Raw genomic sequence first — 57,671 nt, 5'->3', positions numbered from 1 at the left:
GCCGCTCATTTTCCCGCCCCCTCGAAACCGCGCTTCTTCAGCAGCGCATGAACATCGGGGTCACGACCACGGAATGCCCGGTATGCCTCCGCCCGGTCGGTTTCGTTGCCGGTCGACAACAGTATCTTGGCGAAGCGATTCGCCGTCGCCTTGTCCCACGGGCTGCCCGCCTCCTCGAACGCGGCGAACGTGTCCGCGTCCATCGTCTCCGACCAAAGATAGCTGTAATAGCCCGCCGAATAGCTGTCGGACGAGAACAGGTGATTGAACTGCGGCAGGCGGTGCCGCATCACCAACTCCTTCGGCATGCCGATGCCGGCCAGCGTCTCGCGTTCGAACCGGTCGGGATCGACCAGCCCGTCGGGCAGCGAGTGCAGCTTCATGTCAACGATCGCCGACGACAGATATTCGGTCGTGGCAAAGCCCTGGTTGAAGGTCTTCGACGCTTCGATCTTGTCCAGAAGCGCCTGCGGCATTGCCGCCTTCGTCTGGTAATGCCGGGCATATTTGTCGAGTACGTCGCGGGTCAGCAGCCAATGCTCGTTCACCTGGCTGGGATACTCCACGAAATCGCGCGGCGTGCCGGCGAGGCCCGGATAATAGACGTCCTGCAACATCGCATGGATGGCATGGCCGAATTCATGGAACAGCGTCTGCGCGTCGTCCAGGCTAATGAGTACCGGCTCACCCGCGGCCGGTTTGGCGAAGTTGTTGTTGTTCGACGACAGCACTGTCTGCGCCGGCGGCATCCGCCGCTGCCCGCGATAGGTGTTTGCCCACGCGCCTGACCGCTTGCCCGTGCGTGCAAAATCGTCGCGGTAGAAGAGGCCGACTTCCCTGCCCGCGCGCGTCACATGCCACACCCGCATGTTCGGCTCGAACAGGGGAACGGTGCCGGTGATTTCCTTGAATTCAAGCCCGTACAGTCGGTTCGCGGCATAGAGCGAACTCTGGATGATGTTGTTCAGTTCGAAATACGGCTTCAGCTCTGACTGATCGAGGTCGTAGCGGTCCTTGCGGACCTTCTCCTGATAAAACCGATAATCCCAGGGTTCGATCGTCAGGTTGGTACCCGCCTTGCTGGCGATCGCCTGCATATCGCGTACTTCCTCAGCAACGCGGGCCTTCGCGAATGGCCAGACCCGCATCATCAGGTCGGTCGCGGCTGCCGGCGTCTTGGCCATCGTATCCTGCATCCGCCAGTCGGCATGGGTTTTGAACCCCAACAGGTGCGCACGGTCCGCCCGCAGCTTCACGATCCGCGCGATCGTGGCATTCGTGTCGTTGGCATCGCCATTGTCACCACGATTAACGAAGGCCCGCCACACCTGTTCACGCAACGCCCGGTCGGTGGCGAAGGTCATCACCGGATCGACCGCCGAGCGGGTGTTGACGATTGCCCAACCCGGTTGCCCACGTTCCACCGCCGCGGCCTTTGCCACCGCCTTCACACTGGCCGGCACGCCAGCCAGCTTCACCTCGTCCGTCACCGTGATCGCCTTGCCCTCGTCGGCCAGTAGCTTTTCGGAGAATTCGGCGAAGGCGGTCGCCAGTTGCTGGTTGTATTGTGACAATTGCGCTTTCTGCGCCGCGTTCAGCTTCGCGCCTTGCCGAACAAAGGAGTCATAGGTCCGCGTCACCAACCGCTGCTGCTGCGCATTCAGCGCGGCCCGCTTGGCATAGATCGCCTCGATCCTTGCGAAGAGCTTCGGATTGAACGTTATTTCGTCCTGCGCGGCGGCAAAGCGCGGTGACCATTCGCGGTCGAGCGCCTGATAGGCCGGCGAATTCATATTGCCGGTCATGACGCCGAACAGCGTCATCAACCTGCCCATTCGCTGTCCCGCCAACTGCATGGGTACGAAGGTATTGGCGAAGCTCGGCGCGGCAGAATTGTCCGCAATCCGTTGATAGTCGGCGCGGCGCTCGGCCAAGGCCACCTGGAAAGCTGCCGGAAAAAGAGCTGGCGTCACCTTGTCCCACGGCGGCACGCCACCATAGGGGCCCGTCCAGTCGGCGAGCAGCGGATTGGTCGCCGCCGTCGCGGCGGGTGTCGACGAGGTTTGGGCCAGAGCGGTGGTCGCCATCAACGCGGCACCACCAGCCAGCAGGAAAATCGATCGCACATGTCACTCCCGGTACGGTGAATACCTGAAGCATAGACAGATCGGTGCCGATCGAAACCCCGGCACTCGTTGGCGACAGGAACCGGTCAGCGGCTCCCGACAGACACCGCCGGCAATTCGGTGCTGGGCTGAATATACAGGTATGACGGATCGAATTCGGCCAACGCCACCAATTTCGGCCAGTTGACAATGGTCGCTATGCCACTGCGGAACACCAGCAACTCGCGTTCGCGCAGGGACCGCAGAACCCGGTTCACATGCACGACGGTCAATCCGCACGCCTCCGCCAGATCGGCCTGCTTGAACGGTAGCGCGAAGCGATCGCCCTCTACCAGCCCCACCATGTCCAGCCGCGTCTTCATCTCGCACATGAAATGTGCGACGCGACCATCGGCGTCGAGCCGGCCGAGACGGAATATCCATTCGCGGTGGATGGCTGCATCGAGCAGGGTGGAGAACCACAGCATCCGGGTCAGATGAGGTCGCGGGGCGATCAATTGTTCCAGCGCCTCGTGCGTCCAAGTGGCAATCCGCACCGGACCGACCGTTGCCACATCATGATCCAGCCGCTCAAGTGGCAGGGCGTGGAGATCGACAAAATCGCCGGGCACCTGGATCGCGACCAACTGTCGATAACCGGCCCGATCATCCATGTAGCGACACATGAAGCCGTTCAGCAGCATGCTGCTTTCGCTGACTCGCTGCCCTGCGCGGACTACGATTTGTCGCGCAGGCAGGTCGCGGATACGATCGACGGTTGTTTCCAACAGGCCGATCTCCTCCGTGGTCAGCCGATCATGGCCGCGCCCACGGAGAAATTTCTCGGTAACCTGCTGCAACTTGTGCATTGTAATACGATCCCCTGGTATTGCCTTCTGCCACGGACCCTCGGGAAATCGTCCCGATGTCCGTTCAGCTCATGACCTAATACCTTCGGGCTTTAAGACGAAGCAATTCGAAACGCCGTATTGCGCCACCGCACTTGGCGATCGCGGCGTTCGCGGCGTTGATCGGGCGCCGTCAGAAGCGGAAAGATATCCATCCGGCGAGGAAATCGGAACTCGCATAACCTGCGCGAGTCAGCGACGGTCCTGCCGACAGATGCTCGTACCGACCGGTGATGCTCAGGCGTGGCGTGATCGGATAGACGACCTGCAATCGTGCCGTGTCCGCGATCTTGCGACTGGTAACGTTTTGGGTGCCGGCAAAGGCGGTGCCGTTTGCCCGGTACACCGCATCGCGTGCCGAATCGCGCCACGAGAACTGATATTCCGCCGAGATGCGAATTTTGCCCAGTGCGGTAAACGTGTAGTTCGGCGCCACGGCGATCAGGTTGGTAGGCGTCGCAAACAATTGATAGCTGTAATAGACGTTGTTGCCGAACGGCGCGAGCGAGGTCCGCAATTTCCCGCCGTCATACGAACCACCGCCCGATGCGTAATCGACATGAACGCCGATACGCGGCGAAGTCCGATCTTTTCCTAGACGATAGGTCTGCGCCATCAGCAGCAGCCATGCCTCGATCGGCCGACCATTATAATCGCCGCCCTGATAATTCACCGTCCAGTCAAGGTTGACCGGGCCGGCATCGCCCCAGACGTGCAGGCCATAGAAGTTGCGGACCTCCCGCGCCGTCGTCCGCCCCCAGACTGCGGCATCGTTGCGCAAACGCCAGACGAAGGGGTCGACATAAATCTTCGACCCGCCGAACCAGTCCTTCGGCAGGACGATCCCGGTCGATACGCCTGAGAAGCGACGACCCTTGTCGCTGATATCGTCCCCGGTGCCCTGCACGCCCAGGCGCGTCGTGTGATAATCAAAGATGTCGGCGCGTACCTTGGTCGATCGCGCCCAGGCGCGGACGCCGTTATAGACGAAGAAGATCGTGTTGTTGTCGCGCGGCACGACCATCAGGTTGGGGCCATCGGCGAAGGTCTGGCGGCCATACCTAACGCCGAGATCGACATCGGCGACGGTGCCGGTCACATCAACGAACGACTGCTGGACGACCAGATCGTTTTTCAGGGTCGCCGCCGGGGTTCCGAGGTTTACGCCGCCAAGACCGCCATGCGCCAGTTCGCCGAAGAAGCGGACGTGTTTGCCCAGGTGCAGGTCGGCGCCGCCGACGATGCGATTGATATCCTGACGTTGCGCCTCGCTCTCACGCAGGTTGGGATTGGTCGTCTGGTTGACCCGTAACCGCAGCTCGCCGGACAGAGTCAGGTAGATATCGCCATCGGTATCGAACGGGATGAATTTGAGGCGGTCGAGGAAATCGTCGCGCTTCTTCGGGTCGCGGTATTTGCTCCAGTCCTCCGCCCAACGTGACTGGTTGTAACCGCCGGTCGTCACCCCGTCGCCAAGCGCCTCGGTCGGATAGCCATCGGCGATCGGCGCGGCGGCGCTTGGCGGGGCTTGGTCTTTGGCGGTCATCCGTTGTGCCGCGCTGGCGTCGGTCGCGGTTGGCGTAGCAACCATGGCCGGAGACACGCCGTTGGCGAAAGCCGGGGCATTGGCCATGATGGCGACAAGCGCCATGGCACCGCCGCCAAGGGCGCGGCCTGAGATATTCTGCATCATCTTATCCACGCTGGAAGAGAGAGATTGGGCGGATCGCACCATCCACTATAGCGGCGGATGGCGCGATCGGCGGGAGCAGCGCGATATTTACTCGGCCGGAACCGCCTCGGCGCCCAATTGATCGATCCGCAATTCCTCGCCGCGCATCGCCGCATCGAAGCGATCGCGGTCCAGCGCACCCTCCCAGCGGGAGACGACCACGGTCGCCACCGCATTGCCGATGAAGTTGGTCAGGCTGCGGCATTCGCTCATGAAGCGATCGACGCCCAGAATGAGCGCCATGCCGGCCACCGGCACCGACGGGACGATCGACAAAGTGGCGGCCAGCGTGATGAATCCCGCGCCGGTAACTCCCGCCGCACCCTTTGAACTCAGCATTGCGACGCTCAGCAGCAGGATCTGCTGGCCCAGCGTGAGGTCGACATTGGTTGCCTGAGCGATGAACAGCGCCGCCAGCGTCATGTAGATGTTGGTGCCGTCGAGGTTGAACGAATATCCGGTCGGAACGACGAGCCCGACGACCGACTTGGGACAGCCAGCCCGCTCCATCTTCTCGATCAGCGCGGGCAACGCGCTTTCCGACGAGGATGTGCCGAGCACCAGCAGCAATTCCGCCTTCAGATAGCTGATAAGCCGGAGAATGGAGAAGCCGGCGAGCTTCGCCACCGTGCCCAGAATGACCAGAACGAACAGCAGCGAGGTCAGATAGAACGTACCGACTAGCGCCGCGAGGTTGGCGAGCGTGCCGACCCCGTATTTGCCGATGGTAAAGGCCATGGCGCCGAACGCGCCGATCGGCGCGACCTTCATGACGATCGCGACGAGCTTGAAGAAGGCCACCGAGATATCGTTCAGGAAGCTGAGGATGCGCTCGCCCCGCTCACCGACCAGCGCCAAGCTGACGCCGAACAGGATAGCGACGAACAGTACTTGCAGGATGTTGCCTTCGGAGAAGGCGGAGACGAACGTGTCCGGGATGATGCCGGTCAGGAAGCCGGTGATCGTCGTATCATGCGCCTTGGCGGTGTAATCGCTGATCTTGGCCGCATCGAGCGTCGCCGGATCAATGTTCAGGCCCGCCCCCGGCTGAATGACGTTGGCGACGATCATGCCCACGATCAGCGCGAGCGTGGAAAAGAAGAAGAAATAGACGAAGGCTTTGCCGGCGACCCGGCCAACCGACGCCAGATCACGCATGCCCGCGATGCCGGTGACGATGGTGAGGAAGATGACGGGAGCGATGACCATCTTCACCAGCTTGATGAAGGCGTCACCGACCGGCTTGAGCGATTCGCCCGTCGCAGGATAGAAATGTCCGAGCAGAACACCGGCGATGATCGCAATCAGTACCTGCGCGTACAGATGCTTGTACCAGGGTTTGGCCGCGGACGGCAGCGGGGCCGGATGCGTGACGTCGATCATAAGGCTGGACCTTTCATCCTCTGTGTCGTTTCCGCTTCTAGAGGCGGGCTACGTGATGCTTGATTTTGCGAGCGCGCCCGATCGCTGGCAAGTTTTTGCGCGAACGATGCAAAACATTGTTTTATTGCGACTATTTAACAGGTTTGGCGATTGGACGCGTTCTAGCGCGGTTGCTTCCGTAGATAGAATGTGCAGGAATTTGCACAGGGCGCTTGTGGGACTTGAACATCGATCATGAAGACGATGAAGGCACGGTGGTGGCGGTGGGCGCTGTTGATCGCCGTGCTACCGATTGTCGCTGCGTTGATCGTGGGAGGGATTGCCCAAAGGCAGGCGCTGGCGCGACTTGCAACGGCGACACAGATCGACGCGCGGTTGCGACAGGCGCTCCTGCTGAGCGAGATCGCCCGATTTCGACTGTTGCCGCTGGCGCTCGCAGGTGATCGCGACCTGCTGGCCACCGTTATGGGAGAGGAGAGCGCACGCCGGCTGCTAAACGTCAAACTCGAAACACTCGCCGACACCACAGGCGCCGCGGTGATCTATGTCCTCGACCCGCAAGGGCGAGCGATCGCGGCCAGCAATTGGCACACCTCCGGTAGTTTCATCGGACAGGATTATTCCTTCCGGCCCTATTATGTCGAAGCGGAACGTCGTGGTTCGGCCAGCCAGTTCGGTCTCGGCACGGTCAGTCGCCGGCCGGGTCTTTATCTCAGCCGCCGGGTCGCAGGCGGCGGCGTTATCGTCGTGAAACTGGAATTCAACCGGATCGAACGGCAATGGCGTCAGGCGGGCGGCGTCACGCTGATAACCGACGCCGCCGGCGTGGTTTTGGTCACCAGCCGCCCTGATTGGCGGTTCGCGACCACCGTACCGCTACCAGCTGATCGTGCAGCGCGCATCCGGATCGACCTGCAATCAGGCGCCGGGTCGCTTCTGCCCCTGCCGGTCCGCTCGATAGCATCAGACGCGCGGCAGGTCGTCGTCGCGGGCACGACTACCCCGATGTTGCAGGAACGCCTCGCCCCGGTCGATGGCTGGCAGTTGGCGTTGATCGTTGCAACGAGTGATGTCGAACGGACGGTGCGCAGCGCCCAGATCGCCACCGTATTTGCCATGCTGGCGCTGATCGGTCTGGTGTGGGGCATCCGCGAGCGTAGTCGCCGCCGCGCGGTACAGGTCGCCAGCGCCGCTGCCCGCACGGCCGAATTGCAGGAAGCCGTTTCAGTCCGCACGGCCGAACTTCGGCGCGAGATGGACGAACGTATCGCCAGCGAAGCACGTGCCGACACGCTGCGCGAAGGCCTGCGCCAAGCGAACCGGCTTGCCACGCTCGGTCAGGTGACGGCCAGCGTTGCACATGAAACCGCCCAGCCGGTCGCCGCGATCCGGACCTATGCCGCCAATAGCGAACGGTTGCTGGAACGTGGTGACAACGGCCAGGTTCAGGCCAATCTACAAGCGATTGGACGCCTGGCGGATCGCATCGGCAAGGTAACCGCCGAGCTCCGCGGGTTCGCCCGTAAAGGAGCGGGCGCGATCCAGCCGATCGCACTGCAAGAGGCGATCGATGGAGCGCAGTTGATCCTGAAGGAACGGCTGGCGGCGATCGACCTCCGCATACCCGACATCGCGCCCGACCTGCTCGTACTGGCGGGCAAGGTCCGGCTAGAGCAGGTACTGGTCAACCTGTTGCAGAATGCCGCCGAGGCGCTGGCCGACCAACCGGACGCGGCGATCAAGCTCACCATCAATGTGACGGACGATCAGGTGCACGTCGACATCATCGATAACGGGCCGGGGATCGACGATACGGTGGCCGACCGGATATTCACGCCGTTCGTCACCAGCCGCGCCTCTGGTCTGGGATTGGGACTGGTGATCGCGCTGGACATCATGACTGATATGGGCGGCACGCTCCAACTGCTGCCCAGCGACCGCGGTGCCCATTTTCGCCTGTCGCTGCGGCGGCCGGTATGAACACCGCCGACGTTCCGGTCGTGGCGCTGGTCGACGACGATGACGATCTCCGGACGGCGATCGCTCAACTGCTCGATCTTTCTGGCTATCGGGTGATGGAGTTTGCGGGCGCAAGGGTAGCGCTGGCGGCGATTGACGCGGCGTTTGGCGGTGTAGTCCTTACCGACGTTCGAATGCCACAGATGGGCGGTATCGAATTCTTCCACGAATTACGCCGGCGCGACGCCGAGTTACCGGTGATCCTGATGACCGGTCACGGCGACGTGCCGATGGCGGTCGATGCGCTGAAATCCGGTGCGTGGGATTTCCTGACGAAGCCATTCGATCCGGAGGCGATGCTGGCGGCGGTCGGTCGTGCCATCGCGCATCGATCGCTGGTGTTCGACAACCGACGCCTGAGGACGTTGGTCGAAAGCGGGAATGCCTCGCCATTGGTAGGTCGATCGCCGGCGATCGACCAGGCGCGCGGCATGATCGAACCGCTGGCAAACGCCGATGTCGATATTTTGCTGGAGGGAGAAACCGGCACTGGCAAGGAGTTGCTAGCCCGTTTGATCCATCGGGCGGGCAAACGAGCGCGGCACCCGTTCCTGTCGATATCGTGCGCCGCTTTTCCAGATGCGTTGCTCGACGATGATCTGTTCGCGGAGAACGGCCGGATCGCCGCGGCGGCTGGCGGTACGTTGTTCCTGGACGATGTCGATCAGGCCTCATCCGCATTTCATGCCCGCCTGACCCGCCTGGTCGAGGAGCGCACGCTCGGAGGCCGCGACATGACGCCGATCGACCTGCGGCTGATCGCAACGGCGGGTGAAAAGGCGATCGAGCGGATGCCCCCTGCCCTGTTCTATCGACTCAGCGCGGTTAGGCTGCGCCTGCCACCACTGCGGGAACGGTTGGAGGACGTGCCGCTATTGTTCGCGCATCTGCTCGACATATCAGCGTCACGGCTGCGGCGGCCGGTGCCTGACCTGACCTATCCGGTCCAGCAACGCCTGGCGTCACACGACTGGCCAGGCAATGTCCGGGAACTCGCAAATTTTGCGGATCGTGTGGTGATCGGCGTCGACGCGGCGATCGCCGATGAAGGCCACGTCGATACACTGCCCGCGCGCGTCGACACGTTCGAACGACAGGCGATTATCGATGCGATCGTTAACGCGAAGGGCGAGGTCGGCCAAGCGATCCAACGCCTTGGCCTGCCGCGTAAGACTTTCTATTACAAGGTACAGCGCCTGGATATCGATGTCGCCGCTCTCCGGCGTGAGCTGGCCGTCGCCCGTTCGCGACAGGCGCTATGATGGTATTCCTGGCATGCCCCCGCCCGTCCGGCTGATAAGCCGGTTGAGGTTACGCAGCGCCTTGACCAACGCCAGTCCATCCGGCCCGGCGATGTACCGGGGAGCCCAGACGGGCGCGAATTTCTCCTTATAGGCTCTGAGCCCGCGGAACCCGTAAAGCCGCTCGCCATGGCGAAAGAGAAGCGCGGCGATCTTCGCCCATGCCGGCGCCATCCGTCGTCCGGCAATGCCCGAGAGCGGCGCGAGGCCCAGAGCAAAACGGCGATAACCTTGAGCGCGTCCCCACAGCATCAGTTCCACAAATAGATAATCCATCACGCCGGACGGCGCATGATCGTCATGTCGCATCAGATCGAGCGACAATTCACTCAGATCGTCGGTGCGCCAGACATTGGCAAAAGCGACGATCTGTCCATCGACCCGAACGACGGCACAGTCGAACTGCGCCATATATGTAGGATCGAACCGCCCTAAGCTGAAACCCTTTTCCCGGTGGGCCTTGGCCGCCAGCCACGCACTGGACACGATTGCAAGTTCCGGGATCAGGGCGGGCACTTCGATCGCCGGGATGACGGCGAACGTCACGCCGTTTCGCGTCAACCGGGTGTGCGTCTGACGCAGCGATCGCTTGCCGCTACCCTCGACTGTGAAGCTTGTCAGATCGACCAGCGCCTCCTCGCCATATTTGATGATCGAAAGGCCCATCTCAATCGCGATCTCAAGCACGTCGGCGCTGATCTGGTACAACAGCAACTGCCCCTGCGCCGCGTCCGACATCGATCGCAGTTGCCATAACAGGTCTGGCCATGCCGCCTTGGCGCCGACCGGATCGGCCATCGCGATCCAGCTGTTGCCATGCACCTGATACATCACGAACGCATCGCCGTCCGCCGACACCAGAAAGCGCTTGTCGCCCGTCAGCGCCAACATCGCGTCCGTCCGCGTGGCGGTGGCGAGGATCGTGTCGATCTCGCCTGGTGCGACGGTTGCCGATGCACGGACGGGGGCCGGCAGGAATAGCCACCATAGCGCCGCCGCGGCCAGCGCTACCGCGATGCCGAGGCTGGATCGCAGGAAGCGGGACGCGTCATCGCCGACCGCGAATTGCCACCACAGTGACTGCTCGTAATCGACATGCTTGTACGAAAAGAGGCCGACCCAGATCGCCGTGCCGATCACCGCGGCGATGCTGACGAGCCATGCCGCCGACAGCGGCCGCCCCACGAGCGATGTCCGGCGATAGAAGGCCGGCTTCGTCAGTTGCAGCAGACCGGCGATGGTCAAGCAGACGATCGCTTCCTCGTAATCGATGCCCTTGAACAAGCTGAACGCCGCCCCCGCCAGCAGCAGCGTTCGGGCCATCAGAAACGCACCGTCCAACCGCCGGTACAGGCCCGGCGCGATCAGCAGCAGACCGGTGCCGACAAGGCTGGCCGCCAGATGCGACGCCTCGATAAAGGGCAAGGGCATCACCGACGCCAGATCGCGTAGCCGCCCCGGTACCGAAGGCAATGATCCGGAGAGCAACAGGACGGCACCGCCACCAAAACAGGCCGCACCGAGCAACGACGGTGCGATCCCCTCCGCCACGCGTCGAGCGCCGAAGATCATCTGCGATGACAGGCGCTGTCGCGCCTCATGCCAGCCGAGCGCGATGACGCCCAGCGCCAGCGGAAACAGGTAATAGATGACGCGATAGGCGATCAATGCCGCGAACAGGGCGGTACGATCGACGGGAATGGTCGCGATCGCCACCGCCTCGAACACGCCGATGCCACCGGGAACATGGCTGACCAGCGCCACGATGATGGCCAATGCATAGCCGAGTACGAAGGTGGGCAGCAGCGATGGATCGGCACCGGGTATCAGCACGAACAAGGCGGCGCTGGCAGCTGCAAGATCGACCGTTGCCACCGCGATCTGCGCCATCGCCTGGCCGGCGGTCGGCAGGGGTACGCTCCAACCACGCCAGCCGATCCGGCGCGGTCCTTTCGCGCACAGCGCCACGAAGCCAATCGCCAGCACGACCACTATGCCCCCGGCGAACGGCGGCACCCATACAGGCAAGATTTCGCTGCCAATCGCCAGCGGCCCCGAATGCCCGAGCATTGCGAAGCCGGTGACGGTCAGCACCCCCATCCAGAACGTCGCCCCTGCAATCGCCACGACGCGGGCGACATCGGGGCCGTCCAGCCCGGCCGCCGTGTAGATGCGATAGCGGGCCGACCCGCCGGTCAACAGCGACAGACCCAGATTGTGGCTGAGCGTGTAGCTGGTGAACGAGGCCAGCGCGGCAGTACGCCATGGCAAGGGTCGGCCGACGATACGCAGGGCGAGAACGTCGTACAGGATCAATGCGGCATAACTGATGGCGGTCAGGAGCAGCGCCACCACGACTTGTCCTCTGCCGATCGCATCGAACGCGGCGGACACGTCGGCCAGACGGATCTGCCGGGTTAGATGGTGAAGCGCACCCAACCCCATCGCAACCACAACCACAACGACTGCCGCCGTTGCATAGGCGCGGTGCCCGCGTATCCAGTCCAGGACGTTACGCATCCGGCAAATGCTCGATGCGGCGCCAGACCTGTGATTTGCAGATGAAGCCGCCGATCAGGCATCCCTTGACCTTCAATCGATCGCGATCGAGAAGCGTGATGGTCGACGAGAAATGGCGGCCCAGATCAGGCACGAAGATGGTCCCGGACCAGTTCTTCGCATTGCTCGGCTGATAGTCCTGCAGCAGGGCCACACCGATCAAGGGATCGACGCCCTCTTCGCGCGCATCCGACTTCGCTTCGGCATTGGCCCAGGCGACCCAGCCGCACAGCTTCGGTCCGCAATCACCCGCCCGCACAGCAACGCTGTTGTATGGATTCATCCACAGCCCCGCAATGGCATCGCCCGGGCGTTGAGCGGCGGCGGGCACGGCGTTGATCGCCGCAGCGACGGCAAGCCCGATAAGACAACGCATGACGGCAATCCCTCCCGATGATGTATTGCTGTTAGGCGGGGCGAGGTGACCGGCTGTTGGGGGGGCTGTGAACTTTACGTCATGTGACGGTGTAGGTGATGATGAAGCAGGCGCCGGTCAGCAGCACCATCGCCACGATGAAACTATGATCGGCGATCCGTTCCAGCCAATGCAGCCTGCCCTCGCTGCCACCGCGCAGCGCGAAGTAGGAACTCAGCGTCGCAAAGAGGAACAGCAGCGCGTCGAACGACAACAAGTCGTCCGCGATCGATCCGTGCCGTTTCACCGACACCACGACGTGAAGCAATCCGATACCGGTCAGGCACACGCCGACCATACCGGCCGCGATCGGGCAGATCAGGCGACAGATGCGCTGGTCCAGCAACGCGGCCCGCGTCCGGAACGGTTGGGTATCAGAAGGTATAGGCGACACCCAATGCTCCGTTCCACTGGCCCGCGCTGCCCGCATCTGCCACGATCGGCGAGCGGGCATAGCGGCCGAGCAACCGTTGATGACCCGCCGTCGCGAAGACGGTCAGGCCGTGCGTCAGATCGCCGGTCAACGAATGCGCGACCAGCATGTTCGTGTTCCAGTCCTGCCAGCCGGCCCGGTCGGCTCCGTCATAGGCAGCAAGGCCGCTAGCCGCGGCACCGACGGTGGATATGTCGAAATAATAGCTGCCGAATCCGCGCCCGATATAATCGGCCCCCGCGGACAGGCTGACATAATCCTTATGCGACAGCGGCGTCGAATAACTGACGCTGGGGCTGATCATGTAACTCCGATGCGCGTTGCCGACGTCGCGCTGGTACGACGCGGTGATGGACAGCGTGTCGTACGGGCTAGTGACGACACCGGTGCGCTGCATGCCGCCCCAGACGCCCACTTCCCAGGCGGTATTCAATTCACCAAGCGCCGACACGCGGGCGTCGCCAATCCGGGTCGTCCGGTTCAGCCGCGCGGCGATGAGCGGGCCGAGTTGTGGTTTCCACCCCGTGCCGCCATGACCCTTGATGGCATCGACGTAGAGCGATGACCCCGCCGTGTCGAAGGCGAAGCCCGAAACCTGGCCCTGCACCGCGATGCCGGGCACGAGGATATACTGGTCTGACCCGGTATAGCTCGGCACCAGCGCCGGGCCGACGCCGATCGTGATGCGATCCGCGCCCAGATCGACGGTGGCTGGCGCCGGGGGCGAAGCGTCCTGCGCGAGTGCCGGGCTGGTGATGGTCAGCACGATGGCCGTGGCTGCCAGCCGGATGAGCATATTGGTCATCACGCGCTGATAGGCGCCGGCACCCGGCAACAAGCTGGCGAAATCATGACGATCACGCCAGCTTCGCCATCGCCGTGCATGACACGACCGTCATGATGCGCCCACGCCGCGCCAAGCCGGGTGATGGCAGATAGGGCGCGTACCGAGGATCCCCGCTATGGCCACCACCCCCTTTCGCCATCTGGCGTCACGCATCACCGGCGATCGCGCCCGCGCGCTGGACCCCGAAGAGGAGCGCGTGCTCCACAAGATGAACGAACGCCTGCCCATTTCGCGCGATGCGGCGGATGTTGCCGACGAGCGATCCACGATCGGCGATCGATTGGCCGACCGGGTGGCGGCGGTCGGCGGTTCATGGGGTTTCATCATCGCCTTCACCTGCGTTCTCATCGGCTGGATGTTGTTGAACAGCGATGTGCTGACGCATTGGGGACACGCGTTCGATCCGTATCCCTACATCTTCCTCAACCTGTTGCTGTCGACGCTGGCGGCGATCCAGGCGCCGGTCATCATGATGAGCCAGAACCGGCAGGCATCGAAGGATCGGCTGGCCGCAAGCCTCGACTATGAAGTCAATCTGCGGACCGAACTGGAGATCCTGCGGCTGCACGAGAAGCTTGACGGCGCTATTGCGGAACGGCTCGACCAACTGCTGGCGGCTAGGGTGGATACCGCACGATGAACGGCTTGCGCGCCGCTGGCCTTGGCGCGGGCGGGGCTGTGCTGATCGGCTCGTTCGCGGCAACGCTGGTGTCGAGTTACTCGGCCGAGCGCAAACCTGCATCGGCAGGCGGCGCGACCTTCGTCGTCGTCGACCGGCGCCTTGTGGTGACCAGCCTTCGCACCGGCGGCGCCGAGGGAGCAGCGGGTCTACAGGTCGGCGATATGATCGAGGCGGCGAACGGTATCCCCCGTCCCACGCTCCGCGCGTTAACCCAGGCCGAAAACTACGGTGTCGTGTCGCTACGGGTGCGACGACATGGTGACGTGATCCCGGTGACGCTGCTACAGCCACGACCGGGAGGGCCGACGTGACGAAAATCTTATTAGTCGAGGACGACGATACCACCGCCGATTATGTAGCCAACGGCCTGAAGGAGGAGGGCTTCGTCGTCGATCGCGCGGCAACCGGGCGCGATGGTCTGTTTCACGCCACTGACGGCAGTTACGATTGCATCGTGCTGGATCGGATGCTGCCGGGTATGGACGGCATGGCGGCGCTGGCGGCGATGCGGGCGGCAGGGGTAGCGACACCGGTGCTGATCCTGTCAGCGATGAGTTCGCCCGACGACCGTGTCGCGGGCCTGACATCCGGCTCCGACGATTATCTGACCAAGCCGTTCGTCTTCGCCGAATTGCTGGCGCGGGTGCGGTTGTTGGTGCGGCGTGGCCAGAGCGGTGGCCCGGCGGTAGAGACCAAGATCGGTTGCGACGATTTAGAGATGGACCTGCTGGGGCACCGGGTGAAGCGCGGCGACAAAGTGCTGGAGTTGCAGCCGCGCGAGTATCGGCTGCTCGAATTCCTGCTTCGTCATGTCGATCAGGTCGTCACCCGCACCATGTTGCTGGAGGGCGTGTGGGATTATCATTTTGATCCAGGAACGAACGTGACCGACGTCCATATCAGCCGCCTGCGCAAGAAGGTCGATGAAGGACATGCCCGCCCGCTGCTCCACACGGTACGCGGGTCGGGATATAAGCTGAGCGTGGCGCCATAGGATTGCGCCTGCCCCGATCGACCACGCTGCGATTTGCCGGGCTGGTCTTCGCGTTGCAACTGGCGGGCGCGGGCGCGACGCTTTTTACGGTGCGGGAGATCACGCGCGGGCAGATCACGGCGGAGGCGGAGCGAAACGCCACGCGGATGCGCAATACGCTACTGGCGGCGTACCGCGATGGCGGCGTGACCCGGTTGGGGTCGATGATCGCCCTGCGGCTTCGGCAGCATCGGGTGGCGCAATCGGTCGTCCTGTTGGTCGATGGTCGGGGCCGGTTTCTGGCCGGGAATGTCGGCGACTGGCCGCCCATCCTGAAACCCGGCGGGGCCGCCACGACGATCGAGATTTTCCGGATCGGCCGCGACGATCCGGAACGGATGCGGGTCGTCGCCACCGCTCTGCCCCATGGCGGCAAGCTGCTGACCGGTCATGTCGTGGAAAGCGAACTACGCTTCGCCCGCGCGATGGAAGAGGCGATGGCGGTCGCGATGGCCGTCGCGCTGGCGCTGGCCGGGTTCGCCGGCTGGATCGCCGCGCGGATGATCGAGGCACGGCTGGGCCGTACGGTTGAGGTCGCGACGGCCGTGGCGGATGGCGATCTCCATCGTCGCGTCGCACCCGGTGGTGGCGATGATGCCTTCGAGGCGCTGGGCGCGGCGGTGAATGCGATGCTCGATCGGATCGCGGCGCTGGTCGGCGAGTTGAAGATGGCAACCGATGGCCTGGCCCATGATCTCCGTTCGCCCCTAACCCGTTTACGCGTAACACTGGAGCGGGCGCTGGCGGCGGCGGAAAACGAACCGGGTCGCGTCGCCGTGTTGCGGGCGATGGACGAGGGCGACCGCCTGCTGACGATGCTCGACACGGCGTTGCGGATCACCCGCGCCGAGGCCGGGCTGGGCCGCGAGGCGTTCACCGACACCGATATGGCCACACTCGCCCGCAACGTCGCCGACATGTTCGAGCCATTGGCCGAGGATCGCGGGATGATCGTGACCGCCACGACGCCGCCCGCGCTGATCGTCTCCGCGCATCGGGAATTGCTCAGTCAGGCGCTGTCCAATCTGGTCGATAACGCCCTGAAATACGGTGCCGGCGAGGTGTCGATCTCGGTCGAGGATGGCGTGGAGGCCGTGGCGATCATCGTGGCCGACGATGGCCCCGGCATCCCCGCCGACCGTCGCGAGGATGCGTTGCGGCGGTTCGGGCGGCTGGATGCGGCGCGGGCGGAGAGTGGCGCGGGGCTGGGCCTGTCGCTTGTCGCGGCGGTGGCGCATCTCCACGGTGGTACGCTCACCCTGGGTGATCACGCGCCGGGGCTGGCGGCGCGCCTGACGATCGCGCGCTGATCGCCTGCCCCGGCGTGATGGCTCAGCCGTTCGTCGCCTGAACGCTGCCGGTCCGTTCCAGCTTGCCCCAGCCGACGATCCAGCCGCCGATTGCCGACGAGATCGCGCGCAGCACGACCCAGTACATGATCTGGCGATAGACCAGCCGCTGCGCGACCAGCAGATGCGCCGGATAGCGCGCGTTGTGGCCGTCGAGGTGATAGGCGACCCAGCCGCACGCCACGTCGATCGCCGTGAAGGCCAGCCAGTATATCCCCATCCGGCCGACATCGCCGCTCGTCTGCGCCCAGCCATGCTGCATGATCCTGAGCACGGTGCCGACGATCGACAACAGCAACGCCAGATCGATCAGCGGCGAGATCGCGGCAAAGGCGATCTGGAACAGCCATGCCTGGGGCAGGCCGATCCGGGCGAGGCCGGCGGGCTTGCCGGTGCGCAGGATGCGGCGATGCTTCCACAGGCACTGCAGCGTCCCGAACGCCCAGCGATATCGCTGCTTGGCGAGCGCACGGAAGGTCTCGGGCGCCTCGGTCCAGGCAACGGCGCGCGGATCATAGGTCACCCGCCATCCAGCCCGCTGGATCGCGATGGTCAGGTCCTGATCCTCGGCCAGCGTATCTTCGGGATAGCCGCCGACCGCATCCAGCGCCGAACGCCGCCATGCCCCGACTGCGCCCGGCACCACCGTCATCGCGTCGAATCCGGCGAGCGCGCGGCGTTCGAGGTTTTGCGCGGTAATATATTCGACCGCCTGCCACCGGGTGACGAGGTTCACGCGGTTGCCGACCCGCGCATCGCCCGCCACCGCCCCGATCACCGGATCGGCGAACCAGCGCGCCAGCCGGCCGATCGTCTCCGGTTCGAACTGGGTGTCGGCGTCGAGCGCGATGACGACCTCGCCACGGGCCTGCAACAGCGCGCGGTTGAGCGCCGCCGCCTTGCCGCCATTGACCAGTGTCAGCAACGTCACGCGCGGATCGTCGGCAAAGGCGCGGGCGACGACGGCGCTGGTGCCGTCCTTCGACCCGTCATCGACGACGATGACCTGCAGGCCGGGATAATCACTTGCTAGGACGCGGGCCACGGACGATCCGATCACCCGTTCTTCGTTATAGGCGGGGATGATGACCGACACCGCCGGCTGAAACACCGGAGGCGCCGGCCGTGGCTTGCGGGCCTGTACCCAGGCAAGCGCCGCCATCAGCACCGCACGGGCAATGCCGAGCGCGATGGCTAGATAGAACAGCCACGCCAGCATCACCGAGATCAGCGCCAGGATGATGAAGATCGTGACGTCGGTCCGCACCGCCAGCAGGTCGCGGCCTTTGACGAGCGGCATCGCCACCGATTGCGGCACCCCGACCAGTTGGCTGGCGGTAACGAAGCTGTATCCCTTCGCCCGGAGCGTCGCGATGATGCGCGGCAGGGCCGCAACCGTCTGTTCGCGATCGCCACCGCCATCGTGCAGCAGGATGACGTTGCCGGAATTGGTTGGCGTCGCGGCCTCGACCTGAGCGACGACCTGATCGACGATCGCGTCGGTGCCGGGCCGCTGCCAATCGTTGGGATCGACGTGCAGGCCGACGACGGTATAGCCCTGCTCCTGCGCCAGCATCGCTGGCCCGATCTCGTCCGCTGTCGTCGGTTCGGCATCGCCGAAATAGGGCGCGCGGAACAGCGTCGTGGAACGGCCGGTATAGGCCTCGATCAGGCGCTGCGTCGCGTTCAGTTCCAGCCGGGTCGCGCGCTCGCCGGTCGTGGCGAGGTTGGGGTGCGTGTAGGTGTGGTTCCCGATCTCGCTGCCATCGTCGACGATGCGGCGGAGCAGGCCGGGGTGCTCCAGCGCATTCTCACCGATGACGAAGAACGTCGCCGGGACATGTGCCTGTTCCAGCACATCGAGAATACGTGGTGTCCAGGTCGGGTCCGGGCCGTCATCGAACGTCAGGGCCAGCGACTTCGCGCTCGCCCCTGCCCGCTGCACGACATAGGGGGTCGGCAGAACCTGATATTGTTCACGCCGGATCATGCCTTGCGGATCGAAACCGACAACACGCCGCCCCTCCGTCGGGGACGAGGTGATTCGCAGGATCTCGCCATTCCCTTCGACGTCGACGTTCAACGCGGATTGCAGGCGGTTTAGCACCGGCACCTTTGCCGGCGTGCGGAACGCCGCGAAGTCGGCCCAGATGCCGGGATCTTCGCTGCCGAGCCGCCACATCGCCACATCGTCGATGCCCAGTTTGCGAAGGGCAGCCAGCTGGTTCCAGCTGGTCGCGGCGTCGAGCATCCAGACCTGATGACGCTCGCCATCCTCGTCATAGGCGAAACCGGCATTGCCGCTGGCCGCATCGAAGCTGACCGGCGCGCGGCTGTCATGCGCCGCCAGCCATGCCTCCTCGATCGACAGCGCGTCGGCGCCCTTGCCGTGCCAGTCATAGGCATAGCTGCCCAGCGCCACGACCAGCCGGTCGCGACCGACCTGCCGCACCGCATCCTCGACCACGTTCAGGAACCAGGACTGCGAAGCGATCGGGCCGGGCGTGCCGCTTTCCCAATGTTCGTCATAGGCCATCAGGATGATCCGGTCGGCGACCTTGGCGAATTGAGCGAGCTGCCAGTCGGCGTCGCCGGCCGGCACGGTGATGGCCAGTTGCGACCCCTTGGGCAGCGCCGCACGGAGTTGGGCGAGGAACCCGGCATAGGCGCGCTGCGAGCCCGCCGGCAGGTTCTCAAAGTCCATCACCAGACCTGCGTCGTGGCGCTGGGCAACCATCGCCGCCAACTGAGCGATCACCGCCTGCCGGCGGGCGCGGTCGGCGAAGAGGCGGGCGACCATGCCGCCGTCCCACTGATCGCCGACGAGGTTCTGGACCATCGGCAGCAAGCGGGGCGGGCGGGTGGTGGCCGCGACGAGCTGTTCGAGCTGGGGATCGGTTTCCACCGTCACTTTCGCATCGGCGCCGACATTGACCATCGCCGGCACCAACCAATCGAACCCGCGGATATGGCGGCGAAGCGAGGCGAGGCCGGCGTCGTCGCCGGGCACGTAAAAGCCGATCGTCAGCGGCGTTCCCGGCGCCCCGGTCGTGCGTTCGGGTAGCCAGTGGCGATGGTGATGCACCTTGTTGCCGCGTGGTTCGAACAACTCGCCGTGGCGGCGGGCGAAGGGCAGCGGCAGGCCATGGGCACGCGGCGTGACCACCAGCGTCGTCGCGAAGGCGACTGCGGCCAGAACGATGCCGGCGATCACGATGGCGACCACGCGCCGTGACCACACGCTGCGGCGACCGCTGGGATCGAAGAAGATCGGCTTGCTCACGAACAGGCTCCCGGACACCCACCAGCCGGCGGGTCAATTGCCGATCGCGCCCTAACGGCGCGCTAACGATCGGGCGGTGAGCGGGAAATGAAACATTTGTCATGATCCGGAAGGCGGCTGGTTGGCCCCGGTCCGCGAAGGACGATCCTGCCCAAGGAGTATCGGTCCATGTCCTCCCCAACCACCGCCACGCCCCCGTCAAAGACCCGGCGTTGGCGCCGCGTACTAATTGCGGTGGCGGTCATCTTGCTGGGCGTGGTCGGGCTGCTGATCGCGACCGGCGTCTTCGACCGTGATCCCATGCATATCTATGAGGCGCAGGGGCCGCGCGCGCCGGTCGGGGCGTTGTTCTTTTCCGGCGATCTGGGCCTGCGGTTCGGCATGGGGGCAGCGACCACACAGGCGCTGGCGGCGCATGGGATCGAGACGGTCGGCTTCAATTCGCCGACCCTGTTCGGCACGCGGCAGACGCCTGCGCAGGCGGATGCGATCATCGAGCAGGCGGTGCGTCAGGGACTGGCTCGGCTGGGGACCGAGCGGATCGTCCTGATCGGCCAATCATACGGCGCCGACGTGTTGCAGACCGGGCTGGCCGCCCTGCCCGCCGACCTGCGCCGCCATGTCGCGGCGGTCATCCTGGTCGTACCGGGCGAGACGGTGTATCTGCGGGCTGACCCATCCGGCCTCGCCTATCGCGGACCGCCGGACAGCCGGGCGGATACGACCGCGAATCTGATCGACTGGACGCCGCTGACCTGCATCTATGGCCGCCAGGAAACCGACAGCCTGTGCCCGCAGATCCGCCTGCCGAACGCGCGGATCATCGCGATGCCGGGGGGCCATTTCCTGGCCCATGACGCCGATGGCCTGACCGCGCAGGTGCTGCGCGCGGTCGCACTGGCGAGCCAGCGCTGACGCGGAAAGTTAGGCTAAAGTTACACCAAGAACGTGTCGTTTCCGGGCTTTTTGCGCGGTCGAAACGATGGACGACGATGAGAAAGAGCGATCGCCGCCGTCATAGACGAGCATGGCGGTGTAGGACACCACCATGCTCCATTTTTCCTACATTTTCATCGTCAGGCTGAACTGATAGACGCGGCCGGTTTCCATGTAGCCGCCGTTACGATCGTTGGAGATGTACTTCTTGGACTTGCCGACCGTCGCCCAATAGGTGTGCTGGTCGAGCAGGTTGCGGACCGACGCGCCGATTTCGAGGTTATCCGTCACTTCATACGCCAACCCGAAATTCAGCTCGCCGACCGACTGGACGTAGATGTCGGGTTGCGAATCCTGCACCGTCGCCAGGAAGCGGCCGGTATGGTTGTACCAGAGATTGGTGCGGACCGGGCCGGCGGCGTAGAACAGCTCGGCGTTGAAGATCAGATCCGGCGCCTGAGGCAGGCTGGTCTGGCGGACATCGGTGGCCGAGATCTGATAGTTGGCCTCGGTATTCTGGTAGGTGACGTTGCCGCCGATGCCGAGATTGCCGAGCACGCTCGAACCCGCCAGATCGCCAAGCGTGAAACGACCGGATAGCTCGACGCCCTTGGCATTGCCGACCAGACCATTGGTCGGACGGATCAGGATCGTGCCAGCGCTGGTGCCGGCCTGAGCCACCGACCGCGTGCCGGTCGGCACGAGGATGTTCTTCAGATCCTTGTAGTACAGGGAAAGCTGCACGTAGCGGCCGACGCCGGCATAATATTCGATGCCGGCATCATAGCTCCATGCCTCGACCGGCTTCAGGTCGGGGTTGGGCTGGACGATCGTCACGACACCGGCACTCGACGGCTCGCTGATTTGGGTGGGGCCGGCGATTTGATCAAAAGCGGGGCGGGCATAGCTGGACCGTACCGCACCGCGCACGACCAGCCGGTCGTCGGGCTTCCACGCCGCCAGGATGCTGGGATCGACATGATCGTACTGGCGACCGGCGCTGACGAAGCGGGCGCCGCCTACATCGCGCAGGAAGAAGCGGGCCGAGAAGTCGTTATCCTCGTACCGGACGCCGGGGGTGATCTCCAGCGTGCCCAGCTTCAGGTCGGCGGTGGCGTACACCGCCTTGCGCTTTTCATTGCCGTCGAGCAGCCCCTGATTGAGCGTGTTCGCCGAGACGCCGGCCAGCACACCCGGAACATACTGGCGCGCCTGCGCATCGAGCTGCTGGCGCGACAGTACCTTGATCGGCCGCGGCGGATAGTAATCGAGGAAGCCGTTCAGCACGTCGCCGAGATACTGGTTGATCGTCGGCCCCGTCACGGTGCCGGTCTGAAGCGGCGTGAGAAAGCGATAGCGTGTGTTGTCGGGTGCCAGGCTGCGTCCCGTGCGGTCAGAATCCTCGTACAGGCCACCGACGGTGACACCGGCCAGCACACCCTCGTTCTGCCAGCCGATGCTGCCCTTCAGCGTCTTCTTGGTTTCCGACAGATAGTCATAGCCTTTTTGTACGTAGAGCTGGGTCGGGCGATCGAGCGACGAGATGTACGCAATCGCCGCCGACGACAGCACCGGGCGCGGCGACTTGTTGTTCGACAGATCGACATTCACCCCCGCGCTGGCCGCGCCGGTGTTCGACGTCGCGCCGTTGAAGGCGATGCCGCGGAACGCCGCCTCGATCCGGTTCGGCTGGTCGAAGCGACCATCGGCATACGCACCCTCGATCGACGCGGTGAAGGCTCCGGCATGCGCCTTGGCCCCGACCTGCGCCGACAGCAGTTCCTGTTCGATGTCCTCGGTCCGGAAATAGCTGGCCGGATTGATGCCATAGGGCGTGTAAACGCCCGTCGCGTTGTACGACCCGTTCGGATTGGGGTTGGTCTGGCCGCGCGTCAGTTCGTTGCGAAGCGCCGTCTGGTTCATCGTGTTGGTGTTCAGGTAGGTCGCGTAGTTGATCCGCGCGAACAGATCGACGGGATCGCTGCGGAAATCGAACGATGCCGTCGCGCCGTACCGCTTGATCTTGTTGTTGTAGAAATTCCACTGCACGCCGTCCGCCGACAGCGCGTCGCCATTGGCGCGGGCGGTGCCGACGTTGAAGTTCGTCGTCTTGTAATCATTCTGGATGGCAGTCGATTCGGCGGTGTTGCCCCGTTCCTCGTAATAGCCGGCGACATAGAGGCCGAACTGGTTGTGATCGCCGAAGCGCTGCGCGGTATCCAGGCCGATCGCGCCACCGAACCCCTCCTGCTTGCGGCGGATCGCCAGCTCGGCACCCTGCGCCAGCACGCGGCCACGGATGAACGACGCGGCAAAATCGAACGCGGTCGGGGTGCGCAGGTCGAGATTGCCGGCAATCGAATCCGCGTCCTTGGCGGCGCCCGGCGTCTTGTCGGCGACGATGTTGCCGATCGCGAAGGGCGAGAACAGGTTGAGCGAGATGGCGCGCGAACTGCCCGACGTCTGCGGCAGGCGGACGCCGTCCAGCGTATAGGCGTTATAGCCGGTGTCGAAGCCGCGGATGGTGACGTACTGCGCTTCACCCGTGGCGCTCTGGTTGCGGCCCTGATCGCGGCTGACCGAGACGCCCGGCAATTGCTTGGCGAGATCGGCGATGCTGGTCTGGGAATGGATGGCCACGTCACCGACGGTGACGATGTCGAGCACGCCAACGGCGGCGCGTTCCTCGGCAATCGCGCTCTGCTGGCGGCGACCGTTGACGACGATATCGTCGGTCAGGGATTCGCTGGCGGTCTGGCCCTTCTGGTCAGGATTCTGGGCGGGGTCGGCCGCCACGATTGCTTCATCCGACGCCGGCGCGACGGTGGCAAGCCCCGCGGCCTGCGCGACGGCGGTGCCGGCGATGGTCATGCCGATCACGGCGACCGCGCTGCCCAGCAGGCGGATCTTCAACACGTTCATTACAAATACCCTGTATGATTGTCGTGGGGCGCCGCCACCGGCAGCGCCCGTAAGAGGTCGGTCGATCAGACGGCGAAGGTGATGCGCGCGGCGCGCCGACGCCGCATCGCGATACCGATCGCGCCAAAGCCGGCGATCATCATCATCCAGCTGGCGGGTTCCGGCACGGCGCTGACGCTGAAATTGACGATCCGGCCGATCTGGGTGGCGGTCAGCCCATCGGTGCGGGGTGCGGCCAGCAGCGCGGCGCCGGTGGTCTGGGCGAGCGTGACATCGCTGGCGAGCGGGCCGTTTTCGTCACGGGCCAGGAACGCGAAGTTCAGCAGGTTAACGCTTTCGCCGGCGGCGACGTTCAGCATGAAGCGGGCGTTGTAGCGATCCGCGGTGATCGCGGCCTGGGCGAGGCCGTTGTTGCCCGATACCAGCGCCAGCACCGCATCCTCGGTGCAATTGCCGTCGCCGTCGTCCTGACAGCTGACGATCAGGCCGGCGCTGTTCGTGCTGACGATCTCGTCACCGTCGGAGCCGAGATTGCCGAAGAAGTTGACGGTGGTGCTGATCGCCGACCGGCCGGTGTTGGTGAAGGTGTCGAAGAAGCGAAAGACGTTGCCGTCGAGCAACTCCACCTGCCGCGACAGCGTCAGGCCGGCGAGACCGCTGTTGAAGAAGCCGAAATTGTCGAAGGTGTCGGCGCCACCGTCCTGCGCCGATCCGAACGCGCGGTTGCTGGGCGAGGCGGTGCCGCCCGGCCCGACATAGCGGCTGCCGAAACCGGTGCCGGTGAAGATGTCGCCGCTCGCCTGAAACTGGGCGGCATGGGCGGTGGCGGGGACGATAGCGGCGGTGCCGATGGCGAGCGCCATCGTCGAAAGAATCTTCATGTCGTGTCTCCTGATTGGGGGCGCGCGAGGCGGGCCGGCGCGGGGCGCCGGCCCGGTCGTTCACGCGATCATGCGCGGCGGGCGGTGAGCCACTGTTCGGGCTTCAGCGGGCGGCCGACGAGGCGCACTTCGCCGATATGGCCGAAATAGCCATCGACGCGGCTGCCGTTCCACCACGACGCGCCGAGGATCCATGGCTTGTCGACGCCCTGCGACCGCATGCCGATCGCGCCGGTGATGTTGCGCAGGACGGGTGCGCCCTCGACATACATGATCGTTTCCCGCGTGGCGGGATCGCAGACGATGGCGACGTGATACCAGGTGTCGCGCATGATCTCACCCGACCAGTTCGACTGCGGCTGGCTGGAGTTTGTGGCCGGTACGACTTCCCACTGCACTTCGCGAAGCGACGAGATCGCGAACAGGACCGACGATGCCTCGCGGTCGCCGCCGTTGAAGCCGGGCAGGTTGCCACGGTTGCCGACGCGGCCGAGGATGTTGCCCCAGCGATGGTTCTCACGCGTCCAGTTGGCGTCGACCTTGATGAATGCCTCAACCGTGTAACCGTCCCAGAAGCTGCGGTTGTTCACGGCCGCGTCGATCGCGGTCGAGAACGAACTGTTGCGGACGGTGACCTTGTCGGTGTTCACGAAGCGAACGCTGGCCGGGCATGACGACAGGTGATGTCGGTCGTCGGACCAGACCACGTCCTCGACCTGAGCCGGGGCGGCGAGCGCGACGCGCTTCATCGGGAACTGGCCGAGCGCGTCGGGCAGCGTTTCGCCCACCGCGACCGCCATGCCGGCCTTGCCCGCCACGGGGCGCCAATGGGCATAGGTGTCGGCGACCTGCGGATAGTCGTTCTCGTCGCGCGGCGGCACCTGTTCGGGGACGGTCGGCTCGACATAACCGGCGAGCAGGTCCTGCTTCACGCGCGGCAGGATCGGGGTGCCGGCGGTGGCCAGCGTCGGCTTCCACTTCATGAAGCCGGCGAACCGCTTCTTGAAGTTCATCTCGATGCTGAACTGCTCGTTCGCTTCGGGCAGCACGGCGCGGTCGAACTGGTTGAGCGTGTTCTTCGGCTTCTGCACGACCCAGGGCGAGAACGACAGGACGTCGATGCGGTTCGCCGACAGATCGAATTCGTACAGCCGCATCAACGCGTTACCGCCCTGATACGCCATCTGGTAATCGACCACCATCTCCTCGACCGGATTGCCGAAATCGTTGATCTTGGTCAGCCGGGCGGCGCCGTGGTGATGGCCGTTCAGCGTCATGAAGATCTGGTCGTTGTCGCGGATCAGCTTGTCCCACAACATCTTGCCATATTCGGTTTCGAGCGGGCTGATGGCGTCCTTGTCTATGTTGAGAAGCTGGTGGTTCGACAGGATGACCGGCAGCGTCGGGTTGCGGCGGATCACGTCGCGTGCCCAGGCGATGGCATTGTCGGAGATGCGCCACGACAGTGACAGCACCATGAACTGGATGCCGTGCGCCTCGAACACATGATATTCGTGGAAACCGGTGCCGTCGCGTTCGCGGAAGGTCGCCTGCGCCGCGGCGCGGGTCTTCGGGAACCAGGTGATATACGGTTCGGCCGAGGGATTGCGCTGGGCATCGGTGCCCGATCCCTGATCATACGCGCCGCGATATTCGTAATCGACCAGCACGTCGTGATTACCCGCGAGGATCGAATAGGGGATGCGGGCCGCCTCAAGCTGCTTCATCGCGGCGTCGGCGACCTTCCACTGATCGGGCTTGCCGACCTGATCGACCACGTCGCCGAGGTGGATGACGAACGGAATGTTGTAGGATGCGGCGTTCTTCGCGATCCAGGCGGTCTGTGCCGCGAACGGCTCGCTGCCATATTTGCGCGAGAACTGGCTGTTCTCCGCCGCCGTGGCATAGCGCGAATAGAATTGCGTATCGGGCAGGACCGCAACGGTGAAGCTGGTCGTCGCGGTGGAAACGCGTGACGAGGCGAGCGTCGTCGCATCGCTGGTCGTGCTGGTTGCCGATGGGTTGCCGCTGTCGTCGTCGCATCCGCTCAACAGGCTGGCGCCCAGTGGCAGGACGGTGAGGCCGGCCGCGTTACGCAACACGGCGCGACGATCCGCCACCCGGCGCAGCGGGCGCCGTTCGTTCTCTGTATCCATGATGTGTATTCCCCCGTCGGCATCTTTGCCGCTGAGGCCGCCCTAGTCCGGGATCGTTACGCTACCATTGCAGTACCAATATGTATCCATGACGGGCTGATGCCATCCGGATGACAATTGGGGCAGCAGGACGGTCCGGTCAGCTGCTGTGATCGGACATGATCCGCCATGCCGATCCGCGACGCTCGAAGATCAAGGTGGTCAGTCCCGTCTGCCTCTGGGGTCCGTGCAGCGTCCAGCGACCGATCAGCAGACGGTGGCGAGCGTCAATCGGGCGTTCGACCAGCGGTTCGATCGTCAGCTTGCCGCGCGTGTTCGTGCCGCCGGTGAAGCTTGGCGCATAATGTTCGGCGATGGTTGGCTTGCCGCGGACCACGCCCTTGCTGGTCACATAGATCGCGTCGTCGGCATAGGCCGCCATGAAGCGGTCGAGACTGCCGCTGTTCCAGCCGGCGACACTGTCCGCCAGCGCAGCGGCCGGCGAGGAAGCGTCCGCGGGGGCCGCCGCCGGTGCGACGATGGCGGTGGCGAGCATCAGGATCACCGGCATCATCGTTCCTTTTCCACCATCGCCGCCAGGGCCGTCTCGTCCAGCGCGCCCGACCGCAGGAAACCCTGATACCAGCCACAGCCCTCCGCCGCGAGCAGGGCCAGTTGTTGCGGCGTCTCGACCCCCTCCGCAATCACCGCGAGGCCGAGCGCGCGGGCGATCTCAATCACGCCGCGGACCACGACACGGTCGCGCGGGTTGCCGGTGATGTCGCGGGCAAGCGCCTTGTCGATCTTCAGATAGTCGAGCGGCAGCGCCTTCAGATAGGCGAGGCTGGAATAGCCGGTGCCGAAATCGTCGATCGCGATCCGGCACCCGGCGCCGCGCAGCTCGGTCAGGATCGACGCGGCGCGATCGAGTTCCTGGATCATGCCGGTTTCGGTGATCTCGACCGTCAGGCGACCGCGCGGAAAACCGCTGGCATCGACACGGTCGAGGAACAGCCGCGCGAAACCGGCGCGAGCGACGTCGGCGGCGGTCAGGTTCAGCGAAAGCCGCAACGCATCCAGCACGCGCGGCCAGCGGGCGGCACGGGCGAGCGTCAATTGCTGAATATGATCGGACAGCGCGATACCCAGATCGGCACGATCGGCGGCGGCGAACAGCGTGTCGGCACCGAGCGGCCCCAGACGGGGATGCTCCCACCGGGCCAGCGCCTCTACCCCGACGATGCAACCGCTGGCGATTTCGACCTGCGGCTGAAAGACGATGCCGATATCGCCGCCGGTGATCGCATGATGAAGATCGGCGGCGAGTTCATCGAGTGATCCCGCATCCTCCGGCCCCGCGACACGGGTGGTGGCGCCGTCGCTGATCCGCGCCTGCGCCAGCGCGTCACCCGCGCGGCGAACCAGTGTATCGACATCCTCGCCGCCCTCGTGCTCGGCGACGCCGACGCGGTTGCCGAGCAGCATCGGCCCGCCGTCCACATCGAACGGACGAGCCAGGGCCGTCCCGATCGCGGCCAGCGCGGGATGCCAGTCGCCGCCCAGCCCGACGAGGAAACGCGCGCCACCGACGCGTATGACGAAGGCGTGCGGCCCGGCGGCGGTCATGATCCGGCCAGCGATCTGCGCGGTGGCGGCATCGACGCGATCACGACCATGCGCGGCGTTGACCAGATCGAGTCGCGACAGCGCCACCACGATCAATGCACAGGGACGCTTTGCCGTTACCTGTTGCGCCAGCCAGTCCTGCACCCGTGCGGCATCATCGCCTTCGACATCGGCAAGCTCGCGGCGTTCCATCATGCCGGCACGACGGGCGTAACGAAGAGCGACGGCGATCTCCGCCTCGTCGCGTGGCGCGGCGAGGAAGGCGAATGCGCCGGCATTGAGGAAGTCGTCGGCGATCGCGGCATCGTCGGTCAGGACGAGCAGCGTTTCCCCGTGGCGGGCACGCGACCGCACCTCGGCCAACGCCGCATGGGCGCGTCCGCGAGCATCGACCAGGTCGACCGTGCGTCCTTCATGGGGATATCTCATCGCCCCCGACCGTAGCCGGGCGTCGCCCTGCCCTCAATCCGGCATCGCCCCTTGCTGATGACCTGTGCGCGCCCTAATTCGGGACTGATGTCGATCGCCTTGGCTCCTTCTCCACCCACGCTGATCGACGCCCATGGCCGGACGATTCGCTATCTGCGCATTTCGGTGACCGACCGGTGCGATCTGCGTTGCCGATATTGCATGTCGGAGCAGATGACGTTCCTGCCCCGATCGCAGGTGTTGAGCCTGGAGGAGATCGCGGTAATCGCCGAACGCTTCGTGGCGCGGGGCGTGAACAAGATACGCCTGTCGGGCGGCGAGCCGCTGGTCCGGCGCGATGTCGGCGAACTGGTGCACCGGCTGGGCGCGATGGTCGGGCGACCGGGCGGGCTCGACGAACTGACCATGACGACCAATGGCACGCGGCTGGCCGAACATGCACCCGCGCTGATCGCGGCGGGGATGCGGCGTGTGAATGTCAGCCTAGACAGTCTGGACGCCGATCGTTTCCGCTTCATCACCCGCCACGGCGATGTTGCGCAGGTGATCGGTGGCATTAGGGCGGCGCGCGATGCCGGGTTGCGCGTGAAGATCAACATGGTTGCGCTCAAAGGGCTGAACGAGGACGAGATCGGCGACATGCTGCGCTGGTGCGCGGACGAACACCTGGATCTGTCGTTGATCGAGACGATGCCGCTGGGCGCCGTGGATGAGGACCGGGTCGATCGGTTCCTGCCGCTGACCCGCGTGTTTGAGGATCTGTCGACGCGTTTCCCCCTGGTGCGCGACACGCATCGCAGCGGCGGGCCGGCACGGTATTGGCGCGTCGAGGGAACGAACACGCGCCTGGGCCTGATCTCGCCATTGACCGCCAATTTTTGCGATGGTTGCAACCGGGTGCGCCTGACGACCGAGGGCAAGCTGTACATGTGCCTGGGTCATGATGATCAGGTCGACCTGAAGGCGGCGTTGCGTGACGGCGGGCTGGCGGCGGTGGACGCCGCGATCGATATCGGCCTGCGCGAGAAGCCGGCGCGACATGATTTCCGGATCGAGGCAGGCGCCGCACCAGCGGTGGCGCGACACATGAGCGTGACCGGCGGATGAGCGGATATGAGCGGCGGGCGCTGGTCGCTTCGCCCACCGCGCCGGCGCAGGCGGCGGCGGCAGAGCTGGCGGATGCGGCCGACTGGGTCGATGTCGACGACGCCGATGTCGTGATCGCGCTGGGCGGCGACGGTTTCATGCTCCAGACGCTGCACCGGATGCTGGAGCGGCGGACATCGCCGACGCCGGTGTTCGGCATGAACCTGGGCACGGTCGGGTTCCTGATGAACGAGTGGCGGCGGCATGGGTTGGAGGAGCGGCTGGCGCGGGCGCGGCCGTTTCAGGTGACGCCGTTGCAGATGACCGCGACCGGGATCGACGGGCGCATCCACACCCTGCCCGCGATCAACGAAGTGTCGCTGCTGCGCGAGACGCGCCAGACCGCCAAGCTGGAGGTGATGGTGAACGGCCGCGTCGTGCTGCCCGAACTGGCATGCGACGGCATCCTGTGCGCGACGCCGGCGGGATCGACCGCATACAATCTGTCCGCGCATGGCCCGATCCTGCCGCTGGGTGCGGGATTGCTGGCGCTGACCCCGATCAGTCCGTTTCGTCCACGCCGATGGAACGGAGCGATCCTGCGCGATCAGGCGCGTATCTCGTTGAAGGTACTGGAGCCGGCCAAGCGGCCCGTCTCTGCCGTCGCCGACCAGCGCGAGGTGCGCGACGTGGCGCAGGTGGACATCTGCATGGACCGCGCGCGGGAGCTGACACTGCTGTTCGATCCCGAACATGCGCTGGACGACCGGATCACGATGGAGCAGTTTCTCGGCTGATCATGCCGCAAGTGCACGAACAGGGTTGCATCCTCTTTTCGGTCGATTATAGACCCGCCCACGGCAACGATCCCTGATAGCTCAGCGGTAGAGCTCTCGACTGTTAATCGAGTGGTCGTAGGTTCGAATCCTACTCAGGGAGCCACCCTTCGTCATGGACGGAGGATGATATGGCGATGTTTTCTGCCGATCATCATTTAATTCTTTCGATCATGGTTCTTTTCCGGCCAAGGTACTGATCGCGCCCGCCGGCATCGGCCCCTGAGCGTTATGTCCCGAATTGGTGCACAATGGCTAATAAGTCGTTGGTCGTGTCCGTTTCGGACGTTGTTTGCCCAGTGGCGGGAACCTTATCTTCATAGTCGATCCAACCGCGATTGCCGTTTGTCTGTTCGACGGAGCATCCTCGTTAGGAGGGCGGAGAGCCCCGGTCGTATGGGGAGAGGATGATATGGTCGACAAGAATGTCGGGGGGCGGGCTCAGGATCGTGAGATCGTGCTGGGATCGAATGCGTTACGCCGCGCCGCAGCCGTGCTGGCGATGATCGCTACGCAGGAAGAGCGTGATGACGAGCCCGGCGATCTGCACCGCCTATCGCACTGGTTGGGTCTGGTCGGGCGACAGGACGATGCCTGTTATCTGCGCACCTATCCCTGATCGCTGACGCCGCCGGGAAAAAAGCGACCCGGCAGGATCTGCCTGCCGGGCCGAGTTATGCGAGACAAGGTGAACTGAACTCGCTCGCCGCGATTAACGGCGATTGGTAAAGGGATCGTTGCCCGACCTTTCGCGATCGATCCGTTGCAGTGCGGAGCCGTAGCGGCAAGGCAAGCGTTGATGGTCGATGATACAGGCTTTCAACGATATGGTCATCCCGACAAACGGTCAGGGAATGATCGACGTCACCGCGCCGATCGCGCGCTGGCTGGATGATCAGCGGATCGATGGCGGACTGCTGACGATATTTTGCCAGCATACATCGGCATCGCTCATCATCCAGGAAAATGCGGCGCCCGCCGCGCGGCGTGACGTGGAGCGTTATTTCGCCCGCATCGCGCCGGAAAGCCGCGAGTACGAGCATGACGACGAAGGACCGGACGACATGCCGGCGCATCTGCGCACCGCGCTGACTTCGGTCAGCCTGTCGATCCCCGTCCGGGACGGTGAGATGACGCTGGGGACGTGGCAGGGCATCTATTTGTTCGAGCATCGCCGGCGGCCGCATCGACGCAGGCTGACGCTGCATTTGATCGGTGAATAATCATTCACACAAGCGGCTCCGCACTCATTTTCCTGAACGGGAGCCATCTCGTTCATCGCTCGTTCCACCACCGACGGCTAAGGCGGGGCGTTTCGCCGCATTTGCCGCGAACGGAGACGTCGACATGGCTTTTTCCTTTGGCCGCAGGGCCCTTGTGGCAGCGTTGGCCACCAGCACTCTTCTCGTCGCCGGTTGTGCGACGGAAACGCGTTATCGCCCGGCCACCGGCCAGGGTTTCTATCGGACAGGCTACAGTGACCGGCAGATCGAGCCGAACCGCTTCCTCATCAGCTTCGCCGGCAACAGCGTGACGTCACGCGACACGGTGGAGCGGTATCTGTTCTTCCGTGCGGCCGAGCTGACGTTGCAGCAGGGTTACGACTATTTCGTGATGGCTGACCGCGACACGAACCTGCAGTCGCGCACCTATTCCACGCCCGGTTTCGGCGGTGGTTTTGGTGGCGGCGGGTTCGGCTATGGCGGGTTTGGCGGCTTCTGGGGTCCGTCGTGGCGTTATTACGGCCGTGGCGGCTGGGGCGGCTGGGGCCCGTGGGGCGGCGGTTTCGGTGGCGGGTTCGGTAACGATTTCGACATCCGCACCGTCGATCGATACGAGGCGGCAGCCGAGATCGTGATGCGCAAGGGTCCGATCCCGCGCGACAACATCCGGGCATTCGATGCGCACAAGGTTGTCGAGACGGTCGGCCCGTCGGTGCAGTTGCCCGATCAGCCGCGCTGATCGCCAAGGACGATCGTTGAAAGGGACCGGATGGCGATGGCGATCCGGTCCCTTTCTCGTTGGCGGTTACAGCATCGACACGCCGCCGGTGACGGGAATCAGCGCACCGGTGATGTAGCTGCCTTCCCATGATGCCAGCAGGACATAGGCGGGAGCCAGTTCGGCGGGTTGGCCGGCGCGGCCAAGGGGGGTGTCGGCGCCTAGCTGCTCCAGTTCCTCCGTGGTCTTCGCGATCGGCTGGATCGGGGTCCAGATCGGGCCGGGCGCGACGCAGTTCACGCGGATGCCCTCGGGCGCGAGCAGGTTGGACAGGGCTACGGTCATGCTGGCGATCGCGCCCTTGGTGGCGACGTAGATCAGCATCTTTTCGTTCGCGACCTTCGCCTGCTCGCTGGTCGTGTTGATGATGACCGCGCCCGGCTGCATATGCGGTACGGCCTCGCGCGCCAGATAAAACATGGCGAAGACGTTGGTCTGGAATGCCGCCTCGACATCGGTGGCAATAATGTCGGCCAGCGTCTTGTTCATCGTCTGCGCGGCGGCGTTGTTGACGAGGATATCGAGCCGGCCCAGTTGTTTGGCCGTCTGGGCGACCAGGTCGCGGCAGTAGTCCTCCGACCGCAGATCGCCGGGCAGTAGGACGCAGCGGCGGCCCGCCTGCTCGACCCAGTTGCGCGTCTCCTCGGCATCGACCTGTTCTGCGGGCAGGTACGAGATGGCGATATCAGCGCCTTCGCGGGCATAGGCGATCGCCACCGCGCGACCGATGCCGGAATCACCGCCGGTGATGAGGGCGACCTTGCCGGTCAGCAGAGCCTTGCCGACATAGCTTTGTTCGCCGTGATCGGGCGCGTTGCGCATCGCGGCGACGAGGCCGGGCGCTTCCTGCGTGGGTTCGCCCGGAAACGGATGCTGTCCGGCGTTACGGGGATCGTCGGTCATGGGAGGGTCCTTTGCCATTCGCACGGCTAACGATCGCGGTGCAGGCAAAGGTCCGCTTTTTCAGCGCCGTCCGAACAGCTTCTCGATATCGCTGTGAGCCAGTTTCACCCAGGTCGGGCGGCCGTGGTTGCATTGGCCGGAATGCGGCGTCGCCTCCATCTCGCGGAGCAAGGCGTTCATTTCGGCCACTGACAGAATGCGGCCCGCGCGGACCGATCCGTGGCAGGCCATCGTCGCGGCGACGTGATCAAGCCGTTCGCGCAGGGACAACGCCTCGTCGAACGCCGCGAGTTCGTCGGCGAGGTCGGCGACGAGGCCGCGCGGGTCCGCCTGCCCCAACAGCGCCGGCGTGGCGCGGACCAGCATCGCGCGGGTGCCGAACCGTTCCAGTTCCAACCCGAAATCGGCGAGTTCGGCGGCGCGGGCCTCCAGGCGGTCGCAGGCGGGTTCGTCCAGCTCCACGACTTCGGGCAATAACAGCGCCTGCGACGCGACGCGACCACCCGCCAATGCGGCGCGCATCCGTTCGAGGACGAGGCGTTCGTGCGCGGCGTGTTGGTCGACCAGGACGAGGCCGTCCTCCGCCTCGGCCACGACATAGGTCTTGGCGACCTGACCGCGCGCGACGCCGAGGGGGTGGGCGGTATTTTCCGGCGGCGGCGCCCAGGCGGGTTCGGCGCGGGCCTGTGGCGGCGCGGTAAAGAAGGTGGGGCGGCGATCGAACAGGCTGGTCGCGACGCCGGCGGGCGGGGTCAGCCAGTCTGGGCTCGCTGGCGCCGGCTGCACGGGTTCCGGCCGCCACATCTCCAGCGCGGTGTCGGTCGGGCGATGCACCACACGGTGGCCGGCTTCGTCCAGCGCGCGGCGAAGGCCCGACACGATCAAGCCGCGTACCAGCGACGGATCGCGGAACCGCACCTCCGTCTTGGCGGGGTGGACGTTCACATCGACCTGATCGGCGGGCAAGTCGAGGAACAGCGCCACCACGGCATGGCGGTCGCGCGGCATCATTTCGGCATAGGCGCCGCGGATTGCGCCGATGAGGAGCCGGTCCTTCACCGGGCGGCCGTTGACGAACAGATATTGATGGTCGGCGACGCCGCGGTGGAACGTCGGCAGGCCGGCGACCCCGCCCAGCACCATATCCTCGCGAACCCAGTCGATCGTCACCGCATTGTCGGCGAGCGCCCGGTCGGTCAGTGCGGCGACGCGGGCCGGCCGACCTTCTGCCGCCGCCACGGTCAGCACCCGGCGGCCGTCATGCTCGACCGAGAAGGCGACGTCCGGCCGCGCCATCGCCAGCCGCCGGACGGCATCGAGGCAGGCGCCATATTCGGCGCGGGCGGAGCGCAGGAACTTGCGACGCGCGGGGACGCGGGCAAACAGCTCCTCCATCACGATGCGCGTGCCCGGTGGCAGAGCGGCCGGACCCTCGGCCACCAACTGGCCGTTATCGACGACGCGCCGCCAGCCATCCGCGCCGCGCGGCCGGCTCTCTACGGTCAGGCGCGCGACGCTGGCGATCGAGGGTAGCGCCTCACCGCGAAAACCGAGCGTTTCGACCGCCTCGATCCGCTCGTCGGGCAGCTTCGAGGTGCAATGCCGCTCCAACGCCAGCGCCAGTTCGGGCGGGGTCATGCCGCAACCGTCATCGACCACCTCGACGCGCGACAATCCCCCTTCGACTAAGGCGACGGCAATGCGGGTGGCGCCGGCGTCGAGCGCGTTCTCGACGAGTTCCTTCAACGCGCTGGCGGGCCTTTCCACCACCTCACCGGCGGCGATGCGATTGACCAGATGCTCGGGCAGGCGACGTATTGACACAGGGGTGGCTCTAGACCAAGCCAAGCCATCCCGCGACCCCGCTTAACCATGACATCCATCCGGCAGCTCATGAGCATGCGGCGGCCAGCGAGATGCCCTGCGACCGGTCGCCGGCTCTCCGGCGGCGTTGAATGGACCTGCGCTAGATGAAGTTCCCCCGATTCTTCAAATTCATGTCTCACGATATGGCGATCGACCTCGGCACGGCGAATACCGTCGTCTATGTCCGTGGTCGCGGTATCGTGTTGAACGAACCATCGGTGGTGGCGGTCGAGACGATCAACGGCCAGAAGCGCGTGAAGGCCGTCGGCGACGATGCCAAGCTGATGATGGGCAAGACGCCGGGGTCGATCGAGGCGATCCGACCGCTGCGTGACGGCGTGATCGCCGACATCGACGTCGCCGAGCAGATGATAAAGTATTTCATCCAGAAGGTGCACGGCCCCCGCCGCTTCGCCCGCTGGCCGGAGATCGTGATCTGCGTACCGTCGGGCTCCACCAAGGTCGAGCGCCGCGCGATCCGCGATGCCGCGTCGAACGCCGGTGCCAGTCAGGTCTGGCTGATCGAAGAGCCGATGGCGGCCGCGATCGGCGCCGACATGCCCGTGACCGAGCCGATCGGCAGCATGGTGGTCGATATCGGTGGCGGCACGACCGAAGTCGCGGTGCTGTCGCTGCGCGGTCTGGCCTATACGACGTCGGTGCGCGTCGGTGGCGACAAGATGGACGAGGCGATCGTCAGCTATGTCCGCCGCAACCATAATCTGCTGATCGGTGAAGCCACGGCCGAGCGGATCAAGCACGAGGTCGGCTGCGCGAAGCCGCCCGCCGACGGGATCGGGACGATCATCCACATCAAGGGTCGCGATCTGGTCAACGGCGTGCCGAAGGAAATCCAGATCAACCAGGGCCAGATCGCCGAGGCGCTGTCGGAGCCGGTGGCGACGATCGTCGAGGGCGTTCGTGTCGCGCTGGAGAACACCGCGCCCGAACTGGCCGCCGATATCGTCGATCAGGGTATCGTCCTGACCGGTGGCGGGGCGTTGCTGCAGGGGCTGGACGAGGTTCTGCGCGATGAGACCGGCCTGCCGGTGACGGTGGCGGAAAATCCGCTGACCTGCGTGGCGCTGGGCACTGGCCGGGCGCTAGAAGATCCGATGTTCCGCGGCGTGCTGCACAACGGCTGATCTGCCAGACTAGGAGCGGCGCATGGCGCCAGCCCGTGACCGGCGAACCGGATTTTCGCGTCGTCGGCAATATGGACTGTTTCTGGGCTACGTGCTCGCCATCGCCGGTGCGGTGGTGGGCGCGGTGTTGCTCGTCGCCAGCACGTTCAATCCGCCGCTGTTCTCTGGCCTGAGGATGACGGCGGCGGGCGTGACCGCGCCGGTATCGGCGGTGTTCGCGTCGATCGGATCGGCGGCGGCGGAAGTACCGCGCTTCGTCAACGGCTGGGTTTTCGCGCATGCCGAGAATGAGGCATTGAAGCGCGAGCTGACGAGGGCGCGCCCGTTGCTGATGCGGGCGCGGACGATCGCTTATGACAATCGTCGCCTCCGCACACTGCTGGCGATCCGCGACCGATCGGCCCAGCCGGTGGTCACGGCGCGGCTGGTGAGTTCGAGCGCATCGAGCGGGCGCCGTTTCGCCGTGCTGAACGCGGGACGGTTCGATGGCGTACTGCCGGGGATGCCGGTGCGGGCCTCGGATGGTCTTGTCGGCCGGGTGACGGAGGCCGGGCCCAACGCGGCGCGCGTCCTGCTGTTGAGCGATGCGGACAGCATCGTGCCGGTTCGCCGCACGCGCGACGGCCTGCCCGCGATCGCGGCTGGGCGCGCCGATGGAACGGTCGACATCCGGTCGGTCAATGCCACCAACGTCCGTTTCAATGCGGGTGACGTGTTCGTGACGTCCGGCATCGGCGGGCTGTACGCACCCGGACTGCCGGTGGCGCAGGTGATCGCCGGTGGCGCAGATACCGTCGTCGCCCGTACCTTCGCGCACCCGGACAGCCTCGATTTCGCAGTGGTCGAACGCGCGTTCATGCCCCTGCCCCCACCCCCGTCACTGCCAACCGCGCCATGAGCCCGACCGCCGATCTCGATCCCTTCGCCCCCACGCTGACGCCGGGTCGTGCGCGCGCGCTGCCATGGGCGACGGTGATGGCGGGATCGCTGGTGACGATCGTGCCGGTCATCGCGACGGTGCCGATCCTGCCGCCGTGCGGGCTTTTGATGCTGCTGGCGTGGCGATTGCTCGCCCGGTTCGCGTTGCGGCCATGGGCGGCAGCGCCGCTGGGACTGTTCGACGATCTGTTGAGCGGGCAGCCGCTCGGCTCGGCCGTGCTGCTATGGTCGCTCAGTTTCCTGGCGATCGACCTGATGGAACGGCGTCTGGCGTTCCGTGATTTCTGGCAGGACTGGCTGATCGCAAGCGGGACGATCGTCCTGTGCCTGGCGGGTGGACGCGTGATCGCCCTGCCCGTCGGTGCGCATGTCGATGGTGCGTTGCTGGCGCAGGGGGCGGTCACTGTCCTGCTGTTCCCGGTGTCCGCCCGGCTGGTCGCGTGGATCGATCGCAAGCGGGGGCTGGCATGAGGCGGGCGCCCCGCATCGTGACCGAGGCGACGCAGGCGTACAGCTTTTCGCGGCGTGCCTGGATGCTGGGCGCCGGCCAGTTGGGGGTCGGTGCGTTGCTGGCCGGGCGGATGGCGTGGCTGTCGATTGCCGAGAATGCGCGGTACAACAGCCTGTCGGAAAGTAACCGGGTCAACGCCACGCTGATCCCGCCGCGGCGTGGCTGGCTGATCGATCGCAACGGCGTGCCGGTGGCGAACAACCGCACCGATTTCCGCGTCGACATCATCCCCGATCGGCTGCGCGATAAGGATCGCGTGCTGCCGCTGCTGGCGCAACTGCTGCAACTGCCGCCCGACGAGATGGAGCGCATCCACCTCGACCTCGACCGGGCGGCGGGGTTCCAGCCCGTGCAGATCGCCGAGAAGCTGGATTGGGAGCGGTTCGCCGCGGTGAGCGTGCGGCTGCCGGAATTGCCGGGCGTGCAGCCGACGCGGGGCTTCGCGCGCCATTATCCCGGTGGGGCAGCGGTCGCGCATCTGACCGGCTATGTCGGCGCGCCGACCGCCGAGCAGTTCAAGGAGACGCGCGATCCGTTGCTGGTCACGCCCGGTTTCAAGCTGGGCAAGGACGGGCTGGAGAAAGCGCTGGAAAAGCGCCTGCGCGGCGATCCCGGTGCCAAGCGGGTCGAGGTGACGGCGCGCGGCAAGCTGGTCGCCGAACTTGCCACCCGGCCCGATGTGCCGGGCCGGAACACGCGCCTGACGATCGATGCGGGGTTGCAGGAATATGCCGCGCGCCGGCTCGGGACCAATTCCGGGTCGGCGGTGGTGATCGACTGCCGCACGGGTGAGATGCTGTGCATGGTATCGATGCCGGCGTACAATCCCAACAGCTTTTCCGACGGGATCAGCCATCTGGAATGGGAGATGCTGTCCGCCAACGATCATGTGCCGCTGATGAACAAGGTGACACAGGGGCTGTATCCGCCGGGCTCCACGGTCAAGCCGATGAACGCGCTCGCCCTGCTGGAGGCTGGCGTGGCGCCGACCGACCGCATCAACTGCACGGGAGCGTTGCGCGTCGGAACGGGTGTGTTCCACTGCCACAAACGCGGCGGTCACGGTGGTCTCGACATGAAGGGCGCGGTCGCGCAATCGTGTGACATCTATTTCTACGAGATGATCCGGCGGATGGGGTACGACCGCATCGCGCCGGTCGCCCGCACAGTGGGGCTGGGGCAGAAGTTCGAGCTGCCGTTCGGCACGCAGCGATATGGCACCGTGCCCGACAGCGCGTGGAAGCTGGCGAAGTACAAGGACCGCTGGACCGTCGCCGATGGCCTGAACGCATCGATCGGACAGGGATATGTGCTGGCCAATCCGTTGCAACTGGCGGTGATGGCCTCTCGCCTTGCCTCCGGGCGGGCGCTTCGGCCGAGCCTGTTGGCCGCGCAGGTCCACCGTGATGCCGATGCCCTCCCCTATCAGTCCGAGCATCTGCAACTGGTGCGCGAGGCGATGTGGGGCGTGGTCAATGGCGGCGGCACCGGCGGCGCCGCGCGGCTGCTGGTGCCGGGCATCGCCATCGCGGGCAAGACCGGCACCGCGCAGGTGCGCCGCATCACGATGGCGGAACGCCGTGGCGGCGTGCTGAAGAACGGGCAATTGCCGTTCAAGATGCGCGACCACGCGCTGTTCGTCGGCTTCGCGCCGGCGGACAATCCGCGCTATGCGATGGCGGTGGTGCTGGAACATAACGGCCACACCGTGCGCAACCTCGACACACCGATGATCGGGCGCGACATCATGACGTATATGTTCGATCGCGACCGCGCGCTGGCCACGTTGGCGGAGGTGGAGCCGACCTGGGGCGGCGATATCGCGACCCGCATGGCGGCCGACGAGGCTGCCTATCGCGCCGAACACAATCCGCCACCCGCCGCCGTCGCGACCAAGACCGACGACGTGGTGCCGAGCGACGCACCCGCGGTCGAGGCCGCGACCGATCTGGCCAACCAGACACAGGCCGCACTCGCCAATGCCGCCGCCGGCGTCACCCCCGCCGAAGATGGCACGACGGAGCGTATTCCTTGAGTGCAAGCCTGCTGCCCGAACCCATCGCCCGCCTGCCGTGGCGGGTGATCCTGCTGGTACTGGCGATCGCCTGTTTCGGGCAGGTGGTGCTGTATTCGGCCGCTGGCGGCTCGGTACGGCCTTGGGCGCTGTCACAGGGTATCCGCTTCTTCGTCCTGTTGGGGGCGGCGCTGACGCTGTCTTATGTGCCTATCCGGATATGGAAGACCGGCGCGCTGCCGACCTATGCGATCATCGTCGTGTCGCTGCTGGCGGTGGAATTGCTCGGCAAGGTATCGGGCGGATCGCAGCGATGGCTCGATCTGGGGTTCATCCGGCTGCAGCCGTCGGAATTCATGAAGCCGGCGATCGTGCTGGCGTGTGCGCGCTTCTATGACCTGTTGCCGCCAGGCGAGACGCGGCGGTTCGGTGCGATCTGGCCGGCGGCAATCCTGATCGGCGTGCCGGCGGCGCTGGTGATGATGCAGCCTGATCTGGGCACCGGCCTGATGATCTGTGCGGGCGGCGCGACGGTAATGTTCCTGGCCGGGATCCCGCTGCGCCTGTTCATCGGCGGTGGGCTGGCGGCGGCGGTATCGATCCCGCTGGCGGTCAATTTCCTGCTTCACGATTACCAGCGCAATCGCATCCTGATCTTCCTCGATCCCGAAAGCGATCCGCTCGGCACCGGTTACCACATCAGCCAGTCGAAGATCGCAATCGGCTCCGGTGGGATATGGGGCAAGGGCTTCATGCAGGGAACGCAGAGCCACCTGGATTATCTGCCCGAGGGGCATACGGATTTCGTCTTCGCGACGATGGCCGAGGAATGGGGGCTGGTCGGCGGATGCCTGCTGATCCTCGCCTTCATGCTGGTGATCCGCTGGGGGATCGAGGTGGCGCAGGCATCGGAGGGCCGCTTTGCTCGCCTGACCGCCGCTGGCCTCGCCTCGACGATCTTCTTTTACGTGGCGATCAATCTGATGATGGTGATGGGGCTGGCGCCGGTCGTCGGCATTCCCCTGCCGCTGGTCAGCTTCGGCAGCTCGGCGCAGATGACGGTGCTGTTGTGCCTGGGTATCCTGATGTCGATCGACCGCGAAAATCGTCGCCGCGCCCGCTGGTAGATAAAAAAGGGGTTGCGCGGCCGGCCCACGATGTTAACAGCGCGCTTCCCCGATGCGGCGGCGCCCACCAAGCGCCTTACTCGCTGCCCGGTATGGACGCATAGCTCAGTTGGTAGAGCAGCTGACTCTTAATCAGCGGGTCCTTGGTTCGAGCCCAAGTGCGTCCACCATTTCTTCTCGGTCATATCAGCATTTCAGCGCAACACCTTATCGAGGGTTCGAACGCTGAGTGCCAAATAGACAACGATCCTGTTTTGAATTCCGAAGCATCCTTCGTCTTGCGATAGAGGTGCGCGGACGCATTGCGCGTTCCGTAAAACGCTAGACCTCGTTATGGTCAGGACCCTAGCCAGAAGATGATGACGGCCGCGAGAGCATGGCGGAGAAGACGGACCGTAAGGCACCGGTCATAGCGGGTCGCGACGGGGCGCCAGTCCTTTGGCCTGCCAAACTTGATCTCGATGCGGCTGCGGCGCCACGCGGCACTTGGGCGATGATGCTGGTAGGATTCGGCATGATCGGTACGCCTGTCCACGACCGTTGTCGCCATTCATTGGTTCGCTACACCTGATGTTTCTCCCTCGTTTTTTCTGGCGAGGCGGGGGTCTGTGGTCAGAAAACCATCGGCCCCTTTCGCTTGACGTTCACTGCGTTTTGGAACCGGTAAGCAGGACTGTCGTTGTCATGGCCTGCGATGTTTTTTCCCCCCTTTAGCATCGCAGTCGACATGGGCCGCTGATCGCCATTCAGCGGCCCTTTTTCATCTTCTGTTCCACGAAATGCCCGTTCCGTGAAACGTGACCTCGCGACGTTGAGGCTACGCAAAGGGTTTGCGCGTAAACGTGTATATGCTGGCGGCTAGCTGGGCTAAAGACAGTGCTATGGACATTGACTCGCTCCCCACCGCTCTCGCGCACGCACGCGCATTTGCCGCTACGCTAAAGCCGGGCGACGTCATCGACGATCAGACCGGTTTTTCGGCCGACAACCTGTTGGCACTCATCGCCGCGGCGGCGCCGCCTACGGCTGAAGATGCGGTGATCGAGCAACTGGGCGACCTTGCCTGACGATGACACCAGAGCACGAGCGATGGGCTGAGGCGCTTGCGGTTATAAAACAGCACGGTGACGCTCTGGCCGCATTCGTGACCAAGCCGTGCGTGACGCTGGCAAGGGCGAGGAATATGGCAGACGTCGTCCGGCGGCGGGAGGTCATCCAGCGGTACGACCAACTTCGTAACGGGACGACCCAGTAGATGTGTAACCGTGCCCGGCTTAGCAGTGAGCCAGAGACGATCCGCGAGACGTTTGCAGCTGACTGGCTGGTCGATAAGCCGATGGACAATCGTTTCGATCCGAAAGAGCTACGCCCGTTCGGACGCGCCTATGTCGTGCGCAACGACGCTGGCCGTCGCGGGATTGACGTCATGGAATGGGACGTTCTGGCGGGACAGGCGAAACAAGACGGTCGCAAGGTGGCGCAGACCAATGTCCGCAGCCTCCACCTGCCGCAGTGGCGCTCCCTGGTCGCAGACCCAGCCAACCGCTGCCTGATCCCTCTGACCGAGTTCTGCGAATGGGCGCGCAAGCCATCCGATCTCGGCGACGGCAGGAAGCCGATCAAGGGCGAGATGTGGTTCGCCGTTACCGACCAGCCGGTGTTCGCGGTCGCCGGGTTCTGGCGGCAGGTTGGGGATCAACGCTATTTCGCCATGGTGACTTGCGATGCCAACAAGCTGGTCCAGCCGATCCATCCGAAGGCGATGATCACCATTCTGGCGCCGACCGATCAGGATCACTGGCTGACCGGCGACTATGACGATGCGGTGGCGCTGCAGCGGCCATACCCGGCCAATCGGATGACAGTGCGGGGACCGGTGTTCCCGACCCGAGAGACTGTGGCGACGCTCCTGTAAAAGCGCTTATCGACAGGTGCGATCAGGGGTTGGCTAGGCCCGGCTTGACGGGATCGACAGAACTGCCTTCGCTGGGCTCATATCGGATCGTCCACTGCGGGTGTCCATCTGCCGTCATCTCGATGTCTGGGATGGCGATCGGATCGTTGCCGGTTTCGATCCAGCCAGCGCCGTCGCACCGGTCGCACACCGTCCGCTTACACCGGAAACTCACGAGATCGATCTCGGTATTCCACTGGCCACGGCCGCCACATACCGGGCATTTTGCATCGAGGCTGCCATTGCGCGGCTGGAGCGGCACGATGTCGAAGGCGTGTGGGCTGTCGGGTCCGTCGCAGTAGACGATGTTGCTGGCATGGGGCATGCCGCTCACTCCGCGTTGATGACGCAAAAAGCAATGGATGGTCGCCAGAGCGCCTATCGAGTGGCTGACTTCAGTCAGGCGCCACCTCTGTTGCAACCCCGCAACAATACAAAACCAAAAGAGTGACATCGGCGCCGTCGCCTTGTCGGCCAACGCAATCCTCATAAGGTGTCGTTGGATCGAGCAGTGGGAAGCTGCTCGGAACAGGGGGAAATTCATGAAGCACGGCAAATTTATTGCGGGCCTGTCGTTGTCCGTGTCAGCAATGGCGCTCGGAGCGCCTGCCGCGGCACAGACGATCCAGTCGGCACCCAGTCAGGAGACAACTGCCGACGCGCAGGTCGCTCCAGAGGCTGACGCCGGCAGTCAGATCGTTGTCATTGGCAGCCGTGTCGCCAATCGTACCGTTTCCGATAGCCCGGTGCCGATCGACGTGATTTCCGAAAGCGCGCTGCAGGCTTCAGGGACGGGCGAGCTTAACAAGACGCTCAATCAGCTCATACCTTCCTTCAACTTCCCGCAGCCTTCGATCGCCGACGGTTCCGACGTCACCCGCCCCGCGACGCTGCGTGGCCTGAACCCCGACCAGACGCTGGTGCTGCTGAACGGCAAGCGCCGTCATGTCTCGGCGCTCCTCAACATCAATGGAACGGTCGGTCGCGGCGCTGCGGCGGTGGATATGAACATGATCCCGGCGCTGGCGATTCAACGGATCGAAGTGCTGCGTGACGGCGCCTCGTCGCAATATGGGTCGGACGCGATCGCCGGTGTGATCAACGTGCAGTTGAAGACCGCAAGCTCGGGTGGGCGTGCGCAGGTCAGCTACGGGAAATATGTCACCACCTTGGACGGGGTGTCCGACTTCGATGGTCTGGTGACGTCAGGTGGCCAACCGGCTCTTGGGACCGCGGATACCCGCTATCTCCAGGCGAACAGCTCGGGTGAGCGCAAGGCACGTGACGGTGGATATACGACGTTCGGCGTCAATGTCGGCCTCCCCATTGGCGATGGCGGCTTTTTCAATTTTACCGGCGAATATCGCGACCGCAACTTCACCAATCGGCAGGGTTACGATCTACGGCCCAATTACATCCGCCCGACCACGACAACGTTCGACGCGCGCGAGGCGACGTTTGATCGACTCGATTTCCGTTACGGCGATGCCAAGACGGAGGATTTCAACTTCCTCATCAACACAGGTATGCCGCTGGGCAACGCCGAATTCTATGGCTTCTTCACCTATGGCCACCGCGACGGCTTGTCAGCGGCGAACTTCCGTCAGCAATCGGCCGCGACCAATCGTGACTTCTCGACGCTGACGCCTGGCACCGTGCCAACCAATGCAAATTTCGTCGGCCTGACGCCTGATGGCTATCTGCCCAAAATCCAGTCGAATATCGACGACATGTCGGCGACCAGCGGCATTCGAGCTGACGTTGCGGGTTTTAAGGGTGATTTCTCGTTGGGCTTCGGGCGCAACGAGCTGAACTACCGAACAGAGAACAGCGTCAACGTCTCATTCGGGCCTCAGAGCCAGGGCTCATTCGATGCCGGCGGTCTCTCCTTCTCGCAAATCCTCGCCAATGCCGATCTGTCACGCCAGTTCGACGTCGGGCTTGCGGGGCCACTGTCGTTCGCGTTCGGTGGCGAATATCGCCATGAGATCTATCAGATCCGTCCTGGCGATCCCCAGTCATATCTGACCGGGCCGCTGTTTACTCCGGCGCGGGCAACGACAGCTGGGAATTGCACCGTGCTTGGCGGCGTCTTCGCCAACGGGATCTGTTCCTTCCCCGGTCGCGCCGCCGCAGCGGGTGCGCAGGGGTTTGGCGGCCTACCCGTCTCAGCACGCACCAACGTGAACCGCGACAGTTTCGCCGGTTATGTCGAGTTCGACGCCGACCTGTTCACTGGTCTCACCGCCACCGCAGCGGGCCGTTATGAGCATTACAGCGACTTTGGCGACACGCTGAACGGCAAGCTCGCCTTGCGCTATGAATTTGTGGAGGGCTTCGCGTTGCGCGGGTCGGTGTCGAACGGTTTCCGTGCGCCATCACTGCATCAGCAGTTCTTCACGACCACGTCGACCAACTTCCTCGCCGGTGTGCCGGTCGACGTATCCACGGTGCCGGTCAGCAGCCCCGTTGCTCGCGCACTCGGATCACAACCGCTCGATCCTGAGAAATCGTTCAATCTATCGGGTGGCGCGACGTTCAACCCCTTCCGCGGTTTCAACCTGACGGTCGATTATTTCCGGATCAAGATCACGGACCGCGTGGTGCTGTCGGAAAATCTCGGCGCGGCCGGTGTCGGCACCGCTGCGCAGAATGCCGCCGTGCAGGCCGTGCTGACCAGCAACGGCTTCAGCAACGTCGGCGCCGCCCGCTTCTTCATCAATGGTCTCGACACGACGACGCAGGGGGTCGATGCAGTGGCCACCTATCGGGCCAATCTGGGCGGCCTGGGTGCGTGGAATCTCTCTGCGGCGTATAACTACACGCAGAACAAGATCGACAAGCGTCTGAACAACCTTGGCCCGCTCGCTCAGATTCCCGGCCTGGTGCTGTTTGGCCGCGTCGAGGGTATTCGGTTCGAGCGTGGTCAGCCGCGGACGAAGGCCGTTTTCGCTACCGACGGGAAAATTGCCGGCGTCGGCGTATCGGCACGGACGACGCGTTACGGTTCTGTCATCTCACCAGAGACGACCGCGCCCCTTGGAGCGGATGCGACGAGCCTGACGGCTTTGGGACCCGACGATCAGCGGCTGCGGCCGAAGTGGATCACCGACTTCTCGCTGAGTTACGAATTGCAGAGTGTGCAGCTGACGCTTGGCGTCGATAACGCATTCGACATCTATCCCGATCGTCGCCCATTCGGCCCGCGGCCGACGAGTGTCGGGGGCAGCTATCCCGCGACCTATCAGTTCCTGCCGTACAGCGGGTTCTCGCCATTCGGCTTCAACGGTCGCTTCCTCTATGCACGGGCTGCGGTGAACTTCTGATCGCACGTGGGAGGGGCCTGGGGGTCCCTCCCTATCTCTGGTCTTTGTGCTCGCGGCGTTTCGATCAAATGAGCGACTTCGATTCGTCGTTGCAACATGACCATAAGTTGCGGGGCAGCTTTTGTGACATATGGACCTTCAAACGTTATTCTGCCGGTCCGGTTAGCACCTCGCTGATGCTGGTTGTCCACGCCTTGGCATTTTTGCTCTTCTGCGGCGGCCCCTTACGTTGATCGCCGCCGCGACGAAACGCTTGGGATGATCGGCTACCCCGCTTTGGCAGATAATCGGGGGGGCCAGATCGATAAGATCTGCCCCCCCTTCGCTTGGACATGTCTCAATTGGCAATGCTTGTTCAACCTCGGACGTCGAACCGATCGAGCATCATCACCTTGTCCCATACGGCCACGAAGTCCCGGACGAACCGGGCATGCCCGTCGCCACTCGCGTATACCTCCGCCACCGCGCGAAGCTGACTGTTGGAACCGAAGATCAGATCACTTCTCGTGGCGGTGAACCGCACGTCCCCGGTGGTACGACCGTTGAGCGAGAACGCCATCCCGGTTTCGTCGGTCTTCTTCCACTCAAACTCCATGCTCGTCAGCACGGTAAAAAAGTCGTTGGTCAGCACGCCGACGCGGTCGGTGAAGATGCCGTTCGCCGAATTGTCGTAATTCGCCCCCATCGCGCGTAGACCGCCGATCAACGCGACCCATTCGGGCGCCGTCAGCGCAAGCAATTGCGCCTTGTCGAGGAACAGCTCTTCCGGTGCGACATCGCGGGCGATCGTGTCGAACTGATCGTCGACATAATTGCGAAACCCATCGACGACCGGCTTCAGCCAATTGAACATCTCGATATCGGTCAGCTCTTGGGTCGTATCGCGTCGCCCCGGCGTGAACGGCACCGCGACATCAAGTCCGGCCTCCGCGGCCGCCCTTTCGACCGCGGCACACCCGCCCAGCACGATCAGATCGGCCAACGAGACCTTGGTCGTACGACCCGGCGCACCGTTGAAATCCGCCATGACGTCACGCAGCGCGGCGACGACGGGGATTGTCCGCCGGTTGACGGCCCAATCCTTCTGAGGCGACAAGGCTAGCCGCGCGCCGTTCGCGCCACCGCGCTTGTCGCTATTGCGATATGTGGCCGCCGCGGAAAATGCGGTGAACACCAAGTCGGACACCGACAGACCAGTGGCCATGATCGCCTGCTTGAGCGCGGCAATATCCGCCTCGCCGATCGGATCGTGATCGAGCGGCGGGATCGGATCCTGCCACAACAGGTCGTTCTCCAGCGTCCGCTCGGGCCCCAGATAGCGTTCGCGCGGCCCCATGTCGCGGTGGGTCAGCTTGTACCACGCCTTCGAAAACGCCTGCGTAAACGCGTCGAAATCGCCGAGGAACTTCTCGCACACCGCGCGATAAGCGGGATCGAGCTTCAACGCGATATCGCTGGTCATCATCATCAGCGGGTGCATCTTACCCTGCACATGCGCGTCGGGCGTCTTGGGCGCCGACGGATCGATCGGCGTCCACTGGGTCGCGCCGGCCGGACTCTTGGTCTGCTCCCACTCGAACTTGAACAGGTTCTCGAGATAGCTGTTGTCCCACTGAGTCGGGTCGGGCGTCCAGCTACCTTCGATACCGTTGGTCATCGTGAATTCGCCCGCGCCGGTGCCGACCGGGTTGTGCCAGCCGAGACCCATTGCCTCGATCGGGGCGATCTCGGGCGGCATGCCGATTTGGTCGGCCGGGACCATCCCGTGGCTCTTGCCGAAGGCATGGCCGCCGGCGATCAGCGCGACGGTCTCCTCGTCGTTCATCGCCATGCGCGTGAAGGCGATCCGGATGTCGCGCGCCGATCCGAGCGGGTCGCCATTGGCATAGGGACCTTCGGGATTGACGTAGATCAGCGCCTGGTGCGTCGCGGCCAGCGGGTTCTCAAGGGCGTAATCGGCGTCGCCGTTCTGGCCACGCCAGCGCTTGTCGCGGTTCACCATGCTGTCGGGCGACTGGATGTTGGTCGGATCCCAGACTTCCGGACCCCAATATGTCGCCGAATCGGCTTCCCACGCGTCCTGGCGGCCGCCCGCAAAGCCGTAGGTCGGAAAGCCCATAATCTCGAGGGCGCAGTTGCCGGTCAGCACCATGAGGTCGCCCCATGACAGTGCGCTGCCGTATTTCTGCTTGATCGGCCAGATCAGGCGACGCGACTTGTCGGTGTTGCCGTTGTCCCACCAGCTGCTGATCGGCGCGAAGCGTTGCAGCGCCTCCCCGGCGCCGCCGCGCCCATCGGCGATGCGGTACGTCCCCGCGGCATGCCACGCCATGCGGATCATCTGCGGGCCGTAATTGCCATAGTCCGACGGCCACCACGCAACCGACGACGTCAGGAACGTTTTGATCTCCTGCTTCAGCGCCGCAAGATCGATCCGGTTGAACGCTGCCGCATAATCGAAGTCCTCGCCCAGCGGATTGGCCTGCGGCCCGTTCTGGTGGAGCATCTCCACCTTCAGACGATCCGGATACCAGTCAGAAAGCGCCGGCGGCGTGCCGATCGCCCCACCGATCCGATCGCCGCCGAACGGGCATTTTCCTTCCATTTCATGGGTCTGCGTGTTAGTCTTGTCATCCTGGATATCGAGCATGGAGGGCAGTCCTTCGTAGGCCGACCCGCCAGCGGGGCGGGACGGCAAGAGCGTGTCTCGAAAAAGAGAACGTCGCAGCACCCGATTAGGTCACGATGTTTCTGCACGAATCTGACGAACCGGTCCCGACGTCCGGCACGGCACCGTTATCCGGATCGTGCGCCGCGGGGTGCGAAAGACCACCTCGCGCTGAAATAACTGTACAGGCACGAGGAATTTGCGCGCACCCGGTAACCGATGCTGGTGTGCAGCGTTCCATCAGCGCATTTCGGAGACTATGGCCATGGCGACGATCGATCTAGGCAAAGGTATGCCAGCAACGGACCTGCGCGACGATACGCCGGTCGCAGGATCGTTCGCGGGCGAGGACGTCATCCTGGTCCGGCATGGCGGCAAGGTCTGCGCGTTTGCCGGCAAGTGCACGCATCAGGGCGCGCCGCTCGACACCGGCATGGTGATCGACGGAACGATACGCTGCCCGTGGCACCACGCACGATTTTCGCTCGACGATGGCGAAGCTGTGTCTGCGCCGGCGTTTGCGCCGCTCGACAGGTTTGCCGTCATTGAGGAGGACGGCATCGTATCCGTCACTGGCAAGGATCAGCAGGAGCGGGCCACCCCATCCGTCGCGTCGATCGGCAAGATCGTCATCGTCGGCGGCGGCGCGGCGGGCCATGCCTGCGCCGACATGCTCGCACGCTCCGGGCTCGGCGGTGACGTGACGATTCTGTCCGACGACACCGACGCGCCCTATGACCGCACCGCCGTCTCGAAGGGCTATCTTGCGGGTGACGTGGAACGCCACGAAATTGCAATGCCCGAAGCCGGTCTGGGTCGCGGTCCTGCCCCGCAGGTCCGAGCCGGCGTCGCGGTGACGTCGATCGACGTCAACGACCGCGCCGTGGTCACCGCCGATCAGGACTGTGTGCCCTACGACATTCTCGTCCTCGCCACCGGCGCAACGCCGGTCACGCCCGATACGGTGAAGTCCGCGGACAATGTCTTCGTCCTGCGCACGCTGGCCGATGCCGATGCGCTGAAAGCCGCCGCGGAGGATGCGAAGCGCGCGATCGTGCTGGGCGCTAGCTTCATTGGGCTAGAGGCGGCAGCCTCGCTGACACAGGCAGGACTCGCCGTCGCGGTGATCGCCAGGGATAGCGTCCCACTCGCCAAGGTTGCAGGACCCGAGGTCGGTAAGTTCGTTCAGGCGCTGCACGAGGAGAAGGGCGTCACCTTCCATCTCGACCGCGAACTCACGCGGTTTGACGGCAACACCGCCAGGCTCGACGACGGCACGACGGTCGACGGTGATCTGATTGTCGTTGGCGTCGGGGTAGAACCGAGGATCGACCTGGCCAAGGCGGCAGGGCTGAGGATCGCGGATAAGGACGCCGGGGGCGGCGTCGCCGTTGATGCGCAGTTGCGGACGTCAGTCGCCGGAATTTACGCAATCGGTGACATAGCCAGCTATCCCGACCCGCGGCTCGGCCACCCGATCCGCGTCGAACACTGGGTTCATGCACAGCGCCAGGGCCAGTGGCTCGCCCGCTCGCTGCTCGGGGCGGTATCCGGTAGCTATGGCGACACGCCGTTCTTTTGGACCGGGCAGTATGACGCCAGCCTACATTATGTCGGCCACGTCGCCAAACCTGATGATCGCAGAGTCGAAGGAGATGTGAGCGCCGGCGACTTTGCGGTATTCCTTCACGAAGACGGTGAGGAACAGGCGGTGTTGACCTGCGGTCGCGACGAGATTGCGCTCGTAAAGGAGGCCGCGTGGGACGCGGCATGACGCGCTCAGCGATAATGCTCGTGAACTTGCTGGGTCGCAGCCCTTGGTAATGAGAGCCTAGTATCGAACGCCACGCCTGATTCTACCGCCAACTTTTAAAATTGCTGAGCTTCCATCTTCGTCCGGCGTGGCGGTATCAGGCGGGCTATATCTCCGGAAGCGCACGCGCGACCAAGTGATGAAATCCGAGATCGACGACGGTAAGCGTGGCGGTGTTTAGACCAGGGTGGCCGATACATGACGGCGCTGGATCAGGAGGTTCGCGAACTGCGGGAGGCCGACGAAATCCTGCGCAAGGCATCGACATATTCTTTAAAGGCACTCTGCCATCAGCGAGGCGGGTCACAAACGACTGCACGACCCGCTCGTCAGCGGGACGAGCTTGCGTCGTGCTAATCGCCTTACAACCCCCTAGTAAAAGCGGGGGATTGGTCCGACCTGACGTGTCTGGTCAGGAAGCTCGACTTCGACATCGTCGATATAGCACCATCCCCAGCCCTCAGGTGGGTCATAGCCTTCGATGATGGCATGCTGCGTCGCGTTGAAGTGAGCCCTAGCATGTCGATGCGGGGAGTCGTCGCAGCAACCGACGTGACCGCAGACGCGGCACAGTCGTAAATGCACCCATTCGCTGCCGATTTTCAGGCACTCCTCGCAACCTCTGGCGCTCGGCGTGACGTCGCGGATCGTGTCGGAGTGGGTGCAGGTCATCGATGCATCTCCTGGTTGGCATGTTCGGCGAACAAGCTGTGGATCTGGGCGACGACCGCTGCACCCTCGCCAACGGCGGCGGCGACGCGCTTGGTCGAGCCGGCGCGAACATCGCCGATCGCGAAAATGCCGGGCCGGCTGGTTTCAAGGGACAGGGCATCGGCCCCGGTCACGATGAAGCCTTTCGCGTCGGTATCGACGCAATCGTTCGCCCAGTCAGTATTCGGGTCGGCCCCAATGAACAGGAACATGTGCCGTACCTCCCGCCTCGTCAGTGATCCATCGTGACGGTCGCGGAAGGTTGCTGCGGTAAGGCCGGTCTGACGATCGCCTTCCAACCCCGCGATCTCGCTGCCGACGTGCATCTCGACGTTCGGCAGCGCGGCGATCCGGTCAATCAGGTAACGCGACATCGTCTCTGCCAAGTCGCGCCGCACGACCAGATGAAGCTTACGCACCTGCGGCGCCAGGAAGACGACGGCCTGTCCCGCCGAGTTGCCACCGCCGACCAGCACCACCTCCTCGCCGGCGCAGAGCCGCGCCTCGATGGCGGATACCCAGTAGGAAATGCCCGCTCCCTCGAACTCGGCGAGGTTCGGCACGTCGGGCCGGCGATACCGCGCGCCCGAGGCGATGACCACGGCGCGCGCCTTGACGCGGCGTTCCTCCGCGCAGTGCAACGACAGGGTCGCCCCCTCGCACTCGAGGCGTTCGACCGACACCGGGATCGCAACCTCAGCGCCGAATTTCAGCGCCTGATTGAACGCGCGACCCGCGAGTGCCTGACCTGAAATACCGGTCGGGAAACCGAGATAATTTTCAATGCGCGCCGACGCGCCCGCCTGTCCGCCCATCGCTCTGGAATCCAGGACGATGACCGACAGTCCCTCCGACGCGGCATAGACCGCCGTCGCTAGCCCGGCGGGTCCGGCGCCGACAACCGCAACGTCGTACAGACGGTCAGGGTCGATCGTCGGCACGACACCGAGACAAGCGGCGAGTTCCTCGACGCTCGGACGCTTCAGCACCGAGCCGGTCGGACATACTACCAAAGGCAGTTCATCCGGCAGGACGCCGGTGCGTTCGACCAACGCTCTCCCCTCCTCGTCGGACCGGATGTCGAGCACGAGGTTGGGCAGTCCGCTACGGCCGAGAAATTCCTGCAGTCGCACCATATCGGGATTACCCGGGGTCCCGATCAGGATAGTGCCCGCACCGCCCTGTTCGATCAGGCTGACACGACGCAGGATCAGCGCACGCATGACGATCTCGCCGACGTCCGCCGACCCGACCATCAGCGCACGGAGATGCGCAGGATCGAGGGGAAGCGCGGTGCATCCGGAATCGCCAGCGCGACCCGCCGCGATCGACGGGCGGCCCGCCAACTGGTTTACCTCGCCAGAGAACTGGCCCGCATGATGGACGGTGACGACGGCTTCCCGGCTCAAGCCATCGCGGCGAACGACCTCGATCGTGCCGTCGATGACCAGCCATGCCGGCGCGCCATGGTCGCCGATCGCATAGATGGTCTCGCCGGGCGTGAAACGGGTTTCCGGGCCGCTCGCGAAGCGGCGCGCGGTGTCGATCTGCGCCGGTGTCAGAACCGGGAAACGCTGATGTTCACGCGTGTCGATCATGGTCATCTCCCTCGTACCTGCCTCGACCATTAGCCGCTTACGCCGCGGGAGGCACCCAGTCGCCGGCCATGATCCAGGACGCACGATCAATGCTCAACGGATCAGCCGAGAATGCACTGCTCGCACTGGACGCCCAGCCCCACAGCACGGCATGCACCAACCCCATCGCGTTGCCGGCCGTCTTGGCTACGCCCATCGCGGTGTGGTGCTGTGCCATCGCTCAACCCCTCCGCTTTTGCCCACCAAGCTGAATCAATACGCCAGCGAGGGAGAGGACGCCGCCGAAGAGCACAACTGGGGTCCAGCCGCCAGCGTTCCAGGCAAACGTCGCACCGGCGGAACCGGCGGCACCGCCGAGGAACATGGCACCCATGAAGATGGTGTTCAGCCGCGCCCTTGCCTCCGGGCGCAGGGCGTAGACGATGTGCTGGTTGGAAACGAGCGCACTCTGCACCCCGAAGTCGAGCATGAGGACGCCGATAATCAGGCCAACGATGGTGCTGAAAACACCGAACACCACCCATGCCGCCAGGGCCAGAGCGGCGCCCAGAAGGATCACGAGTTTCGGCCCGCGACGATCGGCGATGCGCCCGGCAACGGGGGCGGCGAGCACGCCGACCGCGCCCACGATGCCGAACAAGCCGGCGACATCGGCACCGAGCGAAAACCGCGGTTCCTGCAGGCGCAGCGCGAGGATCGTCCAGAACACGCTGAAGCCAGCGAATAGCAGCGCCTGAGTGATCGCCGCCTTGCGCAGAGCGCCAAATTCTAGCCAGAGTCCGCCAAGCGAGCGGAGCAACGAACCGTAGGTGTGGGTCGTGTCGGGTGCGCTTCGGGGCAATACCGCCGCCATCAGCGCGCCGGCACCGACCGCCAGCGGCACGCCGAGCCAGAACATTTCGCGCCAGCCGGCGTGAGTGGCAACGAAGCCCGCGAGCGTCCGGCTGAGCAGGATGCCGCACAGCAGACCGGCCATGACGGTGCCCACGGTCGTGCCGCGCCGCTCGGGCGTCGCCAGATGCGCGGCGAACGGCACGATCTGCTGTGCGACCGTCGAGAGGACGCCGACGAGAAGGGAGGCAAGGATCACCATGATCGCACCCGGCGCGACCGCGGCAAGCGCCAGCGCTACCGCCAGCCCACCGAACTGGAGGACGATCAGGCGCTTGCGTTCGATGAGATCGCCCAACGGCACGATCAGGAAAAGACCGGCGGCATAGCCGAGCTGCGTCGCAGTCGGCACGAAGCTGGTGGCTGAACCGTGCAGATCCCGCTCCATGATGCCGAGCATGGGCTGGTTGTAATAGATGTTGGCAACCGCGATGCCGGCGGCGGCGGCCATGGAGAAGTTCAAGGCCGAGCCGAGCCGAGGTTTTGGTTCCGCCTCAACGGTGTGTGCGGTGGATGTCATGTAAAATTCCTCATGTGCGGCGACCCGACCCCATCTGGACCTTATCCTTGCAAAGCATACTTGGCGCGATTTGATCAGCCGGCTTATCACGATTGGATATGCTGGATCTTGCAGACCTCGCCGTTCTTGTCGAAGCGATGGAAAGAGGCAGCCTCTCGGCGGCGGGTCGTCGCCTGGGAATAACGCCATTGGTCGCATCGCGCCGGCTGGCATCGCGGGAGGCAGAGGTTGGCGTCAGGTTGGTCCACCGGACGACCCGCTCGCTGTCGCTGACGCCGGAAGGCGAAGCGTTCCTGCCGCATGCTGAGGCTATCCTTGCACATGCGGAAGATGCGCGCGCTGCTGTTTCCGGTGGCCAGGAAGGAGCAGGCGGTTTGCTACGCGTTGCCGCGTCGGTGCCGTTTGGCCGAAAGGTGCTGACGCCAATGCTTGGCCGCTTTCTTGACGATCATCCTCGCGTGAGTGTCGAGCTTCTGTTGGGCGACCTCGTCGTGGACATCGCCGCGCAAGGGGTGGATGTCGCAATCCGTTTCGGGGAACTGCGCGACAGCACTTTGGTTGCGCGTCGGCTGTCGGATAATCCTCGCGGTCTTTATGCCGCGCCAGCTTATCTAGCGCAGCGGGCGGCTCCGATGGCGGTGGCCGAATTGCGCGACCATGAGTGTCTGGCCCTGCCCACGACACGAATGTGGACGTTCGACCGGAAGGGAACCATTGTTCGCCAGGCGGTCGGCGGTCGCTTCGCCGCGGACAGCGTGGAAGCGTTGCATCAGGCCGGCGTTCAAGGGTTGGGTATCGTGCAACTGTCGGCATGGAACGTACGCGACGATGTCACCGCTGGTCGGCTAGCCGAAATCAGACTGACCGACGGTGTCGTGCCCGATCAGGGCATCTGGGCGGTGCTGCCGACTCGTCGGCTCATCCCTCGCAAAGTGCATCTCTTCCTCGACGCGCTCTCCGCTCACCTCGCGTCATCCCCATGATCGTGCCCTTTCCCTATCGCTCAACGAATTGCTTGGGGGGCATATGCGCCAACGGTCCGGCAGCGGAACGGCACGCGTGGCCAATGTCAAACCGGGCGAACCGAGGAGGTTGAAAGACAGATCTGAATCTCGACGTATATCCGCGCCCGGGAATTTTCAGTTCCATATTTCAGCCGCTGCTTAACGCTCGGCAGGCATAATGCGTTGAAATTGGAGTGTTATGCCAGTGTCAGATATGGCCTTTGAGACGGTCGCCCTCAGCGATCTGGAGAGAATGAGCGCCGACGAGCGGGACATCCTACCGTTTGGCGTTGTCGGGTTTGGTGCAGACACCCTCGTGCAGATTTACAATGCGACCGAGGCACGCATGTCCGGGCTGGATCCGTCAACGGTGATCGGTGTGCCGTTCTTTGACGCGGTTGCGCAGTGCATGAACAACTTCATGGTCGCGCAGCGGTTCGAGGACGAGGCGCAGATCGATGACGTCGTTCCTTACGTGCTCACATTGCGCATGCGTCCTACCAAGGTGCGACTGCGGCTGCTGGCAGACCAGGCGACTCCCCGCCGCTACGTTCTCATCGAACGCTAAGGGCCGATCATGAGTGACACGTCAGGCGAGGAACAGCTACTCGAGTTCCTCTATGCCTGCCCCGTCGGGCTGATCGAATGCAATATGATGGGCGAGATCGTGCTCATGAACCCGCACGCGATGCAGCATCTTATGCCGCTTGCGGGGGCACGCGACGCCGGTAATCTGTTCGCCGCTCTCGAACAGCATGCGCCCGAGCTTCGAAGCCTTGCCGCCGCATTTGGACCCGCCACAGGTCGGATCACTGACGGCCACCGAATCTTCGTCGATCTTGGACCAAGCCGGCGGACGCAAGTGCCCAAGGTCCTTGCCTGCACGATGGTGAAACTGGGTGCGGATCGCCTGATGGTGACGCTATCCGACATCAGCCAACAAGTCGTTCAGGAGGAACGATTGCGCCAAGCGGACACCTGGTTCGCAACGCTGCTGGACGGTGTGAACGAGTATGCAGCACTCGCCATCACCCCGGATGGAGCGATCACATCCACCAACGCCTGCTTCACGCGGCAAACCGGGCATGATTGCTCCACGGCGATCGGACGCAACCTGGCAGACGTTCTCGAAACCGATGCGTCGGGCGGCGACCTGCGGCTGATGGAACAGGTTGAGATCGCCGGACGGGACGGCTGGCATCTTCAGGAGGGATGGCAACAGCGTGCCGACGGCAGCCGATATTGGTGTCAACGCCTTGTCGTTGCACGATCGGAAAAGGATTCGGCACTTCCGACTGGCTTTTCCGTCGTCTTGCGGGATGTGCCGCGGCGCGAAGCTGCGGCCGAGGATATGCGCCGTCTGCTGACCTGCGATCACCTGACCGGTGCATCGAACCGCCGACACTTCAGCCAGGTCATGGAGCGCGAGCAGGCACATTGGCGCGAATTGCGGCAATCGCTCTCGCTGATCGTCATCGACCTCGATCATTTCAAGGCGGTCAACGATACCCATGGTCATCCGGTGGGTGATGCCCTGCTCTGCCGGGTCGTCGAGGTCTGTGCCGGAATGCTGCCACCACGCGGCATTTTCGCTCGGCTGGGCGGCGAAGAGTTTGGGGCGCTACTGCCGCGTTACGATCATAACCAGGCGCTCGGGCTCGCCGAGGAGATGCGCAAGGCGATCGCCGGCCTGTCCATCCAGACGCCGGATGGCGTGTTGAATGCAACCGCGAGCCTTGGTTGCGCGACGCTGGACGAGGCCGGTGGATCAATCGACGGG

The 57,671-nt window shown here is 64.4% G+C and carries 48 protein-coding genes, 2 tRNA genes and 1 pseudogene (2 of these 51 running past the window's edge); 27 read left to right on the top strand and 24 right to left on the bottom strand.

All coding sequences use genetic code 11. The annotated features are described in order from the left end of the window. The 5 genes from ASG67_RS07630 to ASG67_RS07610 all read right to left on the bottom strand — a co-directional run. On the bottom strand, positions 1-9 hold the beginning of the coding sequence (locus ASG67_RS07630) for an MFS transporter (protein WP_056527851.1). 1,284 nt of this gene lie to the left of the window's left edge; the window shows 9 of its 1,293 coding nt (coding positions 1-9); its start codon is at positions 7-9; its stop codon lies beyond the left edge, outside the window. Further along, the gene (locus tag ASG67_RS07625; protein WP_082543385.1) at positions 6-2,126 is read right to left on the bottom strand and encodes a M3 family metallopeptidase; all 2,121 of its coding nucleotides are present in this window, start codon (positions 2,124-2,126) and stop codon (positions 6-8) included. Before ASG67_RS07625 ends, ASG67_RS07630 begins: the two co-directional genes overlap by 4 nt. 86 nt (positions 2,127-2,212) lie before the next feature. Then, on the bottom strand, positions 2,213-2,974 hold the full coding sequence (locus ASG67_RS07620; protein WP_056527848.1) for a Crp/Fnr family transcriptional regulator: 762 nt from the start codon (positions 2,972-2,974) through the stop codon (positions 2,213-2,215). Positions 2,975-3,146: 172 nt separating this feature from the next. Then, a complete protein-coding gene (locus ASG67_RS07615) occupies positions 3,147-4,559 on the bottom strand; it encodes an alginate export family protein (RefSeq protein WP_414887537.1) in 1,413 nt (470 codons plus the stop codon). 234 nt (positions 4,560-4,793) lie between these two features. Then, complete coding sequence (locus ASG67_RS07610; RefSeq protein ID WP_056527845.1) at positions 4,794-6,128, bottom strand: dicarboxylate/amino acid:cation symporter; 1,335 nt, start codon at positions 6,126-6,128, stop codon at positions 4,794-4,796. Between the two features lie 234 nt (positions 6,129-6,362). On the opposite strand from ASG67_RS07610, the gene ASG67_RS07605 reads away from it, so the two are divergent. Then, positions 6,363-8,108, top strand: a complete 1,746-nt coding sequence (locus ASG67_RS07605; RefSeq protein WP_082543384.1) for a sensor histidine kinase — start codon at positions 6,363-6,365, stop codon at positions 8,106-8,108. Beyond that, positions 8,105-9,409 carry a sigma-54-dependent transcriptional regulator gene (locus tag ASG67_RS07600; protein WP_056527842.1) on the top strand — a complete coding sequence of 435 codons (1,305 nt, stop codon included), beginning with the start codon at positions 8,105-8,107 and terminating at the stop codon, positions 9,407-9,409. Before ASG67_RS07605 ends, ASG67_RS07600 begins: the two co-directional genes overlap by 4 nt. On the opposite strand, the gene mprF is transcribed toward ASG67_RS07600, so the two are convergent. The 4 genes from mprF to ASG67_RS07580 form a co-directional block, all read right to left on the bottom strand. After that, on the bottom strand, positions 9,404-11,968 hold the full coding sequence (gene mprF, locus ASG67_RS07595; RefSeq protein WP_056527839.1) for a bifunctional lysylphosphatidylglycerol flippase/synthetase MprF: 2,565 nt from the start codon (positions 11,966-11,968) through the stop codon (positions 9,404-9,406). The two genes, ASG67_RS07600 and mprF, sit on opposite strands and share 6 nt — an antisense overlap. Beyond that, complete coding sequence (locus ASG67_RS07590; protein WP_082543383.1) at positions 11,961-12,383, bottom strand: DUF2147 domain-containing protein; 423 nt, start codon at positions 12,381-12,383, stop codon at positions 11,961-11,963. Before ASG67_RS07590 ends, mprF begins: the two co-directional genes overlap by 8 nt. 79 nt (positions 12,384-12,462) lie before the next feature. Continuing rightward, positions 12,463-12,816, bottom strand: a complete 354-nt coding sequence (locus ASG67_RS07585; RefSeq protein ID WP_235535104.1) for a hypothetical protein — start codon at positions 12,814-12,816, stop codon at positions 12,463-12,465. Then, positions 12,797-13,660, bottom strand: a complete 864-nt coding sequence (locus tag ASG67_RS07580) for a MipA/OmpV family protein (protein WP_156460705.1) — start codon at positions 13,658-13,660, stop codon at positions 12,797-12,799. Before ASG67_RS07580 ends, ASG67_RS07585 begins: the two co-directional genes overlap by 20 nt. Before the next feature lie 157 nt (positions 13,661-13,817). On the opposite strand from ASG67_RS07580, the gene ASG67_RS07575 reads away from it, so the two are divergent. Genes ASG67_RS07575 through ASG67_RS07560 form a run of 4 tightly spaced genes read left to right on the top strand, consistent with a single transcriptional unit; the run spans position 13,818 to position 16,727 of the window. Then, a complete protein-coding gene (locus ASG67_RS07575; protein WP_056527830.1) occupies positions 13,818-14,342 on the top strand; it encodes a DUF1003 domain-containing protein in 525 nt (174 codons plus the stop codon). Next, a complete protein-coding gene (locus ASG67_RS07570) occupies positions 14,339-14,695 on the top strand; it encodes a hypothetical protein (protein ID WP_056527827.1) in 357 nt (118 codons plus the stop codon). Before ASG67_RS07575 ends, ASG67_RS07570 begins: the two co-directional genes overlap by 4 nt. Then, complete coding sequence (locus ASG67_RS07565; protein WP_056527823.1) at positions 14,692-15,378, top strand: response regulator transcription factor; 687 nt, start codon at positions 14,692-14,694, stop codon at positions 15,376-15,378. The genes ASG67_RS07570 and ASG67_RS07565 overlap by 4 nt, the downstream gene beginning before the upstream one ends. A 2-nt stretch (positions 15,379-15,380) precedes the next feature. Beyond that, positions 15,381-16,727: a sensor histidine kinase gene (locus ASG67_RS07560; RefSeq protein WP_056527820.1), complete on the top strand. Its 1,347-nt coding sequence runs from the start codon at positions 15,381-15,383 to the stop codon at positions 16,725-16,727. Between the two features lie 22 nt (positions 16,728-16,749). Here the strand turns inward: ASG67_RS07560 and ASG67_RS07555 are convergent, their stop codons facing one another. Further along, complete coding sequence (locus tag ASG67_RS07555) at positions 16,750-20,049, bottom strand: glycosyltransferase (protein ID WP_056529038.1); 3,300 nt, start codon at positions 20,047-20,049, stop codon at positions 16,750-16,752. Positions 20,050-20,217: 168 nt separating this feature from the next. On the opposite strand from ASG67_RS07555, the gene ASG67_RS07550 reads away from it, so the two are divergent. Beyond that, positions 20,218-20,964: an AcvB/VirJ family lysyl-phosphatidylglycerol hydrolase gene (locus tag ASG67_RS07550; protein WP_082543382.1), complete on the top strand. Its 747-nt coding sequence runs from the start codon at positions 20,218-20,220 to the stop codon at positions 20,962-20,964. A gap of 147 nt (positions 20,965-21,111) precedes the next feature. On the opposite strand, the gene ASG67_RS07545 is transcribed toward ASG67_RS07550, so the two are convergent. From ASG67_RS07545 to ASG67_RS07525, 5 genes are all read right to left on the bottom strand, one after another. Then, complete coding sequence (locus ASG67_RS07545) at positions 21,112-23,907, bottom strand: TonB-dependent receptor (RefSeq protein WP_056527817.1); 2,796 nt, start codon at positions 23,905-23,907, stop codon at positions 21,112-21,114. Between the two features lie 65 nt (positions 23,908-23,972). Then, positions 23,973-24,788 carry a PEPxxWA-CTERM sorting domain-containing protein gene (locus tag ASG67_RS19410; RefSeq protein ID WP_056527814.1) on the bottom strand — a complete coding sequence of 272 codons (816 nt, stop codon included), beginning with the start codon at positions 24,786-24,788 and terminating at the stop codon, positions 23,973-23,975. Between the two features lie 68 nt (positions 24,789-24,856). Then, a complete protein-coding gene (locus ASG67_RS07535) occupies positions 24,857-26,944 on the bottom strand; it encodes a LamG-like jellyroll fold domain-containing protein (protein WP_056527811.1) in 2,088 nt (695 codons plus the stop codon). A 139-nt stretch (positions 26,945-27,083) separates the two neighbouring features. Further along, complete coding sequence (locus ASG67_RS07530) at positions 27,084-27,494, bottom strand: YybH family protein (protein WP_056527808.1); 411 nt, start codon at positions 27,492-27,494, stop codon at positions 27,084-27,086. After that, complete coding sequence (locus ASG67_RS07525; protein ID WP_056527805.1) at positions 27,494-28,978, bottom strand: GGDEF domain-containing phosphodiesterase; 1,485 nt, start codon at positions 28,976-28,978, stop codon at positions 27,494-27,496. The genes ASG67_RS07530 and ASG67_RS07525 overlap by 1 nt, the downstream gene beginning before the upstream one ends. 87 nt (positions 28,979-29,065) lie before the next feature. Here ASG67_RS07525 and moaA point away from each other — a divergent pair, with 87 nt between their 5' ends. The 6 genes from moaA (at position 29,066) to ASG67_RS07495 (ending at position 32,862) form a co-directional block, all read left to right on the top strand. Next, positions 29,066-30,085: a GTP 3',8-cyclase MoaA gene (moaA, locus tag ASG67_RS07520; RefSeq protein ID WP_056527802.1), complete on the top strand. Its 1,020-nt coding sequence runs from the start codon at positions 29,066-29,068 to the stop codon at positions 30,083-30,085. Then, on the top strand, positions 30,082-30,861 hold the full coding sequence (locus ASG67_RS07515) for an NAD kinase (protein ID WP_056527799.1): 780 nt from the start codon (positions 30,082-30,084) through the stop codon (positions 30,859-30,861). Before moaA ends, ASG67_RS07515 begins: the two co-directional genes overlap by 4 nt. Positions 30,862-30,931: 70 nt before the next feature. After that, positions 30,932-31,006 (top strand) — tRNA-Asn (locus ASG67_RS07510). Between the two features lie 306 nt (positions 31,007-31,312). Continuing rightward, complete coding sequence (locus ASG67_RS07505; RefSeq protein WP_056527796.1) at positions 31,313-31,519, top strand: hypothetical protein; 207 nt, start codon at positions 31,313-31,315, stop codon at positions 31,517-31,519. A gap of 187 nt (positions 31,520-31,706) precedes the next feature. Next, positions 31,707-32,123: a secondary thiamine-phosphate synthase enzyme YjbQ gene (locus tag ASG67_RS07500; RefSeq protein ID WP_056527793.1), complete on the top strand. Its 417-nt coding sequence runs from the start codon at positions 31,707-31,709 to the stop codon at positions 32,121-32,123. Positions 32,124-32,247: 124 nt separating this feature from the next. Further along, positions 32,248-32,862 carry a CC0125/CC1285 family lipoprotein gene (locus tag ASG67_RS07495; protein ID WP_056527790.1) on the top strand — a complete coding sequence of 205 codons (615 nt, stop codon included), beginning with the start codon at positions 32,248-32,250 and terminating at the stop codon, positions 32,860-32,862. A gap of 66 nt (positions 32,863-32,928) precedes the next feature. Here the strand turns inward: ASG67_RS07495 and ASG67_RS07490 are convergent, their stop codons facing one another. After that, positions 32,929-33,804, bottom strand: a complete 876-nt coding sequence (locus ASG67_RS07490) for an SDR family oxidoreductase (RefSeq protein WP_056527788.1) — start codon at positions 33,802-33,804, stop codon at positions 32,929-32,931. Positions 33,805-33,864: 60 nt separating this feature from the next. Continuing rightward, a complete protein-coding gene (mutL, locus tag ASG67_RS07485; protein WP_056527785.1) occupies positions 33,865-35,628 on the bottom strand; it encodes a DNA mismatch repair endonuclease MutL in 1,764 nt (587 codons plus the stop codon). Positions 35,629-35,774: 146 nt separating this feature from the next. Between mutL and ASG67_RS07480 the strand changes: the two genes are divergently transcribed. The 6 genes from ASG67_RS07480 to ASG67_RS07455 all read left to right on the top strand — a co-directional run bounded on the left by ASG67_RS07480 (position 35,775) and on the right by ASG67_RS07455 (position 41,576). Continuing rightward, the gene (locus ASG67_RS07480) at positions 35,775-36,815 is read left to right on the top strand and encodes a rod shape-determining protein (protein ID WP_056527782.1); all 1,041 of its coding nucleotides are present in this window, start codon (positions 35,775-35,777) and stop codon (positions 36,813-36,815) included. A 22-nt stretch (positions 36,816-36,837) separates the two neighbouring features. After that, positions 36,838-37,713, top strand: coding sequence for a rod shape-determining protein MreC (gene mreC / locus ASG67_RS07475; RefSeq protein ID WP_056527779.1), 876 nt, complete (start codon positions 36,838-36,840; stop codon positions 37,711-37,713). Then, a complete protein-coding gene (locus tag ASG67_RS07470; RefSeq protein WP_056527776.1) occupies positions 37,710-38,225 on the top strand; it encodes a hypothetical protein in 516 nt (171 codons plus the stop codon). Before mreC ends, ASG67_RS07470 begins: the two co-directional genes overlap by 4 nt. Continuing rightward, on the top strand, positions 38,222-40,300 hold the full coding sequence (gene mrdA, locus ASG67_RS07465; RefSeq protein WP_056527773.1) for a penicillin-binding protein 2: 2,079 nt from the start codon (positions 38,222-38,224) through the stop codon (positions 40,298-40,300). The genes ASG67_RS07470 and mrdA overlap by 4 nt, the downstream gene beginning before the upstream one ends. Then, positions 40,297-41,406, top strand: coding sequence for a rod shape-determining protein RodA (rodA, locus tag ASG67_RS07460; RefSeq protein ID WP_056527770.1), 1,110 nt, complete (start codon positions 40,297-40,299; stop codon positions 41,404-41,406). The genes mrdA and rodA overlap by 4 nt, the downstream gene beginning before the upstream one ends. A 94-nt stretch (positions 41,407-41,500) precedes the next feature. Further along, a tRNA-Lys gene (locus ASG67_RS07455) sits at positions 41,501-41,576 on the top strand. 167 nt (positions 41,577-41,743) lie between these two features. Here the strand turns inward: ASG67_RS07455 and ASG67_RS19405 are convergent. Next, positions 41,744-41,881, bottom strand: a pseudogene (locus ASG67_RS19405) (IS5/IS1182 family transposase); the annotation flags it as partial. Positions 41,882-42,287: 406 nt separating this feature from the next. On the opposite strand from ASG67_RS19405, the gene ASG67_RS07445 reads away from it, so the two are divergent. From ASG67_RS07445 to ASG67_RS07435, 3 genes are read left to right on the top strand one after another with little or no spacing between them, the layout of a single operon-like run. Continuing rightward, positions 42,288-42,473: a hypothetical protein gene (locus tag ASG67_RS07445; protein ID WP_056527764.1), complete on the top strand. Its 186-nt coding sequence runs from the start codon at positions 42,288-42,290 to the stop codon at positions 42,471-42,473. Positions 42,474-42,475: 2 nt separating this feature from the next. Then, positions 42,476-42,661: a DUF6961 family protein gene (locus tag ASG67_RS19795; protein WP_056527761.1), complete on the top strand. Its 186-nt coding sequence runs from the start codon at positions 42,476-42,478 to the stop codon at positions 42,659-42,661. Then, positions 42,662-43,321, top strand: coding sequence for an SOS response-associated peptidase family protein (locus ASG67_RS07435; RefSeq protein WP_056527758.1), 660 nt, complete (start codon positions 42,662-42,664; stop codon positions 43,319-43,321). A 22-nt stretch (positions 43,322-43,343) separates the two neighbouring features. Here ASG67_RS07435 and ASG67_RS07430 read toward each other — a convergent pair whose 3' ends face one another. Further along, positions 43,344-43,838, bottom strand: coding sequence for a hypothetical protein (locus ASG67_RS07430; RefSeq protein WP_235535103.1), 495 nt, complete (start codon positions 43,836-43,838; stop codon positions 43,344-43,346). Between the two features lie 64 nt (positions 43,839-43,902). Here ASG67_RS07430 and ASG67_RS07425 point away from each other — a divergent pair, with 64 nt between their 5' ends. Continuing rightward, positions 43,903-46,686: a TonB-dependent receptor plug domain-containing protein gene (locus tag ASG67_RS07425; protein ID WP_056527752.1), complete on the top strand. Its 2,784-nt coding sequence runs from the start codon at positions 43,903-43,905 to the stop codon at positions 46,684-46,686. A gap of 355 nt (positions 46,687-47,041) precedes the next feature. On the opposite strand, the gene katG is transcribed toward ASG67_RS07425, so the two are convergent. Beyond that, positions 47,042-49,336 (bottom strand): catalase/peroxidase HPI, encoded by a 2,295-nt coding sequence (gene katG / locus ASG67_RS07420; RefSeq protein WP_056527749.1) that lies wholly within the window; start codon positions 49,334-49,336, stop codon positions 47,042-47,044. A gap of 283 nt (positions 49,337-49,619) precedes the next feature. On the opposite strand from katG, the gene ASG67_RS07415 reads away from it, so the two are divergent. Further along, positions 49,620-51,128 (top strand): FAD-dependent oxidoreductase, encoded by a 1,509-nt coding sequence (locus tag ASG67_RS07415; protein ID WP_235535102.1) that lies wholly within the window; start codon positions 49,620-49,622, stop codon positions 51,126-51,128. A gap of 411 nt (positions 51,129-51,539) precedes the next feature. Here the strand turns inward: ASG67_RS07415 and ASG67_RS18260 are convergent, their stop codons facing one another. The 4 genes from ASG67_RS18260 to ASG67_RS07405 are packed head-to-tail and all read right to left on the bottom strand — an operon-like array spanning position 51,540 to position 54,887. Further along, positions 51,540-51,839 carry a UBP-type zinc finger domain-containing protein gene (locus ASG67_RS18260; RefSeq protein ID WP_082543380.1) on the bottom strand — a complete coding sequence of 100 codons (300 nt, stop codon included), beginning with the start codon at positions 51,837-51,839 and terminating at the stop codon, positions 51,540-51,542. Beyond that, complete coding sequence (locus ASG67_RS07410; protein ID WP_056527743.1) at positions 51,836-53,482, bottom strand: FAD-dependent oxidoreductase; 1,647 nt, start codon at positions 53,480-53,482, stop codon at positions 51,836-51,838. The genes ASG67_RS18260 and ASG67_RS07410 overlap by 4 nt, the downstream gene beginning before the upstream one ends. A gap of 31 nt (positions 53,483-53,513) precedes the next feature. Further along, entirely contained in the window at positions 53,514-53,693 is a 180-nt protein-coding gene (locus ASG67_RS18815) for a hypothetical protein (protein ID WP_156460704.1), read from the bottom strand. Between the two features lie 3 nt (positions 53,694-53,696). After that, on the bottom strand, positions 53,697-54,887 hold the full coding sequence (locus tag ASG67_RS07405) for an MFS transporter (protein WP_056527740.1): 1,191 nt from the start codon (positions 54,885-54,887) through the stop codon (positions 53,697-53,699). 98 nt (positions 54,888-54,985) lie between these two features. Here ASG67_RS07405 and ASG67_RS07400 point away from each other — a divergent pair, with 98 nt between their 5' ends. From ASG67_RS07400 to ASG67_RS07390, 3 genes are all read left to right on the top strand, one after another. Further along, the gene (locus tag ASG67_RS07400; RefSeq protein ID WP_200940759.1) at positions 54,986-55,870 is read left to right on the top strand and encodes a LysR family transcriptional regulator; all 885 of its coding nucleotides are present in this window, start codon (positions 54,986-54,988) and stop codon (positions 55,868-55,870) included. Between the two features lie 235 nt (positions 55,871-56,105). Beyond that, positions 56,106-56,459 carry a phosphonate transporter gene (locus ASG67_RS07395; protein ID WP_235535101.1) on the top strand — a complete coding sequence of 118 codons (354 nt, stop codon included), beginning with the start codon at positions 56,106-56,108 and terminating at the stop codon, positions 56,457-56,459. Positions 56,460-56,543: 84 nt separating this feature from the next. After that, positions 56,544-57,671, top strand: partial view of a GGDEF domain-containing protein gene (locus tag ASG67_RS07390; RefSeq protein ID WP_235535100.1) — the 5' portion only. It continues 87 nt past the right edge of the window; 1,128 of the gene's 1,215 nt are visible here — the first part of the coding sequence; its start codon is at positions 56,544-56,546; the stop codon falls past the right edge of the window.

This window comes from Sphingomonas sp. Leaf339 (assembly GCF_001426195.1).
Lineage (GTDB): Bacteria > Pseudomonadota > Alphaproteobacteria > Sphingomonadales > Sphingomonadaceae > Sphingomonas.
Note: the sequence above shows the minus strand (reverse complement) of the source record. Positions and strands in the feature narration are given on the sequence as shown.

Excerpts from the sequence above, each read along its gene's own strand:
- ASG67_RS07620 (WP_056527848.1), bottom strand. The coding sequence starts at position 2,974 with ATGCACAAGTTGCAGCAGGTTACCGAGAAATTTCTCCGTGGGCGCGGC.
- ASG67_RS07615 (WP_414887537.1), bottom strand. The coding sequence starts at position 4,559 with ATGACCGCCAAAGACCAAGCCCCGCCAAGCGCCGCCGCGCCGATCGCC.
- ASG67_RS07610 (WP_056527845.1), bottom strand. The coding sequence starts at position 6,128 with ATGATCGACGTCACGCATCCGGCCCCGCTGCCGTCCGCGGCCAAACCC.
- ASG67_RS07605 (WP_082543384.1), top strand. The coding sequence starts at position 6,363 with ATGAAGACGATGAAGGCACGGTGGTGGCGGTGGGCGCTGTTGATCGCC.
- ASG67_RS07600 (WP_056527842.1), top strand. The coding sequence starts at position 8,105 with ATGAACACCGCCGACGTTCCGGTCGTGGCGCTGGTCGACGACGATGAC.
- mprF (WP_056527839.1), bottom strand. The coding sequence starts at position 11,968 with ATGCGTAACGTCCTGGACTGGATACGCGGGCACCGCGCCTATGCAACG.
- ASG67_RS07590 (WP_082543383.1), bottom strand. The coding sequence starts at position 12,383 with ATGCGTTGTCTTATCGGGCTTGCCGTCGCTGCGGCGATCAACGCCGTG.
- ASG67_RS07580 (WP_156460705.1), bottom strand. The coding sequence starts at position 13,660 with ATGACCAATATGCTCATCCGGCTGGCAGCCACGGCCATCGTGCTGACC.
- ASG67_RS07575 (WP_056527830.1), top strand. The coding sequence starts at position 13,818 with ATGGCCACCACCCCCTTTCGCCATCTGGCGTCACGCATCACCGGCGAT.
- ASG67_RS07570 (WP_056527827.1), top strand. The coding sequence starts at position 14,339 with ATGAACGGCTTGCGCGCCGCTGGCCTTGGCGCGGGCGGGGCTGTGCTG.
- ASG67_RS07550 (WP_082543382.1), top strand. The coding sequence starts at position 20,218 with ATGTCCTCCCCAACCACCGCCACGCCCCCGTCAAAGACCCGGCGTTGG.
- ASG67_RS07545 (WP_056527817.1), bottom strand. The coding sequence starts at position 23,907 with ATGAACGTGTTGAAGATCCGCCTGCTGGGCAGCGCGGTCGCCGTGATC.
- ASG67_RS19410 (WP_056527814.1), bottom strand. The coding sequence starts at position 24,788 with ATGAAGATTCTTTCGACGATGGCGCTCGCCATCGGCACCGCCGCTATC.
- ASG67_RS07535 (WP_056527811.1), bottom strand. The coding sequence starts at position 26,944 with ATGGATACAGAGAACGAACGGCGCCCGCTGCGCCGGGTGGCGGATCGT.
- ASG67_RS07530 (WP_056527808.1), bottom strand. The coding sequence starts at position 27,494 with ATGCCGGTGATCCTGATGCTCGCCACCGCCATCGTCGCACCGGCGGCG.
- ASG67_RS07525 (WP_056527805.1), bottom strand. The coding sequence starts at position 28,978 with ATGAGATATCCCCATGAAGGACGCACGGTCGACCTGGTCGATGCTCGC.
- moaA (WP_056527802.1), top strand. The coding sequence starts at position 29,066 with ATGTCGATCGCCTTGGCTCCTTCTCCACCCACGCTGATCGACGCCCAT.
- ASG67_RS07515 (WP_056527799.1), top strand. The coding sequence starts at position 30,082 with ATGAGCGGATATGAGCGGCGGGCGCTGGTCGCTTCGCCCACCGCGCCG.
- ASG67_RS07505 (WP_056527796.1), top strand. The coding sequence starts at position 31,313 with ATGGTCGACAAGAATGTCGGGGGGCGGGCTCAGGATCGTGAGATCGTG.
- ASG67_RS07500 (WP_056527793.1), top strand. The coding sequence starts at position 31,707 with ATGATACAGGCTTTCAACGATATGGTCATCCCGACAAACGGTCAGGGA.
- ASG67_RS07495 (WP_056527790.1), top strand. The coding sequence starts at position 32,248 with ATGGCTTTTTCCTTTGGCCGCAGGGCCCTTGTGGCAGCGTTGGCCACC.
- ASG67_RS07490 (WP_056527788.1), bottom strand. The coding sequence starts at position 33,804 with ATGACCGACGATCCCCGTAACGCCGGACAGCATCCGTTTCCGGGCGAA.
- ASG67_RS07480 (WP_056527782.1), top strand. The coding sequence starts at position 35,775 with ATGAAGTTCCCCCGATTCTTCAAATTCATGTCTCACGATATGGCGATC.
- mreC (WP_056527779.1), top strand. The coding sequence starts at position 36,838 with ATGGCGCCAGCCCGTGACCGGCGAACCGGATTTTCGCGTCGTCGGCAA.
- ASG67_RS07470 (WP_056527776.1), top strand. The coding sequence starts at position 37,710 with ATGAGCCCGACCGCCGATCTCGATCCCTTCGCCCCCACGCTGACGCCG.
- mrdA (WP_056527773.1), top strand. The coding sequence starts at position 38,222 with ATGAGGCGGGCGCCCCGCATCGTGACCGAGGCGACGCAGGCGTACAGC.
- ASG67_RS07445 (WP_056527764.1), top strand. The coding sequence starts at position 42,288 with ATGGACATTGACTCGCTCCCCACCGCTCTCGCGCACGCACGCGCATTT.
- ASG67_RS19795 (WP_056527761.1), top strand. The coding sequence starts at position 42,476 with ATGACACCAGAGCACGAGCGATGGGCTGAGGCGCTTGCGGTTATAAAA.
- ASG67_RS07435 (WP_056527758.1), top strand. The coding sequence starts at position 42,662 with ATGTGTAACCGTGCCCGGCTTAGCAGTGAGCCAGAGACGATCCGCGAG.
- ASG67_RS07425 (WP_056527752.1), top strand. The coding sequence starts at position 43,903 with ATGAAGCACGGCAAATTTATTGCGGGCCTGTCGTTGTCCGTGTCAGCA.
- katG (WP_056527749.1), bottom strand. The coding sequence starts at position 49,336 with ATGCTCGATATCCAGGATGACAAGACTAACACGCAGACCCATGAAATG.
- ASG67_RS07415 (WP_235535102.1), top strand. The coding sequence starts at position 49,620 with ATGGCGACGATCGATCTAGGCAAAGGTATGCCAGCAACGGACCTGCGC.
- ASG67_RS18260 (WP_082543380.1), bottom strand. The coding sequence starts at position 51,839 with ATGACCTGCACCCACTCCGACACGATCCGCGACGTCACGCCGAGCGCC.
- ASG67_RS07410 (WP_056527743.1), bottom strand. The coding sequence starts at position 53,482 with ATGACCATGATCGACACGCGTGAACATCAGCGTTTCCCGGTTCTGACA.
- ASG67_RS18815 (WP_156460704.1), bottom strand. The coding sequence starts at position 53,693 with ATGGCACAGCACCACACCGCGATGGGCGTAGCCAAGACGGCCGGCAAC.
- ASG67_RS07405 (WP_056527740.1), bottom strand. The coding sequence starts at position 54,887 with ATGACATCCACCGCACACACCGTTGAGGCGGAACCAAAACCTCGGCTC.
- ASG67_RS07400 (WP_200940759.1), top strand. The coding sequence starts at position 54,986 with ATGCTGGATCTTGCAGACCTCGCCGTTCTTGTCGAAGCGATGGAAAGA.
- ASG67_RS07395 (WP_235535101.1), top strand. The coding sequence starts at position 56,106 with ATGGCCTTTGAGACGGTCGCCCTCAGCGATCTGGAGAGAATGAGCGCC.